Raw genomic sequence first — 57671 nt, forward strand, 5'->3', positions numbered from 1 at the left:
GATACCTATGAGCTCAACCTATAGCGTATTAATAGAAAAATGTCATCACACTATCAAGCGGATGACATTAACTATAAGCCAATAGACACTAGAATTAACGAGGCTTTTTATCTTTGGTAGTAAATTTCTGTGATCTATTACGCTCACGCTGACGCAATTGTTGAGCTTTTGCCTTAGTCGGCGTGTCGCTCTTATTCGCATATGGGTTATCGTTTTGCTTCAAGATAACGTTAAGCGGTGTGCCTTCTAGCTTAAACACTTGACGGAATTGGTTCTCTAGATAACGCTGATAGCTCTTAGGAAGCGCACTGGTTTGGTTACCATGAATAACAATAACGGGTGGATTGTGGCCACCAATATGCGCATAACGCAACTTGATACGACGACCAGCAACGGTTGGTGGCGGATTGGCCGTTACCGCATCTTGCAAAATCTGAGTCAAACGGTTGGTCGATACTTCAAACATCGAAGATTTGTACGCACGTAAAATAGACGGATATAAATTACCGACGCCTGTACCATGCAATGCTGAAATCAAATGTATTTTTACATAAGGAATAAAGCTAAAACGGCGATCCATTTCAAGCTTAATATAGTCTCTTTGATCTTGCGTTAGGCCATCCCATTTGTTGATCGCAACGACTAACGCTCGTCCAGCGTCAAGTGCATAACCAATCATATGCAAATCTTGATCCACGATACCTTCGTGAGCATCAATAACAATCACAGTTACGTTAGAATCTTCAATCGCTTGCAAGGTCTTGATGACAGAGAATTTTTCTACTTTTTCATCGATTTTACCGCGGCGACGTACACCAGCAGTGTCGATCAAAACATAATCACGACCTTCACGCTGATAAGGAATATAAATACTATCACGCGTCGTGCCTGGCATATCGAATACCACTACTCGGTCTTCGCCAAGCAGGCGGTTGACGAGCGTCGATTTACCCACGTTTGGACGACCTATAATAGCAAGCTTCAAGCCTCTTGGCTCTACTATGTTTTCTTGCTCAGGCATATCAGCCGTTAGCACTTCAAGCAAATTGCCCACACCGCGACCATGACTGGCTGCCATCGGATATGGCTCGCCCAATCCTAGTGCATAGAACTCAGCAGGTGCTGCATCATGTACACCGTCAACTTTATTGGCGACAACATAGACAGGCTTGCCTAATGTATGCAAAAACTTGCCAATTTCAGCATCAGCGCCAATCATACCGGCACGAGCGTCAACGACGAATACGATGATGTCTGCTTCATGAATTGCTGTATGCGACTGTTCAGACATATAGTCATCGATATTACCGCTACCGTCATCAGCTTCACCGATACCACCCGTATCTACAACGATAAAGGATTTATCTTCATAAGTTGCATCACCGTACTGACGGTCACGAGTCAATCCTGAAAGGTCAGCGACCAATGCCTGCCGACTTTTTGTGAACTGATTAAATAAGGTGGATTTACCGACGTTTGGACGACCAATTAAGGCGACCACAGGCTTGATACTCATGGGTTACTCTCAGTGAAAGGCACAATGACGGGCAGTACAGTTATTCTTATAACCAGTGACATAACAATAGTAATAGATATGCTGCAATTGACCGTGAATTAAAATGAATGATAGAACAATAGCAAAAATAATAGATGGCTATTTTACGATTAAAAATAGTATATAGGATGGCTTCATAATACCTATTATACATAAATAAGTAGTATATATGGATAGCACATCGGTCGCATAGAGTACGCGAAAGCCTGTGTTTAAACAAGCAATTTACACAAGGCACTAAACGCTGACTAAGCAGCGTTTGTGTTTTATAAATGACAATCAAGAATAGGCTTAAGGGCTATAGTGAAATATTACACTTCGTTAATCACCGATAAGCACCTATCTATATAGTTATTAGCGCATTAACTGCCAGATAGCAACTTGTCCTGACGTACTTTGAGTCATTAAACGGCTACCTTGAACTTGCAAGTTGGTCAACGCACCTTTTGTCTCTACACGACTGACGATGCGACCCGTAGCAGGATCAAACAAATGCACTACGCCATCGAAATCACCAATGGCGATATAGTTGCCAATCATCACAGGATTGGTGAGATCACGATAAGCCAATTCGTCACTTTCCCAAAGTGTCTCGCCACTGTTGCGATCATAAGCAACTACTTTGCCATCTAGACTGGTAGCGATAACTTGCTGAGGATTTACCGCCAGTGATTTGAGGCTTGCAATTTCATTGACGAACATTACCTGACGCGAGGCCAAATCAATACCTAATAGCTGACCACTATAGCTGATCGCAAACAACTGATTTTTATCTACGATAGGTTTGCCATCGACATCACTCATGCGCTCAACTTCACTACTACCAGCGCCTACGCCAACACGTCTTGACCATAGCGGAAGACCGTTATCGACAGTAATCGCATGCAAACGACCATCAGCTGTCGCCAAAAGTGCCGTCTCATTGTCTAATAAAGTTGGCGCAGCGCTACCGCGAACGCTGATAGCAGGTACCTGAGTGGCGAACTGCCATACTGACTGCCCAGTTTGCAGCGACAGACCATGTAAGAAACCATCATTCGCTGATAATACGACACGATTATTGGTAATCAGTGCTGGCGTTAAAACCGAACCTGATAACTGCTGCTGCCAACGCTTTGCACCAGTCGTGCTATCAAATGCCATGACTTTGCCACCACGAGTACTAACGATAGCTGTCTGACTCAATGCATCTACTGCAACACCGCCTGTAATTTGATCATCAACATTGATTGACCATACGCGCTCGCCTGAGCTATTAAACCCTGACAGTTCGCCACCGCGTGATGCAGTAACGATTTGACCATTAGCATAGCCAACTTGCAAATCTAGCGGGTCTTTTTTACTGGCTTTTTTGTTGCCAACATCGGTACTAAAAACAGGCTGTAGTACGCTAATCGGCTGAGCGATTTGTACCAATTTTACCGGATCATTAACGACCGGCTTAATACCGCGATTACATCCAATCACTGCCGTGCTCATTACTGCCAGTACGGCCACATGCATGACTGTCTTTTTGATAGTGTTGGTGTTTAACATTTTGCTAGAGCGAATAGATTGAGTCATTGTATGTTCTCACTACAGATAAATTATTATTAATTGGTAAATTGGCCAACGGCAAATTAGTAATCATTAGGTTATATTAAAAAAGAGCTTCGGATGATTACCAACTCTCAATACTATCCTACCGACTTATTGCCCTGCTTCGGCAGCGACTTCATTCGAGGTATCCATCACTAGCGATGGCTCAGGAGCAGATGGCTCTTGAATAAGACTGGTTTGCTCAGCAATCGGCTCAGCTGTGATACCTAAGCTTTCCATTTTTAATGCCAATACTGCACGCGTTTCTTGACGGCTACGTAATAGTTCCCACGCATTGCTATAAGATTTAATCGCTGAGTCTTTATTGTCTTGCGCTAAGTAAATATCCCCTAGCAGCTCCTGCTGACTTGCTTCAAACGAGCTTGGCATATCATTGTTTGCTTCTGACAGTGCAGCATCTGTATCACCTGCGGCCAATAATGTTTTTGCATAGCGTAAACGAGTAATCGCTTCTAGACCAGCATCACCCAAATCAATGGCCAATGCTTTTTTGAATGTCTCAGTCGCTGCTGCAAAGTCATCATTGTCTACTTGTTGACGTGCTTTTATCATTAGCGCTTGCCATGCATAAACTGACTCACCGTGCGTGCTGACCAAAGTATCAATATCTTTGTCTAGTTGGCTACGACTTTGGGTAAGTGCTTCTTGAGCCTCTGCCTCTAAATCTGGGTTTTGCGAAGCCAGTTTGACCTCTTCGTTTAGCTGCTGAATATCAGCATATTGATCGGCGGCGACGGTATCTACTCGCGCATGATTGTTTTGCCAGTATGTCCAACCAAAGTAGGCGGCCAGTGCTAACAAAATCGCAGTGACGATATAACTACCATATTGCTTTAGCGCTTGCATGGAGTTATCTGCATTCGGCGAATTAGGTGTCAGAGCCATATATATTTACCTGATAAAATTTACATTAAATTGCTGATGCGTAAACAAAGCTGATTAGTCAAAAATTGACTAGCCACGAGAGAAGTTATCTTTATTTGATAACCAATCTTGTGCGACCGTCTTTTGCTCACCTGTCTGCATGTCTTTAATACTAATCGTATTATCATCCAGCTCTTGCTGAGCGATGATGACTGTCAATGCCGCGCCTGACTTGTCTGCCTTCTTCATTTGCGCTTTTAGACTCGTGGCACTGGCCATCTTTACTCGTACATCTGGACGACTGCGACGCAAGTTCTGTGCATAGCTTATACCAGCACTATATACCTCAGGATGGGCCACCACGAATACATCACAAGCAGGTACGTCAGCAATCGGCGCAACCGCTTCTATGAGTAGCAATAAACGCTCAAGCCCCATTGCAAAACCAACACCAGGCTCAGATTTGACTGGTTTACTGCCATCTGTACCGATTGATTTTAATTGCCCTACTAGCCCATCATAACGACCACCAGCACAAACGGTAGCTTGGCTTCCAAGCTTATCTGTTACCCATTCAAATACTGTTTTATTATAATAATCAAGGCCACGTACTAAGTGCGGATTGATTTCAAAATCGATATTAAGCGCAGTCAGATAGGCTTTGACCTGCTCAAAATGCGCCACACTCTCTTCACCCAAGAAGTCAGCAAGCTTTGGCGCATCTGCCAATACTGCTTGCGTGCTCGCTTCTTTACTATCCAAGATACGTAAAGGGTTAGTCGTTAGACGGCGCTTACTATCTTCGTCTAGCTGGTCTTTTTTATCAGTTAAATAGGCAACCAATGCTTCGCGATAAGCATAACGCTCATCCAACTCACCCAAACTGTTTAGTTGCAAACGCATCTCATTGTTGAGACCTAGCTCTTGCCACATCAAATGAGTCATTGCAATCAGCTCAGCATCAGCATCCGGTAGTGCACTACCGAAGCTCTCGACACCTAACTGATGAAACTGACGATAGCGGCCTTTTTGCGGGCGCTCGTAGCGGAACATTGGACCGATGTACCAAAGCTTGGGCGTGTCACCGCGTAGCAAGTTATGCTCGATAACTGCACGTACTGTTCCAGCTGTGCCTTCAGGACGTAACGCTAACGGCGTTGGCGGCTCAGATTTATCAGTAAAGCTGTACATCTCTTTTTCGACGATGTCCGTAGCGCCGCCAATAGCACGGGCAAATAAATCCGTTTGTTCAACGATAGGCAAGCGAATATGCTCGTAACCGTACCTACCAAGTACATCAGCCAATATCGCTTCTAAATGCAGCCACTTTGCTGATTGGTCAGGCAAAATATCATTAAAACCTTTGATAGCTTTGATCATGGTACGGTCGTATCCTTAAATGTTTAACAGGTATTCTATTATTGTTTTCTATATATTCAAATAAGCGCTATATCTAATTGATACTGTGACGGTATAGCCTAACGTATCAATCTATTCTATGGCTTATTTTACGCGAATGATTTCATTTTCACGTTTTTTCGCCAAATCTTCTGCATGGGCGCGAACCATACCTTCTATTTCATCAACCAGATTGCCTGTATCGATAAGGTGGCTTTTTTCACCCATACGATAGACCAGTGATCTAGGGGCAGCACCAACGATACCGATATCGGCCTCTTTTGCTTCTCCTGGACCATTCACCTTGCAGCCGATCACAGATAGGTTCATCGGTTCACGAATATCTTCTAAGCGAGATTCTAACGCTGTCATTACTTTAATCACATCAAACTCTTGACGCGAGCAGCTTGGACAGGCGATAAAGTTTACACCGTTCGAGCGAATATTAAGCGATTTTAAGATATCAAAACCAATCTTAATCTCTTCTTCAGGCTCAGCGGCTAATGAGATACGAATAGTATCGCCAATACCATCTAGTAATAATCCACCTAGCGCGATAGCAGATTTGACAGCGCCCGTACGGTAGACACCCGCTTCCGTCACGCCCAAATGTAACGGGTTATCAATTTGCGCTGATATTAAGCGATAAGCATCCAATGTCAAAAACACGTTGCTGGCTTTGACAGATACTTTGTACTGGTCAAAATTAAGACGCTCTAAAATATCAATATGGCGCATTGCCGACTCTAGCATCGCTTCGCCAGTTGGCTCAGTATACTTGCGCTGTATGTCTTTTTCTAAAGAGCCAGCGTTCACGCCAATACGAATCGGAATATTATGGTACTTGGCACAAGCGACCACTTCACGTACCTTAGCATCACTACCAATGTTACCCGGATTAATACGTAAACAATCAGCGCCCGCTTCAGCAACTGCCAAAGCAATTTTATGATCAAAATGCACGTCAGCGATCAAAGGCACGCTTACCAGTTTGCGAATTTCACCAAAGGCTTTAACGGTATCCATCGTTGGCGTAGATACACGCATTAAATCTGCACCTGCTTCGACACAACGCTCGATTTGAGCGACCGTCGCTGCTACATCACAGGTATCAGTATTGGTCATGCTCTGTACGCTAATTGGTGCATCACCACCAACCGCGACATCACCGACATAGATTTTTTTGGTCAGACGACGATTAATAGGCGATGGCATTGACATACATAAATCCTTGAATCAAAAATAGAAAAGCCCTAGGCCTTTGTACATATAATATAAACCAGCTAAATCAACATACATATATGCGCTTTATTCAAATACATGGATGCTTCATCCAAACACATGAGTGCTTTATTCAAATTTGGCGCTTATGCAATTAACTATGGTGCCAATTCAAAAGTAGCTTGCTTATCTGTTGCATACGTATCTAACGCAACTGGTTGTTGATTGAGCATCAAGCTAACATTATCGATATTATCAATTTGCACATTAAACGGTGGCATACCTGACAAGTCATAGTTACCCGCAGACTGAGAACCATTTATCAAACTGTTTCCAGAGAAGTCCGTGATACTAACCACAGCATCGCTTGTCAATACAAGGTTTAGGCTAGCAGTCGTTGCAGCATCACCTAGATTCAATGCAGAGCCAGAAGCACCAACGCCACTTGCATCACTATTGATGGCGGCACCTTGGGCTTGCTCTATCGCTGACATGTCTTCAACAGCTGATACAGGCTCTTGGGTGTTTTCTTTGCTAGCGTTACTCACCATGCGGAATAGGAACACCGCCAAGATAATCAATCCGATAACGCCTATGATCAATAGAGGGTTAAAGCGAATGCGGTTGTGAGTATCACGCTGCAAAGTCCCCATTGGGCGCAGCGGCGTATCGATATTGCTGGCTGATTTAGCCTTTAATTCATTAGGATAAGCGGCATCGAAGCTACTAGCGATTTTTGCTGAATCTAAGCCCAAATATTTGGCATAATTAATCGCAAAACCACGAGCAAACGCAGCCTGTGGTAGCTCAGCGAAGTTTTCGCTCTCTAATGCTTCTAGATGACGCTTTAGAATAAACAGCTCAGCCGCCGCTGCTTCTAAAGTTACTTGCTTATTTTTGCGGGCTTGCTGCAACACGGCACCAAATGATCCCTGAGCGTTAGATTGAGTGTTAGATGATGGGGTGATCATTTCCATGGTGCCTCTGGATTGTTAAGCCAAGTCTTAAGTTGTTTTGCTTCATCACTTAGCGGATAAGCGGATAAAAGCTGCTGTGCCAATTGTTGGCGCGTTGTTATATTATTTTGTGCTGCTGCAAGCTTGATACCTTGTAAGAGCAAGCGCGGGCTAATACCCTGCCCCTGCACCAATATCAGCGTCTCATCATACAGTCTCTGTGCCTGCGGTACACGCTGTTGGTCGAGCAATAAATCTACCAATTCGATATGAGCAATGATGCTATTACGATTGCCATCGAGTGCCCGTAAAAATGCTTTTGAAGCGGCACTATTATCACCTAACTGTAGATAAGTACGACCTAGGTTTTCAAGCGCGCCAATACGGCCTTCATAGCCTAGCGTCGCCCCTGCAATCTCAAACTGTTCTGCTGCTTCACGGTAGCGCTTTGTCTGTGACAGATACACGCCATAATTATTGTGTGCTTGTACAAAGTCTTTATCTAGCGCGATTGCTTTTTTGAAGTATTCATCAGCTTTGGCTAGATTGATACGGCTGCCTTCTTGCTGCAACAAAACGCCCATCATATCATAGGCTGGCGCATAACGGCTATCGGCAGCAAAGGCTTTTTCGAGCTGCTGCTGCGCGGTATCTAGCTCATTTTTTCGGATGTATTGCGCGGCAAGTGAGGTACGCACACGGGCGATTTCCTGCTGATCTAAATTTCGATCGTTGCTAGCACGCGTAGATGTTTGATAAGGAGAGTTACCTAGCAAATCATTAGTCGGTGTGGTCTGACAGCCACTTAATACAAGGATGCCCAATACTGCCGACAGCACTGCACGCTTTGGCAAAGTGGTTTGGGCAGCACTGATACTCGACTGCTGATAAAACTTAGAAAATGATTTTTGATATTTGAACTGACAAGAATTTTTAGAAGTCATCATAGCCGCCATCATAAAACTGGGATTCAATGCGTTCGATCTTCGAGGCCTCAGTTTAATAGATTTAACCCCTATAAGTACAATTTAGTTGTTATTAATTGCCACGTTCTGCAATCTTGACAGTCATTGCTACATTTTCTTACCATTGCGACAGACAAAAGACAGCTAAAACGCTATACCAGTCAGATATAACGCTTATCTTCTCAAAGACTACTAAACGCTTTCACGATCTTTAATGCTCTGCTGCCACGCGGCTGAACGTCTGGTACGATCGGCAACTTGTCCAACCAACTGACCACAAGCAGCATCGATATCATCACCACGTGTTTGACGAATCGTACAAACAAAACCCGCTTCGCTCAATATATTACTAAACGCATGAATACGGTTGTTGCTTGATTTATCATACGGTGCATGTGGGAATGGGTTGAACGGAATAAGGTTAATCTTACTTGGTAACCCTTCTAATAGCGCAACCAACTGATGGGCATGCTCATTGCTATCATTGACCCCATCAAGCATCACATATTCAATCGTAACGTGCTTCTTATGACGTGGATTGACATCATAGACATAGTTTTTTGCCGCTGCAATCAGCTCTTCTAACGGATATTTTTTGTTGATTGGCACCAATTCGTTACGCAGCTCATCATTTGGCGCATGCAGTGAAATGGCCAATGCCACATCGATATCTTGTGCTAGCTGATACATTTTCGGGACGACACCAGAAGTCGATAACGTGACGCGACGCTTTGACAGTCCATAAGCATGATCGCTTAGCATCAGCTCCATTGAACCTACTACAGGCTTATAGTTCAATAGCGGCTCACCCATGCCCATCATCACCACGTTGGTGACGTTATTTTCCCATAGGCTATGATCAACGTTTTCTAAACTTTCATTTTCATCTGTCATATATGACGCATTAGCGACCCATAACTGACCGATAATTTCAGCCGCACTCAAGTCACGCTCAAACCCTTGCTTGCCTGTACTACAGAAACTACAGTCTAGTGCACAGCCTACTTGAGAAGACACACATAATGTCTTACGGCCATTCAACTTGCTATCATCTGCAGGGATAAGCACCGTCTCAACCAACGAGCCGCCGGTGACTTCAAATACCCACTTACGCGTACCATCATCGCTGTATTGACGATGAATCACTTTGGGCGGTATCACACAGGCATTAAGCGATAACTTGTCTCGTAACGACTTACTCAGATTAGTCATTTGCTCAAAATCTGTCACGCCATGCTGATAAATCCACTTAATCACCTGAGTTGAGCGGAACGGCTTTTCGCCAATACTCTTGAAGTAATCAGCCAGTTGCGCTTGCGTCATACCCAATAGATTGGTTTTGGCATGGGCCTCATCTACTAGCTTAATGCTATCAGTAATCTTAGCAGGTACGTGCTGAGTAGGTGCTTGAACAGTTGACATAATAGGTAACCTTTTTGCAGAAGCTTAGATAAGCGGTGCAATTATTTATATGGGCTTTGCCATACATACATGGGTGCATGAGCAATCCGCTATGAGCGCAGTTTTTCGAATTAATGAAAACATACTGATAAGGGATTGATAACGCTAAGTAAAATTAATAATGAGGCAAGTCAATAAGAATTTCAATGAATAATATAATCACAGAACTCTAAAGCGGATACAAGGCAGCCGACTGCAGACTGTACAAGTAGTACATCTGATGAGGGTAACGCCCTAGCAGTTTAGTAATTATTGGACTATAGGATTATTATAATAGCTAAAACGGCCTATACCCATAAGATATAAGCCGTCTCGCAAACCAATTATAAACAATCAATGTTGTAAATAATTCGTCTATAGTCAATCAAGTATAAAACTCATACAGGTAAGATCAGTTTAAATCGTAGCTGTCTTATTATAGCAGTTACCTCAAACAAATCGAACGCCGTAAAAGCCTATAGCTTATTTACTATATTAGCGTGTACGTGCACAAACTTCATCATCGCTGAAGAAGTAGCTGATTTCACGTGCTGCTGATTCAGCTGAATCTGAACCATGTACTGCGTTTTCGTCGATGCTGCTAGCAAAATCAGCACGGATAGTGCCTTCAGCAGCTTCTTTTGGGTTAGTTGCACCCATGATTTCACGATGCTTAGCGATAGCGTTTTCGCCTTCTAATACTGATACCAATACTGGACCTGACATCATGAAAGATTTTAGGTCGTTGTAAAATGGACGCTCAGCGTGCTCAGCATAAAAACCGCCTGCTTTTTCATCATCAAGTTGTAGCATTTTAGCTGCAACGATTTTTAGACCAGCTTGTTCGAAACGGCTATAGATAGCGCCGATGTGGTTGCCAGCAACTGCGTCAGGTTTGATGATAGATAAAGTACGTTCGTTAGCCATGAGAAGCTCCTAATAAATGATAAATTCAATAAAATATGAAAAATTAATGCGTTGTTTTAGCTTTAGCCACAATGTTGACTTGGACTGTTTTACACAACTCATGGTATATCAGTGTATAACCATAAGCGCCAACATCGGATTGCTGCCTATTATAATGATTAAGGCCATAAATGATAGGGTTAATTTATGACCATACCTTGCATAAAAGTAAATTTATTGTGCATTAGTCGTTGATAATGCTATAAGTTCTAACAAAAGCAAAAACCCCGACGCTCAGCATCGGGGTTTTTTTATTGATACTAAAAACTATTTAATCAAGTTTGTAGTAGAAACTAAGCGTCGTACGGATCACGCAATACGATAGTCTCTTCGCGATCAGGACCAGTTGAGATAATATCAACTGGGCAACCAATCAGTGCTTCGATACGTTTGATGTATTTTTTAGCGTTTTCTGGAAGCTCATCATAGTTAGTGATACCAACGGTAGACTCACTCCAGCCTTGCATGGTTTCGTACTTAGGCGTGACTGACTCATAGAATTCAGCATCATGCGCGCCTGCACACTCAGTCTCAGGTAGGTTATAACCCACACCGATTAGCAACTCTTCAAGACCATCTAGTACGTCAAGCTTGGTCAAGCAGATACCTGACATAGAGTTAAGTACTACTGCACGGCGTAATGCTTCAGCATCGAACCAACCACAGCGACGTGCACGACCAGTCGTCGCACCAAATTCATGACCGACTTTGGCTAAGTGAGCACCAACATCATCGAACAATTCAGTTGGGAACGGACCACTACCAACGCGCGTAGTGTAGGCTTTGGTAATACCAAGCACATAGTCTAAGTACAATGGACCGATACCTGTACCCGTTGATACACCGCCAGCGGTTACGCTTGAGCTGGTTACAAACGGATAAGTACCATGATCGATATCAAGTAGCGTACCTTGAGCACCTTCAAACATTAGGTTTTTGCCAGCTAGACGTAATTGATTTAGGTCTTCAGTTACATCAGTAACCATACCTTTAATCTCTTCTTTCCACTCTTTACAAAGCTTAAGCGTCTCATCAAAATCAATCGCTTCAACTTTATAATACTCAGTCAGTTGGAAGTTGTGATATTCGATTAGGTTACGTAGTTTTTCCTCTAGATCTTCACGGAACAAATCAGCAAGTTTAATCGCACGACGTGCTACTTTGTCTTCGTATGCAGGACCGATACCGCGACCTGTTGTACCGATTTTACCAGAACCACGCTTGGCTTCACGAGCTTGGTCAAGTGCCACGTGATAAGGCATGATAAGTGGGCAATTAGGAGAGATACGTAGACGCTCACGTACTGGTACGTTGTTGTCTTCTAGCTCTTTCATTTCCTTTAGTAGTGCGTCAGGTGCTAACACCACACCATTACCGATAAAGCAAGTGACGCCTTCACGCAAGATACCTGATGGAATCAAATGCAAGACAGTGGTTTTGCCATCGACAACCAACGTGTGACCAGCATTATGACCGCCTTGGAAGCGGGCTACTGCTGAGGCTTTTTCGGTAAGTAAATCAACGATTTTACCCTTACCTTCGTCGCCCCATTGGCTACCCAAAACTACAACATTCTTACCCATGATCAATCCTTACCTTTATGTATTGAGGTGTGTGCAATAAAAGCTGAAAATTAAAATGATTTTCTTAGCTATATCTTTTTATCTCAGTGCTTCACGGAACAGAAACACTGAGATATCTAACAAATAATTTTACGTTCTCATAATGTGTACTGAATACTTTTGGCTGAGTGCGCCATTCAATCGCCTACTATCAGACAATTAAACTGTCTGTAGCTGCCATTGACTGTCATCAGCCATGCTCAAACGATGCGTCACATCATCTGGACTGTCCTGTGCATCTAACGGCATAGTGACGCGATAGCCTTGCTGACGTAGACTCTCTACTTGTTGCAGTAGCGTCTGCATTTCATCTGTATTTGCATTAGACAAAGCAGCAAAATCAACCAAGACAACGGTTGGCGCATCTAATTGTATATGAGCAAGTAGTCGGCTGACATCCATACTAAAGCCTGTGGCCGCACGTAACGCTTGTGTCTGGCTTTGCATACCATCAAAACGACCACCACGTACGAGTGGCTGAGTTTCGCTATTGATATAACCATTGAAGACGATGCCAGTATGATAGTGATAACCTGATAGCTCAGTCACATCGATACTGACTGGGCACTGCCACTGGTCTTGTAGATAGTTTTTCAAACGCTGTAGCTCATCGATCGCCGTCGAGATTTGGCTGTCTTGCTGCGCCGCACCTGATAATTTGGCTAATAGGTTTGCGATATCGTGACCAAAGCGTGCCAGCACATAAAAATCATCACCCATTGGCAAAGCACGGCAAACACGCTTGAGCTCTGGTAGGTTTTTATTGGCATATAAGTACATCAATTGCTCAGTATCACTGTCTGACAATTCAGCCAACTCAGCCAAACGTTTGAATATCGCTACATGACCCAAATCGATATGGAGCGCTGCACTCATATTGAGTTTATTTACCATCGTAAATAGCACATCTATCAGCTCAATATCTGCCGCTAGTGACGCACAGCCAAATATCTCAGCACCCAACTGTAGCGGCGTACGAGAGCCAAACAGACCTGATGGCAAGGTATGAATCACATCGCCCACATAGCAATAACGCGCAATACCTGTACCGCCATGATGCGCATCTATACGCAAAATCTGCGGGGTGATGTCAGCGCGCACGCCCATTAGGCGACCAGTCAACTGATCGATAATCTTAAAGGTTTGGCGTTTCAGATCTTCTGACGCATCACTTAGCAAGGACTCAGTAAACTCGATCATCGGCGGACAAACCAGCTGATAACCATGAGTAATAAGCTGCTCGATTAACTGATGTCTAAGCACTTCTTGCTTATGCGCATCTTCAAACAGGACATCAACCACCCCATCAGGCAATAGCCAACTATTGGCAACATCACTGCCAAAGTTACTCAAATATGGCATGCGATTGGGTGCAGCACTGTTTTCGACAGGCTGAGACACTGTTTCATTGGTAGAATTTGGCTGGGCAGGTTTTGCAGAATCAGAACTAACAGACACAATAAATCCTTGTTTGGCGTATCGCTTACCAAAAACGCGGTACTGATGCGGTACTTAAAGGGTGATTTGCCGGGTATTGACGCTGTGTGTGTTTATTTTTAACGCGCAACATCATTGACCCAATTATTTATAAACAAACCAGGTAACCGCAAAAGGGTGAATAATAAGTATAATTTAGAATGATAAGACGAGTATCTTTATGCGCTAAAAAATTGCGACAAATAATCAAGGCACTTTATGCTTTAGTTTAGCATAGCACTCAAGGTTCGCCTAGTGACAATTAGCTACAATCACTATCTAATTACAGTTCAATTGCCGCTTATTAGCTTAGCAGGTGTGACAGTCATCATTGATATATTTGGCTCAATATTGGGCGAATAGCCGAGAGGTTTATTTTTTGTTAACCATAAGATAATGAGCGTGATTACGGCAGCGTCATCAACACAGACTCATGATACACTAACACATATTTTTATCTCGGAAGCCTTATGTCATCTGATTACCACCCAAACCCTGCCATCAACCAAACCAATGTCTTAGGCACCGCACTTGCCAGCTGTTGTTTCGATCCAATTACTGGCTATTATCGCAATGGTTTTTGTCATACTGGCAACCATGATGTCGGTCAACATACCGTCTGCGCCAAGATGACCAGCGAGTTTTTAAACTTCTCTGCCAGTCGCGGTAACGACCTGATTACCCCACTAACTGAATACAACTTTCCTGGTCTCAAACCTGGCGACTACTGGTGCATCTGCGCGCTACGTTGGGTTGAAGCATTGGACTTTGATATCGCACCGCAAATCAAACTAGAAGCATGTCACGAGAGCCTGCTGACATTGGTAGATATCGATACGCTAAAAAGCTATGCCCTATAGATAGTATTGGCACACGATAAAACCGTAGCAGCGTTCACAGCATATTTGGATTATTGAAGTTTTTTATTATATGACAGGAAAGTATATGGAAAATGATAATAATCAATTGATTAAAAAAACGGCTCATATTGCCCCTGATTCCAATATGAATCATATCTATGCCAATATGAATGACAAGCATCTCTATTTGGACGATGATGATAGTTATATCTATGGTGATGTGGACGCCACTACTGAAGACACTATCGAGACCATGACAGTCTACGATCCTGACTCTGAACGCTATGAAGATATTGACTCATCAAGTGCGGGCGAAGTGGTCAATTGCTACGCTTATTCACGTAAAACAGGTGAGAATCTTAATAGAGTGGCGCTCAATGATGTGAGTCGTACGCTAGGGAACAACGGTCAATTTATTTGGCTTGGGCTATATGATCCAAGTTTAGAAACCATGGTCAAAGTAAAAGAAGCCTTTGACCTGCACGAGCTAGCGATTGAAGATGCCTTTGCTGATCATCAACGTGCTAAGGTCGAAAACTACGATAATGACATGGTCTTTGTGGTGCTACGTACGGCCAAGCTTGAAGACAATGTCATCCGTTATGGTACTACTGCGATATTTATGGGTAAAAACTACCTCATTACAATTCGCAATGGTCCGTCAAACTCCTATGCGCCAGTACGTGAGCACTGTCATCGTCGCCCCGAGAAACTGCGTATGGGCCCTATCTTTGTATTGCACGCTATCCTCGATTTTATCGTTGATAACTATATGCCAATTACCGATCGATTGGGCCGTTACTTGCGTGAGCAGGAACGCTATGTATTTACCTCTGAGTTTGATAAGGGCACCCTAAAAAACCTCTATGAGCTAAAGTCGCAACTGGTACATATGCGCGCCATTATCTTACCTGTGCAAGACATCTGTAGCTTTTTTATCAATCATAAAAAAAGTGAGATTGTCTCTGGGTTTTCTCAAGCCGCTAAGCCTTACTTTCGCGATGTTAACGATCACCTGTTGCACTCACTAGATGCTATTAATGGTCTTAATGAAATGCTGAGTGTGGTGATGAACACCTATATGGCGATGGTCAATATGGGTCAGAATGAAGTGGTGCGTAAGCTCGCGGCATGGGCAGGTATTTTGGCAGTGCCGACAGCCATCGCTGGCATCTATGGCATGAACTTTGACTTTATGCCTGAGCTACATTGGAAATACTCTTACCTTGTCATCATGGCCATTATTATTGCCTTATGTAGCTATCTGTACTACAACTTTAAAAGATTGAAATGGTTGTAATGCCAAATGCTAGGCACAAAAAAAGAGCAACCACTGGTCGCTCTTTTTTTATGTTGCTATCTTTTTATATTGCTATCTAATTATTCACGGCGATGCTTAGTATGGCTATCGGGGGCTTGAGCATTATCAGGCAATAGCGCCTTAACTGTTAAATTTGCATGCTGCTTATCAAGATTATCCTCTGGACGACCAAATGTTTTTGCTGTCCAAGTCAGGATTACAATAGAGCCGCTCAATAGCATGATGGCCACGGAAATTGTCGCTAGTAGCCATAAATGGAAATAGTCTGAAACTGCCTGTACATCAACCACCAAATGTCGTGATAAGGCCGTTATGGCAATAAATATCAAAAACTGTACTGGCAGTCGGTGGGTTTTAAAGTAGATACCTATCATAGCCAGTAGCTCAAGGTAAATAAATAACATCAATATGTCTTTTAGATCCGCTGAACCCTTTTGGACAATATAAATAAACTCTTTACCTGCGGTCCAGACTACCACCACACTGATTAGAAATAAAATAACGTAATGACAGACATCGACAAACTCTCTACCAATACTTTGTAGTCGCTCATGAACACCTACGTTTTTTTTAGCCATGTTTAGGTCCTATCAACTGAAATGTGGTTGATTTAGCCTGAGTCTATGTTACCTCAGGCCCCTTATATATCGGCAATCAGTATTCGTATGACTATTTTTTTAGCATTTATTCAAACCCGCTGATTTTTCAGCAGCATCGACCGTTTGGCGAATAAGCGTGTTGATAGTCATCGGTCCAACGCCGCCTGGTACTGGCGTATAAGCGCTGGCAATGTTTTCCATGCCTTGCATTTCGATATCACCAACACCGCCATCGTCTGTCGGATGGAACCCTGCATCAACGACAACCGCTCCTGCTTTGATCCACTCCGCTTTAATCAGCTCAGGTACACCTACGGCACCAACCACGATATCTGCACGCTTAATATGTGCTGCCAAATCTTGAGTTCTTGAATGGCAGGTAGTCACTGTACAGTTAGCATTCAATAGCATCATTGCCATTGGCTTACCTAAGATAGCACTACGTCCTACGACCACTGCTTCTTTACCTGATAGCTCGATATTGTGATGCTCTAACAAATGCATAATGCCCTGCGGTGTGCATGAGCCATAAGCTGACTGCTGCATCGCCATACGACCAAAACCAAGACAAGTCACACCATCGACGTCTTTTGCTAAGTCAATCTGCTCAAAACAAGCACGCTCATCAATATGCTCAGGAACCGGATGCTGTAGCAAAATGCCGTGTACATCTGGATTGCTATTTAACTCATCTATTTTTGCCATGAGCTGCTCAGTGGTCGTGGCACTCGGCATCTCAACGCGTATAGAGTCCATGCCAACACGCTTACAGGCGTTGCCTTTCATACGAACATAAGTAGCAGAGGCTGGATCATCACCAACCAATATCGTCGCTAAGCTTGGGATGCGGCCAGTCTTTTCCTTAATCGTATCTACGCGCGTGCGCAGATCCTGTTCTATTTGTTTGGCAAGTGCTTTGCCGTCCAAAACGGTGGCGGATTCTTGGGCAGTAGACATAGTAACTCCAATAGAGGGTACGATATAAAAAAATAAAGACAGCGCGCGCAAATACTTTGCATGCCTGTCCTTTGCTTCGTCAATCTTTGACTAAGAGTAATATTGTACCTGTGTACGCTACAAAATCCTAGCGTAAGATAAAGCCTGCACACTGATAAATTTTTATAATAAGTCAATTAAACAGTATTGCTTATATATAGGCAAATGTACCTTATGCTTTTAGTAAGAGTAGCATCGACCACAAAGTAAATTTCTAAAAATAATCATTCATTGCCATTTTATTCGACCATCGAACCAAACACACTATCGATCGCCTGTATCGTCAGTTCAATTTCAGCCGCCGCAAGCGTAGGATGCACTAGAAACATGAGACTACTCTCTCCTAGCTGCTTTGCCATTGGCAATCTAATGCTTGGACGCAACCCAGTATTATCAAAGGCCTTCTCCAAATAGACTTCTGACGCCGATCCGGAAAAGCAAGGCACACCTTGATGGTTAATTGCTTCAATAATGCGGTCGCGTGTCCAGTCTTCAGGTAGATTATCAGACTGCACATAGACATATAATTTATAGTAAGCATGGTTCGTATTGGAGAACTGCGCTAAATGCTCTAGTCTCGGCACATAAAGGTAGCCTTTGTATTCCCACTTGCTACAGGCCTTGAGTATGGCTTGTGCATTAGCAGTCCGTTTGGCTGTCCACTCATTCATTTTATTCAGTTGAATACGTCCCAAAACGCCTTGCATCTCAGTCATACGCCAATTGGTGCCAAAGCTTTCATGCAGCCAATTGTAGCCAGGTGATTGCTCCGTTTCATAGACTGCCGCATAGCTCTTACCATGATCCTTATACGCCCACATTTTTCGCCATAGTAGCTCGCTATCGGTGGTGACCATACCGCCCTCACCTCCTGTGGTCATAATTTTATCTTGGCAAAAACTCCATGCCCCAACATGACCAATACTGCCCACGCTTCGCCCTTTATATCGTGCGCCATGAGCTTGTGCGCAATCTTCAATAACATATAAGTCAAGCTCATCTGCCAGTGCCATAATACTGTCCATATCACATGGCCATCCAGCTAGATGGACGCACACGATACCTTTGGTTTTATCACTCAGTACAGCTGTGATGGTCTCAGCGGTGATATTGCCAGTTGCTTCATCAACATCTGCAAATACGGGCGTCGCACCTGCATTAACGATTGATGAAATACTAGCGATAAAGGTACGCGGTGTGACAATGACCTCATCACCTGCACCTATATCGAGTGCTTGTAATGCGACATCCAATGCCAAGGTGCCATTACCCAACGCTATTGCGTATTTACTACCTGTCCAGTCAGCAAACTCTCGCTCAAACTGACGACATTCTTCGCCTGTCCAATAATTGACTTTGTTAGATAGTAGCACTCGACTGACAGCGTCGGCTTCATGCTGCGTGAATTTTGGCCAAGGTGAAAAAGGGGTATTTAGCATATGTTCCTCTATGGTACTTATGTCTAATGTTGTATCACACTCTACGATAAACTGCTCACTCTGTTATTAACCTTTTTATCTCTCACGAATTCTTTAAAACCTAATATCTTTTGATTAACTGTATTGCTATCAGCAAAGAGTACTTTTTAAAGCATTTCTTCATTAATAATATTGCCCATGAATTTGCTCATAGTTGCTTCTCCCTCAGCACTGATGCCATCTTTAACAATAACTTTTTTCACTGTTTTAAGTAAAATCTTGATATCCAACCACAGCGACTGATTGTCCACATACCATGTATCAAGTGCAAACCTCTCATCCCATCCAATAGCGTTGCGACCATTGACTTGAGCATACCCTGTAATACCTGGACGGACGTCGTGTCGGCGCGCTTGTTCTTCATTATATAAGGGCAGATACTCCATCAATAACGGTCGCGGGCCCACTAGACTCATATCACCTTTTATGACATTCCAAAGCTCAGGCAACTCATCAAGGCTAGTGTTACGCAGCGCTTTACCAAACGATGTCAATCGCGCGCCATCTTCTAGAGGATTGCCATCTGCGTCTATACCATCCTTCATGGAACGAAATTTTATCATCTCAAATGGCTTACCATACAGACCTGGACGAATTTGACGAAATAGAACAGGCGCACCAAGATTTTTACTCACCTTGTAGGCAGTTACAGCATAGACAGGAGACAGCACTACTAACGCTGTCGTTGCACCTACAATGTCAAATAGTCGTTTTATCATTTACAAACCCAACATATTTATTAGTCGTTTATTGACTTTATCTGCATCAAATTTCTCTTGTGCTAGCTCGTAGCTTTCATCACCCATCTCTTTGATCTGTTCAGGATGTTCTATAAAGTAAATCATTTTCTCTGCCAAAGCTTTTGGGTTCCATTTTTCTACTAAAAACCCATTTACTCCATCAATAACCGTCTCACGGCAACCAGGTACATCAGTAGTGATAATAGGTCTTCCAATTGCCATCGCTTCCTGAGTACTGCGCGGCACCCCTTCACGATAAGACGGCAGTACAAACACATGATGATTTGCAATCCAGTCTTTTACATTATCAACATGACCAGGATAGTTTACGATGTTCGATGCAATCAACTCATCTAACTCTGATTTCTGCAATGCACCCATATTAGAAGCATCTATCTCTCCTAAAATAGTGAAATATGCTTCAGGATATATTTTCTTTACTATTTTTATAGCGGAAATAAGATCATGAACGCCCTTTTCTTTCAATAAGCGACCAATAAATAAAAATTTGATAGGTTCTTCGATATTTACTATGGACTGATATTTGTACTGGCTTAGATTTAAGCCGATACCACCTAGCACATTTACCTGTTTCACTTGTATTTTATACCGCTTCAATAAATCATTAGGATCATCAGTATTTAAAAATATAAGACGATTTAACCGTGGCAAAGCAATTTTATACAATAAGACCTGGATACCTTTAATCACTTTTACCTTCTTGCTGAGGCCTTCAGGTTGATCTGTAAAACAATAACCCAATCCTTCGAGCATACCTACAACCTGTGGAACCTTTGCTATTTTTGCTGCTAACGTGCCAAAGATAACGGGTTTAGAAAAATAAGAGAACACAACATCTGGCGCTATTTTCTTAATAACTTTGGACAGATGATAAGCTGCTGTGATATCCGCTAAAGGATTCAGGCCACCTCGATTTAGACTATAGGTTACAGGTATGGCACCCAACATTTCTATTTTCTTTAGCTCATCTTGAGTATATTCAGAAGTAAACGCATAGATAGTATGCTGCTGTTTGACCAGCTCCTGAATAAGGTCAGCGCGAAAGCCATAAAAACTATAAGCAATGGTGCCTAAAATAATTATTTTCATCCATTCACCACCTATACTCTATTTGAGGAGGACTTTCTAAAAGACGATCTTTTAAGCCTTAAGATATAAAAAAAACTGATATATATAGCCAAATAGTTGTATATCCTTAAACGTACTGCGGTGCCTAAATTATCGTTTCCGATCAACCAAACACTGCCGTAGAACACGAAAAATATAATGAGAAAACGTACAAAGCTGTCTGCTAACTTAATGTTCTTTAATACATATATGAGCATGAAAAAGAAAGGAACGGTTTCGAGTACGAATAGTACAAGCGCTAGCGGGTTAGTAATGTACAAGCCCAGCATCTGCCCCAAAAAGCTAATTATAAAATTAGGTATAAATAGTATAGGATTAGAGAAGCTGAGACCTAGAGTCGAGCCACCTTCCGACTCTTCAAATCCAGACCGATACTCAGTTAGCAAGTCCAAAACGCCTAAATAGTTTGCTGCAAACAGAAGTCCAAGATAGAGAAGACCTAAATAAAAAGCTCTACTTTTAGTAAATTTTATTTTTAAGAAAAGTAGACTAAGCAAGTAGGCATACCCTAAATAAGGTCTTATCTCTATTAAAAAAAATCCAATCGCCACAGATAATAAAAAATAAAAGACAGCACCAAAGACACTATGACTATTTAAGAACCACTTTACTGTCAGGCATCCTAATAGAAAACTAAAGGCCATAAATATATCGCGAAATATATCTGTTGAAAAAAAGAATATCGTTGGATGAATCAAGCAAACTAAAAGAGCGTATAAATAGTATTTTTGATTTCTTTTGAACGTTATGCCTGAAAGTCTAACTACCATAATGGGAATGGCTATTAAACTTAGAAAAAATAAGAAGTAAGTAGTCAAATCACGCGAATACAAGCCAAAATCGTTTAACCACCTTAGTAATACTGGCCAAATATTTACTGCGGTATCTGTAAAGCCTTCAGCATAAGAGTTATAGTAATTAGCATCGCTGCCACCGCCCAAGTTTATTATTAAAATATCGTATTCCATCAGTACAAATGCAATTATTTTTGAGAAAAAGATAGCGGTAACTAATAAAAATATATTAGAGTTAGAAAATCTCTCGAATAATTGCTGTTTATTTCTCATGGTATATTTCCACCCATTCATCAGAAATAATCTTTATATCAAATTTGTCTTTGGCATATTGTCGACCTAGAATGTTCTTCTGTTCAATTAATAAATTAGCTTCGATGGCCTTTGCTAAAGCTTCAGGCTTACGAATAGGTACGATACTTCCATAGCCGTCTAATATCTCACGGGCGCCGCTAACATCAGTAGAAACGACGTTTGCTTGACAAGCTAAAGCTTCAATCAACACTGTCGGCAGCCCCTCATAATCAGATGATAAAACGAACGTATCACAAGCACTCATCAACGTTGATATATCACTCCTTCTACCTAACAAAATAACTTCTTTATCTAATTCTAACTCTATAATATGCCTTTCGATTTCTGACCTTAATTCACCATCACCTGCAATAATCAGTACAAAAGCAATAGAATTAGCGTTTTTTAAAAATCTTATAGACCTCAAGAGATTAAGGTAGTTCTTTGCTTTATTAAACCTACCAACTGCTAAGATTACCTTGCAGTTCTGATCTAGCCCGAGCTCATCCTTTATTGCGATTTTTGCTTGCGTACTATAACTAAAGTCATCAAAATTCACTCCGTTATATATAGCTTTCATTCCTTTTTTTGGTACTGCATATCTTGATTCAAAAGAGGCAACTGCCGTGTTGCTGACATTGGTGCTTACATCGGCCAAGCGGTTGGTCAGTCGATAAGCTAGCATACGTAGTGCACCGCCCTCATTGCTACTGTGGGCGGTGGATATCAATCTATTTATTGGAGTTACTATTTTGACTAAGCGCGTCAAAATATTTGCATGGACCATATGCGAATGCACAACGTCAGGTTGATAACTTTTAATTGTTTTTGATAGCAAAATATATGCAGCAGGTAGAGAGATTATATTGGTCAAGCTAACTTTCATTAACTCAATACCTTCACATGTTGGTCCAGTAAGTACCTCACCTACAAAATACACAATTCTAACTTGATGCCCTTTTTGGACCATGGCATCCGCCAAGTCACAAACAACTCGTTCAGCGCCTCCTTGTCCTAAGCCTGTAATAACATATAGTATTTTCATTGTTATCCTATAGCTATAAAATTGTTATATGAGTAGGCATACATCCATTATTTTAATTCTATTTATTCTATAATTAGTCACTCTTTTCTAATAGCTCAATCCACTGCCCTATTATTTCTTTAGGTTGATATTTTTTAGATTTCTCTTTTCCTCGTAAGCCAATTATTTTTCGATCTTCTTTACTATTCATCAATTCTATCAAGGCTGAAGCAAGCTCATCGATATTGTTTTTCGGTACTAAAATTGAACCTGTACCTTCTAATATTTCTGCAGGGCCTGTATCACAATCAAAACTAACAATAGGTAGTCCAAAAGCTAACGCCTCAAGCAGCACCATTGGAAAACCTTCAAAACGAGAGCTTAAACAAAATATTTCTGCTTCTTTATAGTATTTACTTACATCCGAAGTCTTACCCACCAAGCTCACTTTTTCAGTTAACTCATTCTCTTCAATAAATTTTGTGAGTTTGTTTCTTTCTTTGCCTTCGCCAACTATGACTAATTTCCAGTCTGGCATAAAGTCCCTTACCTGAACCCAAGCCTCAAGCAACATGTCGAAACCTTTCACCTGAATCAACCTACCTACTGCCAATACGGTTTTTGTATTTTCTCGCTTTATATAGTCTTGTGGTGGGAATGGACAAGCATTTTCTATTGCTAAGATTTGCGATTTATGATGCGTGCCGTCTAACCAATACTGTCTATCTCTTTCCGTTAAAGTCACTACTGAATCACAATATCGTGCTGCTAGTTGACGAGCGACTCTTCTACTTTTAACTCCTAAATCGTGATTAAAATTCAAGTGCTCCCAACATATATGCTTGACTGGTAAGCCAATGGTGGCAGGTATAGTAAATTGAGAGCATAACGTCTCTACTACTATCAATGCATCAATCTCCTCTTCTTTTAGTAGCTTCCTTAATTTATAAATAGTATTAGGAATACGGAGTAACCTATGGTCTGAAAAACTCATTAGAGAAACTAGTTTTATTTCTTTATTTATAGGAAAAAAAGGTTTATCTCCATAGGATATGCTAGCTAGTATTACTTCATACCCTACTTCAGATAAGCTATTCGCAAGCATACATCCTACTCGCTCAGTACCGCCCGAGCTATTGACACTACTAATTACTATTAGAACTTTCATGTCGCTCTCCTTATTATTTATTTCTAAAGGCTATAACATAAATGGATTTCATATAAGTAGCTTTTATGAATATGCGCAAACTAAATATTGATCATATCTCATACTATTACTGTTTATACTAAAACTATATTTGATAATTATTAACCGCCCAAAAATACTTGATTTCTTATCTTAATTAATATAACCATATAAAAAATAATTTTGTTTTTTTAAACCTTCCAATAAAAAAACCCACTGGTTTATTATTTCTTTAGGTTGATATTTTTCAGATTTACCCCTACTTTTTATGCCAATCATTTTTCGATCTTCTTTATGATTCATGAGCTTTATCAATGCTGAAGCCAGTTGCTTAGTATTATTTTTTGGCACTAAGAGAGAACCCGTACCTTTTAATATTTCTGCAGGGCCTGTATCACAATCAAAGCTAACAACAGGTAGTCCAAAAGCCAGCGTCTCAAGCAATACCATTGGAAAACCTTCAAAACGAGAGCTTAAGCAAAATATTTCCGCTTGTTCATAATATCTACTTATATGAGAGGTATTACCTACTAGGCACACGCTTTCTGTCAACTTGGCTCTTTCGATAAACCCTGTTATTTTATTTCTATCCTCTCCCTCCCCAACTATGACTAGCTTCCAATCAGGCATAGAGCTATTTACCTGCACCCAAGCCTCAAGTAACATGTCAAAGCCTTTTATTTGAGTCAACCCACCAACTGCCAATACGATTTTGGTGTTTTCTTTTTTGATATATGTCTGCGGTGGAAATGGGCAGGGGTTAGGTATTGCTACTATTTGAGACCTATGATGTGTGCCATCTAACCAGTACTGCTTATCTCTTTCTGTCAAAGTCACTACTGCATCACAATATCGAGCGGCTAATTGACGAGCTAACCTTCTAACAGGTTTTCCTAAGTCATTTTTAAAATTAAAATGCTCCCAGCAAACATGATTGACATTCAAACCCACTAGCGCAGGTACTGTAAATATGCATGAAATACTATCAACCACAACGAGCGTATCGATTTTTTGTTTTTTTACAAATTGCCGTAATTTATAAATTACTTGCAAAATCCTTTTTTTAAAAGACACACTCTTAGAGTATAAAAAGTGATTTTCTATATTATCATTTAGATTAAAAAAAGGATTGTCGCCTCCCACAAGGCTTAAAATTGAGATGTTATAACTTCTTTCGGCAAACCCATTCGCAATTAAACTGGTTACTCTTTCAGTACCGCCAGCGTGATTAAGATTACCTATAAGAAAGCATATATTTTTCATATTTTATCTCTCGAATAAATCCATATACTCTATTGCGTTTATTGTTAAAACTTCATAATCGTTATTTACCATAGAAAATAGTGATTTATGAAAATAATTTTTTATTATTGTAACTATGAATACATAGCCATTTTTTCGAACGTTGGGTTGCTATTTATCAACTGTTGATAAGTGCCTTGTTCAATCACTTTACCTTTTTCCATAAAATAAATAATATCGCAATTTTTTACTGTTTTTAGACGATGGGCTATCATTACGATGGTCTTCTGCCCACTTAGCTCTTGAATAGCGTCCATTATGACTTTTTCAGTAATACCGTCTAAGGCACTTGTTGCTTCATCAAACACCAATACATCAGCTTGATTGTATAAAGCTCTAGCTATGCCAATACGCTGTCGCTGTCCTCCAGATAGTTGTACGCCTCGTTCACCGACTTTAGTATTTAAACCTTCAGATAAGCTGTCTACTAAGAACTCTAAATGGGCAAGCTTAATTGCCTGTTTTACTCTTACTAAATCAATATCTTTACGACATATGCCAAAAGCGACGTTTTCAGCGATACTACCTTCACTCAAAAATATACTCTGCGGTACGAAACCTATGTATTGCTGCCAAGCCTGCTTATTTTTTTCATCAATAATTAAGTCATCAAGCATTAACTGTCCGGTAGTTGGTGCAATAAGACCTAGTAATAGATCGATAGCTGTAGATTTACCAGACCCCGACTCACCGACAAAACCAACTGTAGAATTGATAGGTATATTTAGATTTATATTATCCAATGCTGGCATTACTTTGTTAGGATAGGTGAAGCTAACCCTATTCAGTCGTATAGTCTCGATTTTTGCTAAATCAATTGTTTGACCGCTCGCAATATCTGAAGCAGCACCCTGCTCACTATCTACGGTCAATGATGCAAGCAAGTCTTCTTTTATAGAATCAAAAGCAGCCGTATTGCCTCTAATCGTAGCAACGCTATGGTATATTTGCTGCAAAGCAGGTAATAACTTAAAACCAGCAAGAGCATAAACGGTCAATATAGGTAATACTTGGCTCAAATTCCCTTCGCGTGTTGTCAACAAAACTAAAACTAGCCCAATCATTGCACCAAAAGCTAACAACTCCATTAAATATCTAGGTGCTTGGCTTAATGCTGTATTTACTCCTTGAGCATGCGCAAATAACTTTCCACTTGTCTCAAACTGATGTACAAAATCATGTCTACGATTGTAGAGTAGTACATCTTTGATCCCCCCAAAACCTTCATTCATTAAGCGAAACCGATCAGTTGAGGTAGTAGAAACGTACTCTCCATACAAGGCGATACGCTTACGAATCATTCTGTATATAATTACGTAACCGCTAGCAAACAATACAACCCCTACGGTTGCTATCAATGGGTTATAAATAAAGATACTAACTGAGATAAATACTGCTAATACTAGACGAGCATTCATCTGTATAAACGGTAAAATGATAAAGTTTGTTACTCTTAATGCCTCAGTTGCAATTTGCTTCGTCAATTGAGCACTGCTTCCACTAGCGTGGAACAACCAGTCTTTTTGCAAATAATAATGATACAAACGATCACTAATCTCTGTACCGACCGAATAAGCAAATAAAGACAAACGCCATGTCGTAATCATCGACAAAACAGACGCTAAACTAAGCATCAACAGTACAAATAGACCCGTTATAAACAAAAAATCTGTATGTGTACTCACACCGCTGGCTACATATATACGATTAAGAATTGCATTGGTTTCAAGCAGCTGCATATCAGCCACTAAGGCCATGAAAGGTCCTATAGAAGCAATTCCCAACAGCTCCATAAATGCCATGAACACCATCATGATCTGCAAAGACAAATAACGTCGTCGCTGGTCTACAGTTAACAGGGCAAACAATTCTTTGGCTAATCGCAGCATACTTTTAACCACTCTATTAGTTTACTTACCTCAATTTTTTATTCTATTAACTCACTACGTCCATCAGTTCTATATCTATCTTTTCGACATCAGCTTCATCGCCTTCTCGGTAGCCTTCAACGAAGGTCCTAAATTGTGCTTTCAACCATTCAGTATCGTGCCGCTTTGATCTTTCAATAAACTCAAACAAGATAGCTTCGATATCTTCCAATGGAAAACTATGTTCCATTGCTTGCATAATGAGTGGATGAAACGTGGTCTCTATGTTGTCGGCACCAATGATTAACTCTTCATAGAGCTTTTCACCTGGCCTCAATCCCGTAAATACAATTTCGATATCACCATTAGGATTGCTCGCATCTTTTAGCTCACACCCTGTCAGACGAATCATACGTTTTGCAAGATCCACAATTTTGACGGGTGCACCCATATCAAGTACAAATACTTCACCACCGAACGCCATGGCCCCTGCTTGAATAACCAAACTGGCCGCTTCTGGTATGGTCATAAAGTAGCGTGTGATGTCTGGATGGGTGATGGTAATCGGACCACCCTGCTCAATTTGTTTGGTGAAAAGTGGTACCACAGACCCTGATGAACCCAAGACATTACCGAAACGCACCATACTAAAACATGTATGACTATTGCTTTGGCTCAATCCTTGGCAGACAAGTTCAGCCAAGCGTTTAGATGCACCCATGACATTGGTCGGTCGCACTGCTTTGTCAGTAGAGATCAATACAAACGTATCAACGTGAGCCTTTATCGCAGCACAGGCACAATGGTAGGTGCCTTTAGTATTGTTGATTGTGCCTTCAAATGGATTGGACTCGACAATCGGTACATGTTTGTATGCTGCAGCGTGATAAATCGTTTTTATATGGTATTTTTCGAATATATTTATTAATTTTTTTTCGTTAGCCACGCTTCCAATGATGCTGACAATCTCAGTATCTTGATATTCAATACTACTAATGACATTACTAGCGACAAGGCTTCTAAGTTCCTGATCGATTGTATACAAAGCATATTCAGACTGCTCGTATAACACCAAACATGCAGGTTTATTTTTCATAATTTGTCTACACAGCTCACTACCAATAGAACCACCTGCCCCTGTTACGAGTACGTTTTTACCCGCAATGTTTTTTTGGAGGAGCTCAGCAACTGGCTCTACAGTCTCTCTTTCAAGCACATCTAATATATCAACCGGACGTATATGGCTGACTGTTACGATCTCATCAGCAAGCTCTCGTAAGCTCGGTAAATCTTTTAATTTGACAGAAACACCTGACAGGCTATCCATAATCTGTTTTTTACGACCACGGCTCATAGAAGGCATTGCCAAAATCACTTGCGCGACATTTAATTTTTCTATTAACCAAGGTAGCGCATGAGCGGCATATATTTTTTTACCATGTAGATAAGCCCCTATCAGCTGCGGATCATCATCGATATATGCCACTACATTGTATTTATGAGAATGTCTCAAGCTCTCTAATAGTTCTCTACCAGCCGATCCTGCGCCATAAATAATCACGTTATCGCAGCAATTATCTAGGCTACTTTGGATGTCTGGTTTCTGTAATCGATTCAGCAACCCGCGAATCATTAGCCGACTGTTCCATAACCAAATAAAGAATAAGAACAAAAATATAATTGGCGCTGAGCGCGGCATCGTTGACACTGGGTTCACATAAATGATGAACTGATAAACGATAATAAGTAATAAAAATAACTGTAATACTCGACCCATCGCCGCATCGAAAAACCCTCTAGAGGCGCCTCTATAAAAGCCAATCAGATATAAGCTAACAACAGGTATCAATGCATAAAAAGCCAACACCATAGGACCAATTTGATCATCGACATAATCCTGACGCAATGCCAATGCCGCTACCAAGCAAAGGACAGCAACCGAAAAATCGATACCAAATAAGATAGAGCATTTAGCAAAGCGTGGTAAGGCTAATAAAAACAGCGTCATACGCTTCGACCATCGATTGAGGTCACTTGGCGTTTGATAAGCATTGTTAGACTCTGTTTTTATAAACATAAGATCCACCTACTTAAGTTATGACGCTCGTTTGCCATGGACAATGAACATTAGCTAACTACGAATTGTGTCCATAAGCATAATGGTAGTGATAGCTGTACCTGTTCAAAATACTTTGCTGTATGTCATTTAAGATGATGCCATCGACTTGTACGTTTGCTTTACTCATCTGTTTGATGGCATAGACCAACTGACCTTCTACTGAATGATCAAATTTGGTGACGATCAGTACTTTGTCTGCGTGCTGTGCCAGCACCATAGCATCTGATGCAGCCAAAATAGGTGGCGCATCGATAACGATATAGTCGTACTTCGTTTTGAGCGCTGCCATCAAATGATTGAACCTCTCTCCTATCAATAACGAAGTCGGATTATGCGATGGTCGTCCCCGCGATATAAGGTTAATATTTTCCATACCAGTCGGTTGAATAAAGCTTTCAAGGTTTAACTTAGCCATATCAATATCTAATCGAGGCTCATCGGCTGATAAAGAGCTATCTTTATCTTGCAGTAAATAATCTGTGAGGCCACTGTCTGGATTCATACCAAACATTTTATGCAGCTCACCTAAACGCATATCTCCATCGATAATCAGCACTTTTTTGTCAAGCTGTGCAAATACCTCAGATAAATTGGCCGTAATAAAAGATTTACCGACACCTGGGCTTTCTCCAGTGATTAATATCGTCTGAGCAGACTTTTCATCTGCCGCCTTCGTCGTCTTACCAAATAAAAGGTTTGTCCGTAAATTTTTAATTGCTTCATAGCTCAAGCCGTTGTGATCAACATGAGCAAGCATCCGACCAGTATTTTTCTTGTTCCTACCTAGCTTAGATATCGAGGTCGAACGTGGAATCGTTGCAATGACAGGAATTCCCGTTTTAGATTCTAGATGCTCTGGGTCCTTTACGACATTTCTAATTAAGTTTCTGATTAAAACCAGCATCACCCCAAGTACAGTACCTACGAGTAGCGCCAGCAGCATAATTTGGAATTTGTTTGGTGCAATGGCATCGAAGGTACTGGTCGGTCTATCTAGAATACGGGCATAACCAACCTGACCAGCTCTAACGATTTTCAGTTGTTCATAATTTTTGAGCAGCGTGAGGTAAATCTCTCTATTAATGGCTGTATCTTCTGATAGCTTTAAGAACTCTCGCTGTATTTCAGGCAGTCCTGCAACGGTGCTACCTATCGCTCCTATTCGACTGTTGAGGACTTTTAGTTGCTCATTGATCTGGATAACGAGTGGGTGTTCATTGGTATAGTAAGTCGTTAAATCTGCTCTCTTTAATTTGAGATCATTGAGCTGCTCATCGATTCGAGACTTTTCATTTAGTAATAGCTCAGCCTCTTTACCTACATCGATGGTGCCGTGCTTTTTACGAAACTCATTGAACTGAGCTTCAGAGGTGTCTAATTTTTCTTTTAATGCTGGAATCTGCGTTTCCATGAAAGCCAATGTTTTGGTGGTTTCTTCTGTACCCCGGGATTGGTTTTGATCGATATAAGACTGGACTATCTGATCAAGTATGGTCGTGATTTGCTGTTGGTTTGTGCCTGTCATCGACAGCTGAATAATATTGGTTTTATCGCCTTTTTCTTCCACAGACAATGCGCTGTTAATCGCATCTGTCGTGGTCTTTAAGGTCTGCTTAGTGATGCCAATAGGATAACCGTCTGTAGGTAGCTCAGTCACTGTAATATTAATCTCACCGTTTACCCCATTAAACTGATGCGGCTGACCCAATTGTCCTTTGAAATCATCTAGTCCATTGCTCAAGACAAATCCTGTTTCAGACTGTGATAGCGTAAAATATTGGTTTAAATACGCTGGTGACACATCGAACTGATTGATTTGTACGATCCCGTTTTTTGTGCTCAAAGACACACCATCATTTGTGTTCAACTGAGTATTAATGCGGTCGTTTGTTATTTTATCGAGATAGCCAATATTAGGATCGGTCAGTTTGATGTCTAGATGTAGCATATCGACGACTGGCTCTAGTATCATTCGAGACCGTATGAGCTCAGCTTCTGCCTCAGCCTTGCTTGCTTCTTCTCCGACCAACTCTGAGATGTTTGCCCCAAGCGCATCGACTCCTTGGGAGTTTTCTTCAATTTGGATCAGCGCATCAGACTTGAAAGTTGGATTAATATAGCGTGTATAGAAAAATCCTATTAAGAGTCCGACTGCTGCCATGAGCGCTATTACTTTCCAGCCACGCAACAAAACCAAAACCAGCGCCGTTAAGTCGATGTTGTCATTGTCGTTGTCACCCTTAGGTGTCGATAGGTTTTTTGAATCTATATTATTCATAACCATATACCCATTATTCAATGTTAATCACTTAATAGCTTCCGCTTAGCTTCAAGTCCCTAACTGCCCTTGACTGCAGTTAGATTGCTCTCTGCCTTATCGCACCTTATAAAATCTATCACTCTACTTCCTATTCTTATCTCTCAATTTCAGCATTAAAACTCAAAGCACATCCAGTATTTCCACTAGCTATCATTTATAACCCTGATATCACGTTGATGGCAGAGGTTGATGGTAGTATCGCGCTAATCACACGATTCCAGCGAGCCAAGCCTGTTGGATCTACATAAAGAATGTCATTGGCTTGCATGTCAAAGCGACTGGCTAATGCCAAGCTTGTGATGCTCTGCATGTCGACGTAATAGATATTGGTGTACTGGTACTGAGGGTTGTCGCGCACGATATATACTTTGGCTGCATTAGCCGTATTGGAATTTAGTCCATTTGACTCGCCCAATACATGCGCTAAGCTTAGCCCCTGTTCTGGAATTGCCACTGGCTCAATTTTGCCAAATTCACCCAATACGTAGACCTTATTGCGGCTTTGGCTATTGACGTGAATAGAGTCACCATCCCGCAGATAGATTTGATTGGCAGATAGCCCCATTTTATGTAGTGACTGCACTCCTAAGCGATAGCTGTTGCCCTGACGATTTAGCACAATGTTGTTTGAATCCCCAGTCTCGGTAGTACCACCTGCCATAGAGATAGCGCCATATACCGACACCGGCACATCAGCAATAGCAAACTCACCAGACTGCTTCACCGCCCCATCTACGAAAAACTTGCTGCCACGGTAATTGATGATTTTGACTTGAGGATCTGAGTACTTGAGATAGCGCTGCAGTTTGCTTTGCAACGTAGCGGTGAACTGCGGCACGCTCAGCCCACTGGCTTGAACTCTACCTATCAACGGAAACTGTATATACCCTTGTTGATCTACCGTTAAGCTAGCAGTTGACGCATTAATATCCGGATAATTGGTAAGGGTTATATTCAGCATGTCCCCTTTTGCAATGCCGTAATTGACGCGTCCAGAGGTTTTGATCAAATGAGAGAGATCTTGAGTAACAGTAGATGGCGCTGTACGCGGTAAAGTTGCCAGACTTAAAGACTGAATATGAAATTGAAGACCGTTTTCTGCAGTAAAAGTGCCAGATTCAGGAAGATTTCCTGACTGAAGTCCTGAGTTGATCGTACAGCCACTAAACAACCCAATTAGAAATAAGCAAAATATGCTCATTACCAAGAAGCGTCTGTGTACAAAAATGAAATATTTATTAACCATAACAGTTACTCATATTTATATTTGTGAATCAAACCAAAGAACCTCACCACAGCATTTATATTCGTAAAAAAGAATATATTTAACAAATATACACCTAAACTATATTCAGTGCAATACATATAGTCTGTCATAAAATAATTAAGTGACTATTTTGCAACTTCTCATCCAGCCCTTTGTTTACGGATAATTACGAAAATTGATATCAACTTTCAAATTGCTGAGCGATAAAAAAACGGAAGGGAAAACAGCTTTGTAATCAATAAATTTTTTATTTTTAATTTGAAAAATTTCAATTTAATGAAGGATTGTTTCGATTGCATTTATGATTGGAAATATGCTTTTAATGCCGAAGTAGTGTAATTGTTTGTATCTATGTATTAACTTATATAGTTAGTCATTGAGAGTCTTCGAGTCTATATTTCGTATGCGACTAATAAACTTTTATTGATTAGCACCTTGTTTGTTTATGCATTAATAACCAGTAAGGTATTGGTTTACGTGCTAAATTTGTTAAAATAGCGTAGAATAGTCAATCCAATTTTTTACATTGAGAAATGTAAACCCACCGACTCAAGGATATTATGATGAAAGACGAAAAATTACAGAAAGCACTCGCCCGTATGGGACTTGGTTCACGCCGTCAAATGGAAGAAGTCATCAAATCTGGCCGCGTAACGGTTAACAATGGTCCTGCGACCATCGGTGATCGCGTCTCGCAAGGTGATGAGATTCGCGTTGATGGCCGTCAAATTAAATACACTTCTGAAAACGAGAAGCGTCGCCGTGTTATCGCTTACTACAAACCTGAAGGCGAAGTTTGCTCGGCTAAAGATCCAGAAGGTCGCCCAACTGTCTTTGAACGTTTGCCAAAGCTGACTCATGACCGCTGGGTAATGGTTGGACGTTTGGACATTAACTCAACTGGCCTATTGTTATTTACTAATGATGGCGAAATGGCGCATCGCTTGATGCATCCATCTGGTGAAGTCACTCGTGAATATGCGGTACGTGTATTGGGTGAAGTAACGCCTGATATCGCTCGTGCATTGACCGCTGGCGTCATGCTAGAAGATGGTCTCGCAAAATTTGAAGACATCAAAGAAGGCGGCGGCGAAGGCGTCAACAAGTGGTATCACGTCCAGCTAAAAGAAGGCCGTAACCGCGAAGTACGTCGTCTGTTTGAGTCACAAGGTCTAAAAGTTAGTCGTCTACTACGTACGCGTTATGGCACGATTGTTCTACCAAAAGAGCTACGTACTGGTCGTTTCTTAGAGCTTGATAAAAAAGAAATCAACACGTTGACGGATTTGGTCAGCTTACGCCCACGTTATGGCACGGGTCTACATGGCGCAGCCAAAGAAAAACAAGAACGTATCAGAAACAAGCCGCTTAAAGCGCGTCGCACTGACACTCGTAGCGATAACCGCAACAGCAGCGCGAAACCTAAAAGTAGTGCTAGCCCTGCCAGTCGCGGTACACGTAATACCCGTGATCGCAATGATAAGCGCTAGTTAAATTGGTTTAACATTATTCTAAGTCTTAAATAGATTTGGGATAAACATAAAAAAGCGGTCAATGATGAATAGTCATTGACCGCTTTTTTTGTGTCTTTTTGCAGGCCTCAAAGTTTGCAGGCGTCACAGTTTCTCAGTATAGATATAACGACTCAGCTATCGTGGCTATTGATATAATGCTTCATGATACGCAGCTCTTGTAGCTGCGCCTCGTCTATTTGCGCCAGTAGTTTATCTAAACGCTGTTCGATGTTATCTAAAACACTCTGCAATAACTTACTAGCCTCTAACCTCTTTTCGCTATTCTCATTAGTGACGTTTATATTTGTTAATTGGTAATGAGTAGCTAGCATTTCGGGTAACCGTGTTTGCAACATTTTATTTAATACAAACTGTGCTTCTGTTATCGCTGGTGTCTTATGTTGAGCATGTAGGGCTGCTTGATAAGCGTGATAGCTGCTTACTTTCTCATCGATACGTTTTAACTGGCGTAGTTGCTGCTCAGGCAAGTTTTTTAAGTGCTGTTTATTTAACGTTAGCTGCTGCAAGCGTAATGTGGCTAATGACAAGGGCGCATCGTAATCCTGATAAGTGAGTACGCCAGGTGAGATACCGACGGCTTTATGAAAAGCCTGCCAGCCTTTTCTACCTAGATAAAAGGTAGTGACGGTCGTTACAATGCCGATGCCTATTAAGATACTCATATACGCTTGCTCTTTACCCTTTCAACTTTGTATTTATAGCTTAATATCTTTAGCGCTCACATTTTCACCAGTTGGGCTTTCAATCGCTTGGATATTTACATCACTACTAACATTACCAATGGTATTGCTATCGGGCTTTTGAAGCTCTGTGTTGCTAGTAGGATTGTCAAAACGTTTTTGGAGATAGCGATTGGTTGCAAGTAGTTTTTGACCGTCTTGATGATATGACGCGTTGAGCAGGTCATCGAACTGTGTGTTAATTGTCTTAAGCACATCTAATAAGGCTTCTTTACCAGTGACATTAGAATGTTTAATCTTGGTAGTGTCAGCAAGCGCACTATCCGTCACATCTAAATCGTGCAAGCGGCGATAATCAGCGACGGCTTGTGGCACGTGCCTATCCATTAAGTTTTGAATCATAATATAAGTTTCATTGACGGTATCCTTATCATCAATCTTGCCATCATTATTGGTATCGCCATACATGACACGCAACTTTTCACCCTTTGTATTAATTTGATCAAGAGCAGTCTTAACGTCGACGGGTAGGCTTTTTTCAGGTATATAACCCAGTTGCGGCATTGCCTTATATTCGAGCATTTTGGGTGCTGTGACTTTTTTAATGCCACGATAACCTAGATATAACCCAGCCGCTGGCAACAGCCCATACAAAACAAACATTACGAACATTGCAGTCATTTGGGTCATTATATTGTCCTTATTACTTATCAGAATGTCGTGGCTGATTTTTTATGGTTGTTATTATTAAACAAAAAAATAAGGCTCTATTAAAGCCCTATATTGTTATGCATTGGGTCGATTGTGTTTTTTGATAATACTTAACCTTTGCAAGTGTACGAGAGAAAGTGTCATCAAAGAAAATTTAACTTTGCGTACGGCTCTTAACATAACGGTGGGTTGAGGCAAGGCGGTTCAAAACTGTCTGATGCAATTCATCCAATAATTCATCAAGCTCATAGTCAATCTCTAAAAACAAATCTGTCAGCATATCACCAGCAGTCATCTTGCCCTGCACCATATTATTTTTGGTGCGATGCGGACTAAAGCGTTGTAGCTGCTCATAATGATGCAATGCCTCAGGGATACTTTCGGACACCAATTTATCGATGACGAACTGACGCTCGTTATGCTGTTGCTGTTCGTTCAGCTCACTACTCCACTCACGGTAACGCTTTAGCTTACCGTTGATACGGTCTAGTATCGCAACGGCTTCAATAGGCATGGCATTTAGGGTGGCCTCATCAACCACATCAACAAGCTCAGTCATAATCGGACAACGTCCATGTTTGAGATACCACAAGGTATCTGGGTCAAAAGGCGGTCTATTGGTTGGGCGCATTTGAGCACGATTACTCAGATAGCGATCGGTCAAAGGCGTGGATGATTGGCTATCACTCACTTGTGCCAACGCATCACATATGCGGTTTACACGTTCAGGCGGAGTCAGTGTAGAACGCTCATGTACTGCGTGATTGCTATCACTCTTGGCAGCAGCATCCTGTTCATGATTGACGCTCATCTCCTGAGCATTCTTTGCTGCCAATGTCGGTAGGTCATCTTGAGCTTGCCCAAATGACTGTAGCATTCTTGTCAAACTGACTACCATGACTTGCTCTGCCCCTCGTCTATTACACTCACATTGTGCGCATATTGCATACATTCATTCAATAGCGTATCTTAGCAGGTTTTTGCTGGCCTGCCAGTAAGCAAAATGTCACCATTCCTACACGCCAACCGTTAAGCACCGTATTATGAATGCTCCCGATTATATTTCTGGTTTCCTACTTGGGTTATCTCTCATCATTGCTATTGGCTCTCAAAACGCCTTTGTACTCAAACAAGGTCTCAAACGCGAGCACATATTTTTTGTTTGCTTGTTTTGTGCGGTGAGCGATGCGTTTTTAATTTCAGCAGGCGTTGGTGGTTTTGGTGCAGTTACGGCCCGCTATCCTCACGTTATAGATATCGCAAAAATAGCAGGCGTTATATTTTTATTAGGATATGGCTTACAGAGTTTGTATGCCAGCGTACGTGTGTCACATGCTTTGACTGTCGAAGGACAAGTCGTCACGAGTTTGAAAAAAGCCTTGTTACTATGTTTTGGCTTTACTTGGTTAAACCCGCACGTCTATCTAGACACATTGGTACTCGTCGGCATGGTCTCTACGGGTGCAAGTAGTAAATTGACGTTTGCCGCAGGTGCAATTAGCGCTTCGTTCTTTTTCTTCTTTGCACTTGGGTATGGTGCGCGATTACTCAGGCCTCTATTTGAGAAGCCTAAGGCATGGAACATACTGGATGCTTTGGTGGGGTTGTTAATGCTGTATCTGGCTTGGCATTTGTATCAAAGCTGATAGAAATATAACTAGGAAATGATAGATAAGCTGAGTGTTGAATAAACTGAATATTAAGTAAATGACGTATTGGATAATACTGAATCAGGTCGATATCCGCTAACCACTGTATAAATATATATGGTTAGCGGTAATATTGTATTGATCATTTACACCAAGCTAGGAAAGAGCGTACGCAGACCATTAACGATAATCTCGATAGAAACGGCGGCCAATAGCATACCCATGATTCGGCTCATGATGTTCAAGCCAGTATCGCCTAGTAAGCGACTGATACGACCTGCCGCCATCAATGCCAAATAGCAAAACAGACTGATAAATAAGCCAGCAATCAGAATGGCAGATACCTGCAAAATACCTGATACTTGTGAAGAGTAAATAATAACCGTTGAGATACCACCAGGCCCAATCATCATCGGAATCGCGAGGGGAACCACGGCAGCTGCCATTGAGACTGGTGCATCTTTCACATGATCAACATCGAAGTTCTCTTGATCAGGTTTAACAGGGTTACCCTCTCCATTCATCATATTTAGGGCAATTAAAAACACCAATATACCGCCTGCCAACTGGAACGAGCCGATAGAAATACCAAGGGTTTTTAGTAGCGTTTCACCTGCAATCGTAAAAAAGCTGATAGTGATAAAAATGGTCAGACAAGCAACGCGCGCGACCTTACGTCGATTGTTCATCGAATAGCCGCGAGTCAAATCTAAAAATAACGTCAATGCGCTAAATGGATTGATCAATACCATAAAGGCTAGGATTATCTTGATAATTTCAGTATTCACTGAGCGCTCGCTTGTCTATTGATACCGCTTGTGCAAAAAGATAAGGTCATCGTGCGAGTGCAACGATGACCCAATAGGCAACTAAAAATAGCATTGTAGCATAGGCAGATAAGCTAATAAAATCATTAACTTTGCGCCGTTACGCCTATATGTCACCTTAGTAAAGCTTCAGTGTAAAAACAAACATTTAACAGATGATCAGTACAAGCTATCAGTATAAATTACCATTTTACTAACTCTGTGATAACACTAGTCATAAAATATAGCATATGTAGTGCTACTAGCCTTTGTTACGTCTTTACTTATGCACTAAAATCTAACCCAATATCTAAGGCTGTCGTACTGTGCGTCAAATAACCCATCGCGATAAAATCAACCCTTGTACTTGCAGCCGCTTGTACCGTTTCGGGCGTAATACCACCTGAGGCTTCAGTCTTTGCGCGCCCCTTACACATAGCAACCGCTTGCGACAATGTTTCAGGCGACATGTTATCTAATAGCACTAAACTCACACCTGCATCGAGCGCTTGCTCTAATTGCTCTATCGTATCGACTTCGACCTCAATAGGAATCAGATGCCCAGCAAATTTCTGTGCTTGCTGAATGGCCGTTTTGATGTCACCCGCAATGGCGATATGGTTGTCTTTAATTAAAATCGCATCATCCAGTCCTAAGCGATGATTGCGTCCGCCGCCGCAGCGTACGGCGTATTTTTGTACGATACGTAAGCCTGGTATGGTCTTCCGCGTACAAGTAATTTGCGCCGGATATTGGGCCACACTATCGACAATTTGACGGGTCGCTGTCGCAATACCGCTGAGATGGGTCATAAAGTTCAGAGCCGTGCGTTCTGCTGTCAACAAGTGACGCGCGTTACCTTTTACGGTCGCTAACACTGCGCCAGCCTCTACTGTTTCGCCATCCTGCACTTGTGCAATAAACTCAATTTGTGCATCGACTAGCGCAAAAGACAAACGTGCCAAGTCTATACCGCATATCACACCTGCTTGCCGTGCCTTGATCTGTAGCTGCGCTTGCATATCGGCTGGGATAGTAGCTTGTGAGGTTACATCACCACGCCTACCCAAATCTTCAGTTAGTGCATTCTCAACCAATGGTTTAAGCAATACAACATCCAATGCTGGCTCTTTTCCAATTGTCATCTTTGACCCTTATCTAGGCATGATATTGATAGAAACTACTCGTTATTTAAACTCAAAATGAGCATAAATATAGCGTAAAGTTAGCGGCCCTGCAAGGAAAGGTGACAAATTTTTTGTTTTACAAACCGATTTAGAGATACAACGGACTGGCTTGAAATGACTATTTACGCTTAGGAAGTTTACTGTCCATCAATAAACTCTGTAATTCAATATCATGACGGAAGCGATATAACTTGGCAGGACGACCGCGCTGAGCAGTGCTACTCTCTCCTGTCTCCATTACTAGATTTTGCGAGTCAAGCAATCGACGGAAGTTTTGCTTGTGCAAACGCACGCCTGATAGTGCTTCAACACTCTGCTGCAACTGCGATAAGGTAAAGACGTCTGGCATCAGACCAAAAATAAGCGGTCTATATTCAATCTTCGCGCGCAGTCTTGAGATAGCAGTAGCGATTACGCGACGGTGATCGTAATACATGGGTACACCTATGCGTTGTGACCAGTCTTCTGGCAAAGCAACAGCCTGATAATTGGGCGGATAATTAGGGGCTTCGGGTATCAGACCTGCTTCATAAAGCATCTCATAGCGTAGTAATACATGCTCTGCAATCCATTCTCTACTTTCATGATCGTGTTCGTTGACGGATTGACTGTCAGTGAGTTTGCCACTTGCTAAAAACGCTTCGTCCAGCCCCCAACATAATCCAATGCGCTGACGCCTGCGCTGTTGGACAATCGAGTCGTTGACAGTATTGGCCCATTCAAGTAGCGCAGGCACGATAAAGTCCATAATAATACTAGGCATACCGTCCAGATGATTTTCCCACGGGAAATAGTCGTACCAATCTCGCCAGAGTGCTTTGCTTTGGAGTGCCTGCGTTTGCGTCTCTTGCACCAAACCCAAATAACTCACATACACCAACGCATGACCGTCGATGTTACGTCTATTGGTATCGACAAAGGTATATAACTGCTCCAAATATCCAAGCGGTTGCTGCGTTTGCTCCTCTACCCACTGACGTACTCCCGCTTGTAGAGAGCGATGTAGCGGCATAAGTGGCCCATTTGGCAATAGCTTGCCTTGGTCAACGGTTAGAACGCGCGCGATATGATCTGTGATAGCGACCAATACGGCGACCACTTCTGTCGTGCCGCTACCTTGCTGGTGCGCATGTGAATAAGACAACGTCATGGCTTTGGGAATGATCCTTTTTCTCTGAAATGTGAAAGGCTATTGGGGTTAATAGCTATGGTATGGCTTAGTATAGCTTGAATCTAAAACTATCATAGTCTGTGGTTGTAAGTATGAAGAATCAATATCGATAAATAGTTATAAAGGGCATGAATTAGCACTATTTTTAAGCTTAGTACGGCTTAATTGCACATCACTTTTAGCAATAAGACCTAATATTTTGACTTATTAAATATAAAAAACCACTTGTAATTATGCTCAAAATGAGCATAATTAAAACAACTTATAAATTTGTTATACCTAATTACCTATTTTTTAGCTCATACATTTATCGTTATCGCACCAACAAAGGCTGCCATTATGAAAAAATATCCTTACGACGCACCTATCATGAGTACGGACAATCGCATCGCCACTCAGATGAACATTGAATACGCCAAGGCTAAAATGCCAGCAGACTTGCCTCGCGCTGAACGCATCGTAGTCGAAGAAAATATCAAGAAGCTACTAAAAGAGAATAATGCCGTACTGGTAGCACACTACTATGTCGACCCTTTTATCCAAGACTTGGCATTGGCAACCGGTGGCTGCGTCGGTGACTCACTTGAAATGGCTCGGTTTGGACAAGCTCATAGCGCTCAGACTTTGGTTGTCGCTGGTGTGCGCTTCATGGGTGAATCGGCAAAAATATTGAGCATGGAAAAGACCGTCCTCATGCCAGATTTAGAAGCCGAATGCTCGCTCGATTTAGGCTGTCCTGCTGACGAGTTTTCAGCATTTTGTGATGCCCATCCTGAGCGTACTGTTGTCGTCTACGCCAATACCAGCGCCGCAGTAAAAGCGAGAGCTGATTGGGTAGTGACCTCATCTGTCGGTATCGACATCGTTCGTCATTTACATGCCCAAGGTGAGCCGATTATTTGGGGACCTGACCGTCATTTGGGTAAATATATCGCTCGTGAGACTGGCGCAGACATGTTGCTCTGGCAAGGGTCTTGTTTGGTACATAACGAATTTAAAGCCACTGAACTCCTGCAACTGAAAGAGGAACACCCAGAGGCCAAAGTCTTGGTACATCCTGAGTCACCTGATAGCGTGGTGGCACTCGCTGATGTGGTCGGCTCGACTAGCAAGCTTTTGCAATCAACGTATGAGATGGATGCTGATACCTTTATCGTCGCTACTGATTTGGGTATATTGCACGAGATGCAAAAACGCTCACCAAACAAGCGATTCTTGGCCGCACCAACTGCTGGTGAAAGCGCGAGTTGTAAGAGCTGTGCGTTTTGTCCTTGGATGGCGATGAACGGCCTAAAAGGTATCGAGCAATGCTTGACCAATAACAGCGGTGAGGTACTAATGACGCCTGAGCTTGCCACCGCCGCTAGAAAACCCTTACAACGTATGCTTGATTTTGCTGAAACACAAAAGCAACGTGTGGCCGCCAGTGGCGATATCGTCCAAGACCGTGCATTGTTTGCCAATGTTGGGGCAGCCTAGCATGAGTCAGCCGCACTCAGCCAATCAAACCCGCACCATCATTCCTGATAACCGTATTCCTGATAACTATAGGAGTAGTCGCATGAGCCATATTGTCAAAACTGACGTCCTTATTATTGGTGCTGGACTGGCAGGCTTGAGTACAGCGTTATCGCTACCGAAGTCACTGAATATCACGGTTTTGAGCAAAGCGGCGCTTGAGGTTTGCTCAAGTCATTATGCCCAAGGCGGTATTGCTGCCAGCTTAGACAAAGATGACTCTGTGTCTGATCATGTTGCTGATACCTTGGTGGCTGGTGCAGGGCTTTGCACACCTGACAATACTGCCAGTATTTTGGGTGCAGGACAACAAGCGGTTCAATGGCTATGTACGCAAGGTGTCCCTTTTACGCAGAACTCACCTATCGCCTTGAATAATGCAAACGCACAGGACTTCTCTCAGTTACAGACCAGCGATTTGCATTTAACAAAAGAAGGTGGTCACGGCTGTAGACGCGTGGCACATGCAGACGATGCGACGGGTCGACACGTGATGGACGCTTTGACCATCAAAGCGCAAGCTGCTACCAATATCACTATCTTGCCTTATCATGAAGCGCTTAAGTTACTGACAATTCCTGCGATTGGTTTTCAATATCTTGGCGATACAGATGCTAAGCATTGCCGAGGGGCGCTTGTTTTTGATCATATCAATGAACGTCAGCTTACCTTTTATAGTCGTGCAGTGGTACTGGCTAGTGGTGGATTGGGTCAATTATTCAAGCGTGCCAGCGCGCCGAACGTCTGCGTCGGTGATGGCGTGATGATGGCATGGCAAGCAGGCTGTCGCTTGGCAAACTTAGAGTTCATTCAGTTTCATCCAACAGGCTTAGCGCTAGATGACAGCAGCTTTTTGATATCTGAAGCATTGCGCGGTGAAGGGGGACGGTTGTATTGTCCGCAAACTGGTGTCCGCTTTATGTTGGACGTGGACGCCCGTGCTGAATTGGCACCGCGCGATATCGTCGCCCGGGCGATAGCCGCGCAGATTGATAACAATGGGCTTGGCTACGTGCATCTTGATGTCAGTCACTTGCCTGCTGACTTTGTAAAAGCGCATTTCCCGCAGATTTACCAAACACTCTTAACGCTTGGGATTGATATCACGACAGATCCTATTCCAGTCGCCCCGACTGCGCATTATAGTTGTGGCGGTGTGGTGACTGATGCCAATGGATTGACGGACGTCCCAAGACTTTATGCGGCTGGTGAAGTCGCTTATACAGGGCTACATGGGGCGAACCGCTTAGCAAGTAATTCGCTGTTAGAGTGTGTGGTGGTTGGTCGCAATATTGCAGCCCACCTGCCTCAGTATTTAGAACGTTTAGAAGAGATCGATAATGACGTTTATAGTGGCGTAACTCAATCAGCGATTGAGTTTTGGTCAGCGCCAATTCTTACAAATACGCAGCCTATAATCTTACCTGCCTTTATACTTGCAGAACCCAAGCGTGATAATACCAACAAACGATTCAGCACTGATATTAATCTGGCAAAAACTGATGTCGTAAAAATAATATCAGAACTAAAAACACTCATGACGGCCAATATGGGTATTACCCGTAGCGCCAGTCAATTAGAGCAAGCACTAACTCAAATACAAAAGTGGCAAGACTGGCTCACAGATGCTGATTTTGATCAATCCGATGTAAGTAATAAGCGCAGCCCTACTACTGTCAGCGGACTTGCATACTTTCAATTAGCTAGGCAGCTTGAATTAGCGACTTTAATTATTCAGTCTGCTTATCAGCGTTTTGAAAGTCGTGGTGGGCATTATCGCCTTGATTATCCAAATCTAGCGGCTACTCCGCGGACGAGTGTGGTTGAGCCGCTAAAAAAATTCACACTTGAGTCATTCATTAATATTACAGAAGAAGAGAGAATGCGCGTGCCTATTATAGAAAGCACTTAAGTCTACTAAAATCAGTATCTAACTCTATAGTTAAAGAGGTATTTAAGCTATCATTACAGATAGGCTCTAAATATCCTCTACTATTTGAGTGTTAAAGGTATGGCTGCTGACATTTTGTTTGTGATTGCCCTGATGATGGTTGTCAGTTTGGTTTGGGGCGCACTTGCCATCCCTTATCTACGCAAACGTTTACCGAAGATATACTTAATTGCGCGCTCTTGGTGGCTAATGTTAGCAACGCTATGCACGTGTTATGTGATTGCAAAGATAGCGAACAACAATCAAAACTCAAATTATCAAGCGCATCCCTATCAATGGCTGATTGTTTTATTCTTTATCTTAATCGGTTTACGCGGTGGCTATGAGATCAAACGCCTGTGGTGTCTGCGTAGTAGAGAAACCCTTATTCAAAAACTCCGAGCACGCGGTTTGCAGCCAGACTCTCTACGCTGTCCTAATTCCTCCTTGGACGCTACGCAAAACTATACGCGGCTTAACTTTTTAGATCTGCTATTCAGCGTTGTCTTTACCTCCCTAATAATTAGCCTGATCGCTTTACAGCAATTGACCTGGCAACGCGAACAACATGGCATTTTACTCTTCGTATTATTTGCCAGTCAGTTTAATGATATTGCCCAATATCTATGCGGGCGACTGCTTGGACGTAAGCTGTTTAAACGAGGTCTAGCGCCGACTATTAGTCCGAATAAAAGCATTGAAGGTGCTATCTTTGGTAGTTTAGTTGCGGCAATGTTGGCAGCAGTATTAGGTTTTTGGCTCACTCCTTTTGATTGGTGGGTCTGTCTATTAGCTGCCTATGGCTTGGCTGTGAGCGGTATCTTGGGAGATTTATTAGAATCAGCGTTTAAACGCCAACACAGGGTGAAAGACACCGGAACGATGCTTGCTGGTCATGGTGGGGTCTTAGATCGGATAGACAGTTTGCTGATTGGAGTGCCAGTATTTACCCTACTGTACTGGTTACTTGGTTAAACCTAGTCAAAGTATTGGTAGACATACTATCTGGCTTTATCTAGTTTACTGCGCAATAGCCAATTGAGCACAGGCTTTGGTAAATGATTTAAGGCACTCGTGATATAGCGCATCGAACGTGGAAATATGGCTAGTTCTACATCATCGTCAATCGCTTGCATAATATGATCAACCGCTGCTTGCGTGCTCATGATAAATGGCTTATGGCTAGCATCGCCATCATTTAAATCACGTAACGCTTGAGTATCAATATAGCCTGAAGCAATACAGTTTACTTGGATGTTATAAGGCGTAAGTGCTGCTCGATAAGCGCTAGCCGTAGCAATCATCGCGCGTTTGCTTTTGGCATAAAGGCTGGCATAAGGATAATCCATCGTGCCAGCGATAGAGGCAATACAAATGAGGCTAGGTCTCTCACTTCCAGTCACATCTAACGCCTGATGTGATTGTTTTAATTGCTGCTTTAACTGACTGCTTGCCCATCTAAAAACCTGCTCAAATGCCTGTAAATTAATCGCTAGCATTTGGTCGCTATCTGCTTGATTTAGGTGATGGATACGCTCATTGGTATAGCTACCAGCACTATAGATCAGTCTTTGAAATGGAATACCTGACAAATTGTCTAATAACGTTCGCGTTTGACTTGGGTCAGTTAAATCACACACATAAGTCACAATAGCAGGATGCTGGCTGTTGATATCGGCTATCTTTGCTGCGCTACTTCCGACAACGCTTACTTGCCAGCCAAGCATCTGATGATGCAACGCCAAAGCTAAGCCAATGCCACTTGTCCCACCAACGATAATAATATGCGGCGTATAGGTTTCGGCGATATCTTCTAGGAGAGTCTTCATAATTTATGTTGCTGTATATAGTCGACCGTACGCTGATAGCCATATTGCCATTGCGCCTGCATTTGCTGCACAAAACCGTCATAGTCGCTATGTATTAGCTCAACGGTCATTTGCTTTAGGTTAAAACGCTTTTGCACATTTTGCCCTCTCAGTTGCTGCTCGTTATCTGCAAAGGGTAACCAATGTAGCTGACGGTTTTTATTAGTGGTGTCAGTGCGAGGCGACACGCTGATTGGTTGATAACCGTGTACTGCGGCCAAACGCTCGTTGGGATCAAAACCAAAGACGCGCTGAATCGCGGGAGCAGCCAGCCATGGGTCATAACCTGCCTTGGTTTCTGCAAATACGCTGTCACCCAACTGACAGGCTAGCTCAATCGGTGTCAAATTGATCACACCTCCCAAGCACCAGCCAAGCTCTGTGATATGTGTTGGCGGTAGATAGTACATGTCAGCCATAGACGCACGAATCACTGGGGCAAAATCCCATTGCGTCTGCACCTTTACAGAAGGGTGTATGCGTCGGTTTGCAAATGCGTGCGCAGGTGATGTCATTTGCCCGTCGTCCAGACCTGATGCGAAATTTGGCAAATTTGCTAAGCACGGGGGCGTAAATAACAACTCTTGCAGTACAAGTTTTTCATTATATAAGCCATCAGCAGGTGCTTGATACAATCGACTGGCAATGATGGCTATTTCTGGTGTTGCTTTATCAGTATTGCTAATATCATTATTACTAGTAGCAAACTGCGACAGTTCATCTAGCCAGTACTGCTCGTTATCGATACGAAACATCGCCAACTGCTGTAGCTCATTTAACAGTCGCTCGTAGCTGTCTGCTTGACGTTGTCCTTGTCCATTATCCCTTTGCTTTGATAACCGCCAACGTTTGAGTGCATGTGTCATATAGCACAGCTTTAGACGTTTATTGGCTTCATCTGGCGCGACATGTCTGATGGCAGTGATGACACGATATAACTCACGGCTGCACATCAATGCTTGCAAATCTTTAGGGTCAGGCGCAAGGTGTACTAAGTAGGCAGACAAACTACCACCGCAAGTACCAACGATAATGTCTGGCGTCAAATCATGCGCTGCTAGGGCTGCATAGCTACCCAAATAATAACCAAAACGTGAGCCTCCGCCTGAGAAAAGCTGAACACGCTCATAAGGTTTAACCAGCTGATTATTCATCTATCACTCATCATCAGCTGGTACAGTTTTAATCGCTAATGACACGGTAAATATCCCAAAGCGATCGATACGCATCGTGACTTTCTTAAAGCCTGCCCGCTCAACCAATTGATCCATTTCCGCTTGCGAACGGCAACGCATCACCCAACTACTGCCACGGTGATTGTTTAGTGTTTTACTGATAAATTCCTGTTCAGGGTGCCACGGTTGATTGGTATAAATCAGATAACCGCCCGATTTTAAACTGTCATAAATACCTGCCAAAGCCGTCGCTGGTAGCGCATTATCAGAGAATAATTCAAATAACCCAGAAGCAATAGCAAGATCTGCTTTTTTAGTATCGGTGCTAGTGTCATTCGTATGTGCATTGATATAACTGGCAGGATCAAAGGCGTCCTTTTGACTGGTCATTACTCGATTGCTCATGGCTAAACGCTCCGCCTTTGCGTGCAATGCTTGAATATTATGCATTTCATAATCACGCAACTCAGCCTGCAAATCTACAAATTCTGTTAATAGATCAAACGCATAAAAACCATGTCCACTAGCGATATCTAACAGTTTTGGTTGGTATGATTTATTGCTGCTTTGGTTTTTATCTTCGATATCTGCAAGTGCTAAACGTGCCAACTCCAATATATGCTCACGGCGAATACGAATACCTTGCCAGCCGATATTGTTTAAATAAAACTTATCGACTGCCTGTCCAAACTTATTCTGACCGCTGGGCTTGTTGTAATAGACATGATCCAGCGAGTGACCTGAATCAAATCCATGTTCAAGTCCTGTAGCAATCGCATCGCTGACATGACCAAACTTCTGCATCGCAAAACGGGTAATCGCAAAGTTTGGATTGAATGGTTTAATCGCCAAACGATCCACCTTATCTTTACTGGCACTGTTTAAGTGAGCGGTACTTAGATCAGGGGCTTGGACTGGTGCGCTAAATACTTGCTCAGCAAACTCAATACAGTCGGCAAATACATCGGCTTTATTGGTCTCATGAAAGATTGCATGATAGCTGTCTGGATACAACTGCCAGCGTTTGATCGGTGTGTTAATCGCTTCATAAAATGCGCGCTCAGCCTGTTTATCGACCACATAATCCTTGCCCGCACACAAGACAAACGTCGGTACGGTGATAGCACCAGCATCATCGAGTAGACGCTGACCCGTTGCATGAGTGTCAATGAGCAAGTCGGTCGAGATACTATTCGATATCAATGGATCGGCATTATAGGCTTGTTGCGCGTCTTTATCATGAGTCAGTACTTGTGCTTTGACATAGCTGCTGACACGGGACATCAGACCTAGCGTACGCGCCACCTTCAACGACGGTATGGCAAAGGGCAAATACAAGCGAATACTGAGCGCAGGCGTGCCAAGTATCATCCCGCGAATATTTGGCGCATAATCATGTACCCATGCTGCTGCCAATACCGCGCCGATACTGCTAGCGACAATCAATGTATCTTCAATAGCAATGCCTGTTTGCCCAATCACCAGTTGTACAAAACCTTCTAAATCTCGCTCAAGCTCGGTGACGCTCTCTGCATGATCTTTTATACCACCTGAGCGCCCATTGCCGCGCGCATCCCAAGCAAATACTTGATAGCCAGCTGTTGCAAACTGCTCTCCCAGTTCTGCCAATCGTCCCGAATGCTCGTGCCCTCGATGCAATAAGATAACTTGGCGCAACGGTTGGTTGGCTTGCTTAATATCTTCTAAAGCCCTCGTTAGCCAATAGCGATAATAAATAGCCGTGCCATCATAAGCGTTATAACAGCTTTCACCATTGATGATTTTAGATGCGGGCAATTCAAAACCAACACTGGCCTGTTCTTCGAATTTTTGACTATCAACGGTTGTGGTTGGCATTTCTTTGAACTCCAATGGGCGAGCGTTATCAGTAGAAGTATTTGGCAAAACAACAGTAAGAGATAGTGAGTTGTTTGTTGACTCACCCAGTACGGATCGCAGCTCAGGTGGGTTACGCCTCAAGTATAACTCTGTCATATAACGTAGTCGATTGAGACAAGTCTTTAATAACATCATCTCTGTTAATATAAAGAATTGACCCATTCTGATAGCAGGCGAAGAAGACTTCGTCTTAATACCTGCTGGCGCTTTATCTCTAATACCCATAAACGCACCAAGCACACCTAATAAGAAGGCACGATCGCTTTTGCCCAAAGGCCCTTGGTTAGCACGAACACCTAACATGGTATTACTAGTAACGCCTAACAGCTCGGTGCCAATACTAAGGGCGATCAGAGCAGTGATATGATGCTGAGAAGTTGATATATTCGTTGGTAAGTTGGCTGTTAAATTTTGCCATTCTTTATTATTGATATGAGGGGTCAGGCTCGCTAATAGCGCCGTATCGGCAACCATATCACCTACCTCGTTTAACACAGCTCCTAGCGTTGATGCCTGTCCATGCTCACGCGCCATCATGCCATCGATGGCATTGAGTGCCATACGTACAAACAATGATGAAGGCAATAAAAGCCACAGCCGCTGCTGTTCAGCCGCTGGTTTGGCAATGATATAGGCAGTACCAATACTTAATAAAACAGCGGATACCGTCACTTGGTTAGCGGTAATATTTTGCTCAACCAGCGTATTGCTTATCGGGCGTAGTTGATTTTGAAACTGAGTTTTGAGCTGATATAGCGACATGAGTCTAGCCAAATGTTTTCAGTACTTTAATGTAGCAACAAAAGTTTGTAAGGTAAAGAATTACAAAGCGCTCAAAAACGTTCAAACATTTTGAAAAAGATATTTATTAACATCATTATAATCGTCCAGTTTTTTCCATTTTATTCGGCCACGACCGATGATTTGCAATGAATCTTAGTGGCTCATATCAATACTGTTAACCTTATATGGTACAATCTTCAGCTTCTTAAAAACGCCTTATTAAAAATGCTGCGAGCCCGTCATCATGGAAAGCCTAGTCACCCTTGTTCTAGTATTAATGCCAATGTTTATTGGCTTTGCCATTCCTTCTAACCCTACCATGACAAAAGTGGCCGACAAAGGTCTATCATACTTGGTATTCATCATCCTAGCGCTGATCGGTATTGAGCTGTCTCAGGTAGAAGGTCTAGGCAATCAGCTGGGTGAAATTGCGCTGTATGTCACTGTTTTATCAATACTGACGATTGGTTCAGGTTTATTTGGTCTGATGTTGTTCGATCACCTGCGTCCATGGCATGCCAAAAAACCAAGCATAAAATCCAAAGAGCATCGGGTGAGTATTCGAGGTAGCTTGGCGCAAGTGGTTTGCGTGGTAATTGGGATGGTGATTGGCTATTTCTTGCCTGCTGATTATATGCCGCCTGAAAACTCTATGACCATCATGCTGATGGTTTTGATATTACTGGTCGGTATAGGCTTAAAAGGATCGGGCATCACCTTAAAAGAAGTACTACTGAATAAACGCGGCGTAGAAATGAGTGTCATCTTTACGCTAGCAGTATTGGCAGGCGGGCTTATTTTCGCGCTACTATTTACGGATGTGTCATGGACGAAAGGCTTAGCACTATCGTCAGGGTTTGGTTGGTACTCGCTATCAGCGATTGTCATGACCGATGCTTATGGTGCTGTCTGGGGCAGTGTCGCATTATTCAACGACTTGGTACGTGAGTTCTTTGCATTAATCTTTATTCCAGTATTTATGCGTAAATACCCTTCCGCCGCGGTTGGGCTTGGCGGCGCGACTAGCCTAGACTTTACCTTGCCTATCATTCAGCAGTCAGGTGGTCTAAAAGTCGTGCCACTAGCGATTAGTTTTGGCTTTTTGATTAACATTGTCTCGCCAGTGCTGATGGTGTTCTTTTCGGCGCTTGGGTAGACGACTACACACCACTCGCCTGCTTCGCAAACAAGCGCATCAATGGCTTGATTTTGCTGACTCGGTACATACCCTCATTACGTATCTGCTGCACAGGACGCATTTGGGCAAGCGACCCTGCAAATAGCCAATTAAGCACAGAAAAGCTGTGCATCATTAGGCTATTATGCGGACGGCGCGAACGCTCATAATGACGTAGCGTTTGATTGCTGCCCCAAAGCGTACCGCCACTACGGGTAAAGTCGTGCGCTAATTGCTCACATAATACTTTCACATCGAGCATACCGAGGTTCAGTCCTTGACCTGCCAGCGGATGTACGCCATGAGCAGCGTCACCGATCAGCACCAAGTTATCAGCCACGTAGCTTTTCGCTTGCTGTGCCGCTAATGGAAAACTAGCAATAGACTCAATCTGATTAATCGCACCCAACTCGTAATTGCTGGCAGCCGCTAACTTATCAGCGATAAAACGATCTTCTTCCTCTATCAATGCCAATGCCTGATTGCGCGGCAATGTCCATACTATCGACTGCCAATGCTGCGGATTTGTCTTATCAGCATCGGTTATATCTGCTAATGGCAATAGTGCCAGTGTACCCGTCGGCAGCATAGCTTGGCGTGCAGTTGCCTGATGCGGTTTCTCAGTCTGAATCGCACAGCAAATCGCGGTTTGATTATAATCAAGTGTATCTACGCCAATCCCTGCTTGCTGACGGACAAATGAACCGCGCCCATCAGCGCCAACTAATAGACGCGCATCAATCGCTTCGCCATTGTCCAGAATTACACGGTAGCCTTGCTGCGCCCCTAACCAATCCACATTAACAACTTTTTGATCAGCGATAAGGGTCAGATAGTCGCTGACATCAGCTTCATACAAGCGTTGCCATAGTGCGTGCTCGATAACAGCAGGCTCAACCATACTACCTAATAATGTAGGTTCATGATTTTTACTACTACTATCCTCGGCGCCAATACCTTCACTTTCGCCAAATAATAATTCACCCATCCCATTTAGCTGCCATACCTGCATTTGCGAGTAATCTGCTTTGCGTTTAGAGGCGGCAATATGTTGCCAAGCGCCAATATCTTTAAGTAAATTAATACTAGCCATACTAAGTGCATAGACACGTGCATCACGTTTGCTAAGTACATGTTGCCAAGCTGATTCATCACGCTCAGGACGGGCATCAATTAACGTCACCGGCATTTTTGCTTGTGCCAGCTTTAGAGCAAGCGTTGCCCCAACGATACCGCTACCGATAATCAGCGTATGGTTGTTTTTCATAAGGTGTCTCTCAATATTGCTCAATATTAGAATGCTTATTATCAATCTTAATTACAGTTAGTTGATTCAGTTTAAAAGAGAGACAATGCAACCGGGTGAAGATGTATAGGCAATACTTCAAGCGAGGTTAACGCTGTTACTCTTTTAAAGAGGATTTAACTATAGCGCTATGATTTTAGACCCATCGCATAAGTGGCGACTAGTGGTTTAATATTTGGCAATTTATCAAAGGCCAATAGCGCCATATTTCGCGCTAGCTTAATCGCGGGGTTAGGATGCGTGAAGCCATGTACTACCGCATCACAAAAACGAATAACTCGCTTCTGGTCGGTTTGACGTGCTTTTTCATAACGTTTTAATAACTGTGCATCACCGATATCTGCGCCTTTGAGCACTTGTGCACTTAGCATTTGCGCCAGCACATGTGCATCTCGCATACAGAGATTAAAGCCTTGGCCAGCGACAGGATGTAAGGTGTGAGCAGCATTGCCCATAATGACGCAGCGTCCTTCTACTTGCTTATTCGCTAGTACGCGGGTCAATGGATAGGCGCCGCGGCGACCAGCAGCGATAAACTTGCCAGCGCGTTGGCCAAAGGCTTGCTGTAGGGTCTGCAAGAAATGGGCGTCGTCTTCTAAGTATCTGGTTTCTTCACCTGTTGGGCATACCCACACCACAGAGCGCCTGTAGCCGTGTTGATACTCATCATTGGCATCACCCTCTGGATCGGTCAGTGGGAGCACGGCAAGTGGGCCAGCTGGACTGAAACGCTCAATCGCTGCATGCTCGTGTGGCGTATCTGTCTCTACTACGCCGACGATGGCTGTTTGCTGATAATTATACGTAGTTGTACCGATATCTAGCAATTGGCGTACTGTAGAGTCGCGTCCATCACAAGCGACTAATACGCTAGCTTGCAGCTGCTGCTCGTTTTCGGCTTCGTCATTGTAATTAAAGCTAATCGTCACACTATCGGCCTGCTGCTGGACAGTCGTCACATTGGCATTATCTATCAAGGTAATTAATGGCGCTTGCTGCGCGGCTAATAAAAGCTTACGACCCAGCCAAGCGTTTTCGATGACTTGCCCAAATGACTCAACGCGCTCTTCTGCTTTATTCAGCTGCGCGCGCCCAAAGCTGCCTTGCTCACTAATCTGTACGGTATCGATACGGCAGGCATGGCTTTGTAATTCATCCCACAGTCCAATCTCTTGATATATCTGTACCGTGCGCCGTGATAACGCTGTATTGCGACTATCTAAATAATGGCTGCGAGTACTGTCATCCGTTGGACTGATGGTTGGATAGCTGTTTTTTTCTAATAAGGTGCTCGCAATACCGTGATGGGCCAATAGCAATGCAAAGGACAAACCAACATGACCACCACCTGCGATAAGCACTTGCTGGTCAGTTATCGCTTCTTTGTTTTTAGAGATGCTGTCGAACTTTTTAGGTATGCTGTCAGCATTGGATAAATGTGAATCAGTATCTTGCATCGTTATTTTCCTATTATAATTTTTTGGACAAGCAATTTATTAGTGATAGATAGCTGCTCGTCACTGACTTTATTTTATAATTTTTATCATGTCACTACTGTTGTTAGATAGGTTGCAGCAATCTATGGTATCGCCCATAGATTACCACAAATTGTCTATTATGCCGTGGTCTTAACCGTAGACAAATCGTCTCTTCACTCTCATCATAAACGAGATTTATATTCATAAAACTCAAAAACCTTAGTCTTATTAAAGCGCTATCATACGATGGGCAGCGATGAATCATATAGAACTGATAGCAATATCAAATCGATCTATAGAAAATCGCTGTAGCAGTTGCAATCCGCATACAAAAACAGCGTTATCTATCTGATGTATGGCTTGAAATTTGAAAATTCTCTACCATAATGAAGGCAAGACTTTTCATTATTTTCATTTATTACCTTCCACAAAAACAACAATAATATCGCCGTCATTTTTATCATCTACAATCTTTGTATCACCTAAAAAACTGTAACGCCACTAACTATTTTATCTCTGCAACCCGTCACGCAATTAAAACCAAATCATAGCGTCGGGTACACAATAAAAGGATAATCGCTTGACTGATTCCATGAGCCGCCGTATAAAGTTTGAATCATTGACCCCAGCACAGCTAAAAACCGTGCTTGGTGAATACAACAATCACATGAAATATATCCAAGAACGCCTCGATATTAAAATCATGCAGCGCCAAGGCGATTTTTGCCTGAGTGGCGATGTGACCAATGTCGAACGCGGTGAACGTATTATCTACAAAATGGTAGATGAAGCACAGAACACCAAAGACATCAGTGCAGAAGAGCTGCACCTTATCATCCAATCTAGCCTCTCTCGTGATGAAGACATGGAAGAAGACGAGCAAGACCATGATGACATGGAATATGATGAAGACTTGGATGAGGCTAGCGAGTTTACGCCTATTAGTTTACGTACACGTAAGGGTCGCATCGTTCCGCGTGGGGGCAATCAACAGCGTTACGTAAAAAACGTCCTGAGTTCCGATGTGTCGTTTGGTATTGGGCCAGCTGGTACGGGTAAAACGTATCTAGCAGTGGCATGTGCCGTCGATATGCTTGAGCGTAATGAGATTGAACGTATTTTGCTAGTGCGTCCAGCGGTAGAAGCTGGCGAAAAGCTGGGCTTCTTGCCAGGTGATTTGACCCAAAAAATCGATCCATACTTGCGCCCATTATATGACGCGCTCTATGAGATGATAGGCTTTGAAAAAGTCGGTAAAATGATTGAGCGTCAGATTATTGAAGTGGCGCCGCTGGCCTATATGCGTGGTCGTACTTTGAATAACTCGTTTGTCATTCTCGATGAAGCGCAAAATACCACGCCTGAACAGATGAAAATGTTTTTAACCCGTTTGGGCTTTGGCTCACGTGCCGTCATTACTGGGGATATTACTCAGGTCGATTTGCCACGTGGTCATAAGTCAGGCTTGGCACAAGCGATGGATATTCTAAAAGATATTGAAGAGATTCATATCACAAAGTTTGATTCAAAAGACGTCGTACGACATCAATTGGTACAGCAAATTGTTGAAGCCTATGATGTGTTTGATGAAGAGCAAATGGCTTTAGAAGAAAAACGTAAGTTTGAACGTATTAAAGAACAAGAGCGTAGACAAGCTGTCGCTAATGCAGCAGCCAATCTGTAATAATCAAGCTAATCACTGAATTACAGTCATTTGCTATAAGCATTTATCTTGCATAAGAAAACCGGATTACTAAAAGTAGTCCGGTTTTTTCTTACCGACAGTTTATTGAATTTAGCTCTTTCGCTACTAGTCGCCCACCAGTAACTTAGCTATAGTAGCCTTTATACATTTTATACATTGGCCTCTATTTATTAGCCAACAATTTAGCGATGAGATAAACAGTGATTGAGCTGCTTTTATGGTAAAAAACTGGCAAATAAATCACCTAGACGATGCAGCATTAGAAACGCATTTATTTATAATAAAAAGGACAGCAATATGAGCCAACCTGACAATACTAATGTCGATGACAAGATCGCTAGCAACCATGCCAGCTTAGCAGCACTTGATATCAGTGCGACCGACAGTATTGATGATGAAATATTAGATACTTTTTATAATCGCGAGCATTTACTATCAGTCATGATGGCGACTTTAGATTATATAGATGGTCGTATTAATACTGGTCTGACCCTACCCTATTTTGCAGATATTGATCCTGAGCTTTGGCAGGAAAAGTCTAAAACATTAGATATATATATCACTGATGACGTCGAAGGCCGTGCTTTAAATCTAGAAGCACGTGGTAAGGACTATGCGACCAACATTTTGTCTTATCCAAGCGAATTACCTGCTGCCGTCATTGAGCTGATGCCAACATTGCCTCTTGGAGAGCTGATTATCTGTCATGAAGTGATGGTACGTGAAGCGGCTGAACAGGACAAAACCGTGGCGCAGCACATTGGCCATTTGTTAGTGCATGGCGTGCTACACCTACTGGGTTTTGATCATGAGCTCGGACAAGCTGAACAAGATGAGATGGAGTACTTTGAAATTAATATTTTGGCAGGCCTAAACCTACCAAATCCTTATGTCTAAACTAGGACTGCTTTATTAAACGGTCTTCTAACTCTTAGACAGCTACTCATTAATCTTTAGTTAATGGTAGCTTTTGTGCTTGACCCATTTGGTTGATCATATGGTCTAAGCCTTTAACATGGACACTGCGCTGCGGGAATGGAATCTCGATTTTCTCATCATCTAAAGCTTGCTTGAACTGCTCTAGTAGCTCGCATTGCATCGACCACCAGTCGGCATTGGTTGTCCAAACGTTTAGGGTAAGATCTACTGAGTTATCGCCTAGATTGGTCACTCGTACGATAGGCTCAGGATCAGTGAAAGCCAATGGGTTATTTTTTGCCAGACTTAGCATCACGTCTTTAGCCGTTTTGATATCAGCATCGTAACCAATACCGACCGTGATATCGACGCGGCGATTGGGTAGCGCTGTATAATTAACCACAGGTGAAGTCGTGATATCGCTATTAGGAATGATGATATCATGATTGTTAATGGTCGTCAGATGCGTATTAACCAAGGTAATCTCAGTCACCGTACCTGTGTAGCTACTAATCTGTACATAATCACCGCGCACAAACGGGCGAAACGTCACAATCATAATACCAGCGGCAAAATTTGATAGTTGGTCTTTTAGTGACAAACCAACGGCAACAGCGGCACCACCTAAGATCGCGACGACAGACGTAGTCTGTACACCGACTTTGCTAAGCGCAGCTAAAATCACTACGACCAGTAGCACGCCATACAATAGACGACTTAAGAAGCTAGCAACTGTCTCGTCCAGATGGCTACGCGTCATCAAGCGATCGGAAAAAGCGACTGCCTTTTTGGCAAG

General features: G+C 42.5%; 46 protein-coding genes (1 of these 46 running past the window's edge). 10 read left to right on the forward strand and 36 right to left on the reverse strand.

All coding sequences use genetic code 11. The features are described from left to right. Positions 1-94: 94 nt before the first annotated feature. From der to JMX96_RS02565, 11 genes are all read right to left on the reverse strand, one after another. Positions 95-1516 (reverse strand): ribosome biogenesis GTPase Der, encoded by a 1422-nt coding sequence (gene der, locus JMX96_RS02515; RefSeq protein ID WP_057759046.1) that lies wholly within the window; start codon positions 1514-1516, stop codon positions 95-97. A gap of 393 nt (positions 1517-1909) precedes the next feature. Beyond that, positions 1910-3118 (reverse strand): outer membrane protein assembly factor BamB, encoded by a 1209-nt coding sequence (bamB, locus tag JMX96_RS02520; RefSeq protein ID WP_201567102.1) that lies wholly within the window; start codon positions 3116-3118, stop codon positions 1910-1912. A gap of 126 nt (positions 3119-3244) precedes the next feature. Next, a complete protein-coding gene (locus JMX96_RS02525) occupies positions 3245-4039 on the reverse strand; it encodes a YfgM family protein (RefSeq protein ID WP_101206211.1) in 795 nt (264 codons plus the stop codon). A gap of 69 nt (positions 4040-4108) precedes the next feature. Continuing rightward, on the reverse strand, positions 4109-5398 hold the full coding sequence (gene hisS, locus JMX96_RS02530; protein ID WP_201567105.1) for a histidine--tRNA ligase: 1290 nt from the start codon (positions 5396-5398) through the stop codon (positions 4109-4111). A 123-nt stretch (positions 5399-5521) separates the two neighbouring features. Further along, positions 5522-6637, reverse strand: coding sequence for a flavodoxin-dependent (E)-4-hydroxy-3-methylbut-2-enyl-diphosphate synthase (gene ispG, locus JMX96_RS02535; RefSeq protein ID WP_057759039.1), 1116 nt, complete (start codon positions 6635-6637; stop codon positions 5522-5524). 158 nt (positions 6638-6795) lie between these two features. Further along, complete coding sequence (locus JMX96_RS02540; protein WP_201567249.1) at positions 6796-7608, reverse strand: helix-turn-helix domain-containing protein; 813 nt, start codon at positions 7606-7608, stop codon at positions 6796-6798. Then, the gene (gene pilW, locus JMX96_RS02545; RefSeq protein WP_227676861.1) at positions 7605-8540 is read right to left on the reverse strand and encodes a type IV pilus biogenesis/stability protein PilW; all 936 of its coding nucleotides are present in this window, start codon (positions 8538-8540) and stop codon (positions 7605-7607) included. Before pilW ends, JMX96_RS02540 begins: the two co-directional genes overlap by 4 nt. 210 nt (positions 8541-8750) lie before the next feature. Beyond that, positions 8751-9980, reverse strand: a complete 1230-nt coding sequence (gene rlmN / locus JMX96_RS02550; RefSeq protein ID WP_201567107.1) for a 23S rRNA (adenine(2503)-C(2))-methyltransferase RlmN — start codon at positions 9978-9980, stop codon at positions 8751-8753. Between the two features lie 513 nt (positions 9981-10493). Beyond that, positions 10494-10925, reverse strand: coding sequence for a nucleoside-diphosphate kinase (gene ndk, locus JMX96_RS02555; RefSeq protein ID WP_201567108.1), 432 nt, complete (start codon positions 10923-10925; stop codon positions 10494-10496). A 332-nt stretch (positions 10926-11257) separates the two neighbouring features. Further along, positions 11258-12547 (reverse strand): adenylosuccinate synthase, encoded by a 1290-nt coding sequence (locus JMX96_RS02560; protein WP_057759029.1) that lies wholly within the window; start codon positions 12545-12547, stop codon positions 11258-11260. Between the two features lie 198 nt (positions 12548-12745). After that, on the reverse strand, positions 12746-14044 hold the full coding sequence (locus JMX96_RS02565) for an ATP phosphoribosyltransferase regulatory subunit (RefSeq protein WP_201567109.1): 1299 nt from the start codon (positions 14042-14044) through the stop codon (positions 12746-12748). Between the two features lie 488 nt (positions 14045-14532). On the opposite strand from JMX96_RS02565, the gene JMX96_RS02570 reads away from it, so the two are divergent. Both JMX96_RS02570 and corA read left to right on the forward strand, forming a co-directional pair. Then, positions 14533-14922, forward strand: coding sequence for a DUF2237 family protein (locus JMX96_RS02570; protein WP_201567110.1), 390 nt, complete (start codon positions 14533-14535; stop codon positions 14920-14922). A gap of 145 nt (positions 14923-15067) precedes the next feature. Then, positions 15068-16222 (forward strand): magnesium/cobalt transporter CorA, encoded by a 1155-nt coding sequence (gene corA, locus JMX96_RS02575; protein ID WP_371546973.1) that lies wholly within the window; start codon positions 15068-15070, stop codon positions 16220-16222. 80 nt (positions 16223-16302) lie between these two features. Here the strand turns inward: corA and JMX96_RS02580 are convergent, their stop codons facing one another. The 13 genes from JMX96_RS02580 to JMX96_RS02640 all read right to left on the reverse strand — a co-directional run bounded on the left by JMX96_RS02580 (position 16303) and on the right by JMX96_RS02640 (position 33313). Beyond that, positions 16303-16821, reverse strand: a complete 519-nt coding sequence (locus tag JMX96_RS02580; RefSeq protein WP_057759021.1) for a phosphate-starvation-inducible protein PsiE — start codon at positions 16819-16821, stop codon at positions 16303-16305. A gap of 99 nt (positions 16822-16920) precedes the next feature. Further along, positions 16921-17799: a bifunctional methylenetetrahydrofolate dehydrogenase/methenyltetrahydrofolate cyclohydrolase FolD gene (gene folD, locus JMX96_RS02585; RefSeq protein WP_201567111.1), complete on the reverse strand. Its 879-nt coding sequence runs from the start codon at positions 17797-17799 to the stop codon at positions 16921-16923. A 278-nt stretch (positions 17800-18077) separates the two neighbouring features. Next, on the reverse strand, positions 18078-19277 hold the full coding sequence (locus JMX96_RS02590; protein ID WP_201567112.1) for a DegT/DnrJ/EryC1/StrS family aminotransferase: 1200 nt from the start codon (positions 19275-19277) through the stop codon (positions 18078-18080). A gap of 146 nt (positions 19278-19423) precedes the next feature. Then, positions 19424-20035 (reverse strand): sugar transferase, encoded by a 612-nt coding sequence (locus JMX96_RS02595; protein WP_201567114.1) that lies wholly within the window; start codon positions 20033-20035, stop codon positions 19424-19426. Further along, a complete protein-coding gene (locus tag JMX96_RS02600; RefSeq protein ID WP_201567115.1) occupies positions 20036-21166 on the reverse strand; it encodes a glycosyltransferase family 4 protein in 1131 nt (376 codons plus the stop codon). It abuts the gene before it with no gap. Between the two features lie 11 nt (positions 21167-21177). Continuing rightward, the gene (locus JMX96_RS02605) at positions 21178-22272 is read right to left on the reverse strand and encodes a hypothetical protein (protein WP_201567116.1); all 1095 of its coding nucleotides are present in this window, start codon (positions 22270-22272) and stop codon (positions 21178-21180) included. Further along, positions 22262-23338, reverse strand: coding sequence for a glycosyltransferase (locus JMX96_RS02610; RefSeq protein WP_201567117.1), 1077 nt, complete (start codon positions 23336-23338; stop codon positions 22262-22264). Before JMX96_RS02610 ends, JMX96_RS02605 begins: the two co-directional genes overlap by 11 nt. Before the next feature lie 73 nt (positions 23339-23411). Next, on the reverse strand, positions 23412-24485 hold the full coding sequence (locus JMX96_RS02615; RefSeq protein ID WP_201567118.1) for a glycosyltransferase family 4 protein: 1074 nt from the start codon (positions 24483-24485) through the stop codon (positions 23412-23414). Positions 24486-24656: 171 nt separating this feature from the next. Beyond that, the gene (locus JMX96_RS02620; RefSeq protein ID WP_201567119.1) at positions 24657-25766 is read right to left on the reverse strand and encodes a glycosyltransferase family 4 protein; all 1110 of its coding nucleotides are present in this window, start codon (positions 25764-25766) and stop codon (positions 24657-24659) included. Positions 25767-25879: 113 nt separating this feature from the next. Next, positions 25880-27694, reverse strand: coding sequence for an ABC transporter ATP-binding protein (locus JMX96_RS02625; protein WP_201567120.1), 1815 nt, complete (start codon positions 27692-27694; stop codon positions 25880-25882). A gap of 46 nt (positions 27695-27740) precedes the next feature. After that, a complete protein-coding gene (locus tag JMX96_RS02630) occupies positions 27741-29750 on the reverse strand; it encodes a polysaccharide biosynthesis protein (protein ID WP_201567122.1) in 2010 nt (669 codons plus the stop codon). A gap of 58 nt (positions 29751-29808) precedes the next feature. Beyond that, positions 29809-32070 carry a polysaccharide biosynthesis tyrosine autokinase gene (locus JMX96_RS02635; RefSeq protein WP_227676863.1) on the reverse strand — a complete coding sequence of 754 codons (2262 nt, stop codon included), beginning with the start codon at positions 32068-32070 and terminating at the stop codon, positions 29809-29811. Positions 32071-32266: 196 nt separating this feature from the next. After that, on the reverse strand, positions 32267-33313 hold the full coding sequence (locus JMX96_RS02640; RefSeq protein WP_227676864.1) for a polysaccharide biosynthesis/export family protein: 1047 nt from the start codon (positions 33311-33313) through the stop codon (positions 32267-32269). 629 nt (positions 33314-33942) lie between these two features. On the opposite strand from JMX96_RS02640, the gene rluB reads away from it, so the two are divergent. Beyond that, on the forward strand, positions 33943-34869 hold the full coding sequence (gene rluB / locus JMX96_RS02645; protein ID WP_101206234.1) for a 23S rRNA pseudouridine(2605) synthase RluB: 927 nt from the start codon (positions 33943-33945) through the stop codon (positions 34867-34869). A 155-nt stretch (positions 34870-35024) separates the two neighbouring features. On the opposite strand, the gene JMX96_RS02650 is transcribed toward rluB, so the two are convergent. The 3 genes from JMX96_RS02650 to JMX96_RS02660 form a co-directional block, all read right to left on the reverse strand. Then, positions 35025-35576: a hypothetical protein gene (locus JMX96_RS02650; protein ID WP_201567128.1), complete on the reverse strand. Its 552-nt coding sequence runs from the start codon at positions 35574-35576 to the stop codon at positions 35025-35027. Positions 35577-35609: 33 nt separating this feature from the next. Next, positions 35610-36284 (reverse strand): hypothetical protein, encoded by a 675-nt coding sequence (locus JMX96_RS02655; RefSeq protein ID WP_201567130.1) that lies wholly within the window; start codon positions 36282-36284, stop codon positions 35610-35612. A 175-nt stretch (positions 36285-36459) separates the two neighbouring features. Beyond that, positions 36460-37182 (reverse strand): hypothetical protein, encoded by a 723-nt coding sequence (locus JMX96_RS02660; RefSeq protein ID WP_201567251.1) that lies wholly within the window; start codon positions 37180-37182, stop codon positions 36460-36462. A gap of 166 nt (positions 37183-37348) precedes the next feature. Between JMX96_RS02660 and JMX96_RS02665 the strand changes: the two genes are divergently transcribed. Next, complete coding sequence (locus JMX96_RS02665; protein WP_101206238.1) at positions 37349-37951, forward strand: LysE/ArgO family amino acid transporter; 603 nt, start codon at positions 37349-37351, stop codon at positions 37949-37951. Between the two features lie 149 nt (positions 37952-38100). Here JMX96_RS02665 and JMX96_RS02670 read toward each other — a convergent pair whose 3' ends face one another. From JMX96_RS02670 to JMX96_RS02680, 3 genes are all read right to left on the reverse strand, one after another. After that, positions 38101-38742 (reverse strand): MarC family protein, encoded by a 642-nt coding sequence (locus JMX96_RS02670; protein ID WP_201567132.1) that lies wholly within the window; start codon positions 38740-38742, stop codon positions 38101-38103. Between the two features lie 302 nt (positions 38743-39044). Further along, positions 39045-39905 carry a carboxylating nicotinate-nucleotide diphosphorylase gene (nadC, locus tag JMX96_RS02675; RefSeq protein ID WP_201567134.1) on the reverse strand — a complete coding sequence of 287 codons (861 nt, stop codon included), beginning with the start codon at positions 39903-39905 and terminating at the stop codon, positions 39045-39047. Positions 39906-40065: 160 nt separating this feature from the next. Beyond that, positions 40066-41097: an NUDIX hydrolase gene (locus JMX96_RS02680; protein WP_201567136.1), complete on the reverse strand. Its 1032-nt coding sequence runs from the start codon at positions 41095-41097 to the stop codon at positions 40066-40068. A gap of 360 nt (positions 41098-41457) precedes the next feature. Here JMX96_RS02680 and nadA point away from each other — a divergent pair, with 360 nt between their 5' ends. From nadA to JMX96_RS02695, 3 genes are all read left to right on the forward strand, one after another. Then, a complete protein-coding gene (gene nadA / locus JMX96_RS02685) occupies positions 41458-42597 on the forward strand; it encodes a quinolinate synthase NadA (RefSeq protein WP_201567138.1) in 1140 nt (379 codons plus the stop codon). Positions 42598-42679: 82 nt separating this feature from the next. Next, complete coding sequence (gene nadB / locus JMX96_RS02690; protein ID WP_201567252.1) at positions 42680-44548, forward strand: L-aspartate oxidase; 1869 nt, start codon at positions 42680-42682, stop codon at positions 44546-44548. A gap of 99 nt (positions 44549-44647) precedes the next feature. Further along, positions 44648-45541, forward strand: a complete 894-nt coding sequence (locus tag JMX96_RS02695) for a phosphatidate cytidylyltransferase (protein WP_201567140.1) — start codon at positions 44648-44650, stop codon at positions 45539-45541. A 26-nt stretch (positions 45542-45567) separates the two neighbouring features. Here the strand turns inward: JMX96_RS02695 and JMX96_RS02700 are convergent, their stop codons facing one another. Genes JMX96_RS02700 through JMX96_RS02710 form a run of 3 tightly spaced genes read right to left on the reverse strand, consistent with a single transcriptional unit; the run spans position 45568 to position 50270 of the window. After that, entirely contained in the window at positions 45568-46395 is an 828-nt protein-coding gene (locus tag JMX96_RS02700; RefSeq protein WP_201567142.1) for an SDR family NAD(P)-dependent oxidoreductase, read from the reverse strand. Beyond that, positions 46392-47588: a patatin-like phospholipase family protein gene (locus JMX96_RS02705; RefSeq protein ID WP_201567144.1), complete on the reverse strand. Its 1197-nt coding sequence runs from the start codon at positions 47586-47588 to the stop codon at positions 46392-46394. Before JMX96_RS02705 ends, JMX96_RS02700 begins: the two co-directional genes overlap by 4 nt. 3 nt (positions 47589-47591) lie before the next feature. After that, positions 47592-50270: an alpha/beta fold hydrolase gene (locus JMX96_RS02710; protein WP_201567146.1), complete on the reverse strand. Its 2679-nt coding sequence runs from the start codon at positions 50268-50270 to the stop codon at positions 47592-47594. Positions 50271-50535: 265 nt separating this feature from the next. Here JMX96_RS02710 and JMX96_RS02715 point away from each other — a divergent pair, with 265 nt between their 5' ends. Then, positions 50536-51447, forward strand: coding sequence for a lysine exporter LysO family protein (locus JMX96_RS02715; protein ID WP_201567148.1), 912 nt, complete (start codon positions 50536-50538; stop codon positions 51445-51447). Between the two features lie 4 nt (positions 51448-51451). Here JMX96_RS02715 and JMX96_RS02720 read toward each other — a convergent pair whose 3' ends face one another. After that, the gene (locus JMX96_RS02720) at positions 51452-52735 is read right to left on the reverse strand and encodes an FAD-dependent monooxygenase (protein ID WP_201567150.1); all 1284 of its coding nucleotides are present in this window, start codon (positions 52733-52735) and stop codon (positions 51452-51454) included. A 167-nt stretch (positions 52736-52902) separates the two neighbouring features. Then, entirely contained in the window at positions 52903-54231 is a 1329-nt protein-coding gene (locus tag JMX96_RS02725; protein ID WP_201567152.1) for a UbiH/UbiF/VisC/COQ6 family ubiquinone biosynthesis hydroxylase, read from the reverse strand. A 601-nt stretch (positions 54232-54832) separates the two neighbouring features. Here JMX96_RS02725 and JMX96_RS02730 point away from each other — a divergent pair. Together JMX96_RS02730 and ybeY are read left to right on the forward strand one after the other, a co-directional pair. Further along, positions 54833-55936, forward strand: coding sequence for a PhoH family protein (locus JMX96_RS02730; RefSeq protein ID WP_201547628.1), 1104 nt, complete (start codon positions 54833-54835; stop codon positions 55934-55936). A 318-nt stretch (positions 55937-56254) separates the two neighbouring features. Continuing rightward, positions 56255-56854: an rRNA maturation RNase YbeY gene (gene ybeY, locus JMX96_RS02735; protein ID WP_201567156.1), complete on the forward strand. Its 600-nt coding sequence runs from the start codon at positions 56255-56257 to the stop codon at positions 56852-56854. 49 nt (positions 56855-56903) lie between these two features. On the opposite strand, the gene JMX96_RS02740 is transcribed toward ybeY, so the two are convergent. Next, on the reverse strand, positions 56904-57671 hold the 3' portion of the coding sequence (locus JMX96_RS02740; RefSeq protein WP_201567157.1) for a mechanosensitive ion channel family protein. It continues 108 nt past the right edge of the window; 768 of the gene's 876 nt are visible here — the last part of the coding sequence; its start codon lies beyond the right edge, outside the window — the gene reads right to left on this strand; its stop codon occupies positions 56904-56906.

The sequence above is a fragment of the Psychrobacter sp. JCM 18900 genome (assembly GCF_904846625.1).
Taxonomy (GTDB): domain Bacteria; phylum Pseudomonadota; class Gammaproteobacteria; order Pseudomonadales; family Moraxellaceae; genus Psychrobacter.

What these genes read in the sequence shown, in the direction of transcription:
- der (WP_057759046.1), bottom strand. Translation starts at nt 1,516, where the DNA reads ATGAGTATCAAGCCTGTGGTCGCCTTAATTGGTCGTCCAAACGTCGGT.
- bamB (WP_201567102.1), bottom strand. Translation starts at nt 3,118, where the DNA reads ATGACTCAATCTATTCGCTCTAGCAAAATGTTAAACACCAACACTATC.
- JMX96_RS02525 (WP_101206211.1), bottom strand. Translation starts at nt 4,039, where the DNA reads ATGGCTCTGACACCTAATTCGCCGAATGCAGATAACTCCATGCAAGCG.
- hisS (WP_201567105.1), bottom strand. Translation starts at nt 5,398, where the DNA reads ATGATCAAAGCTATCAAAGGTTTTAATGATATTTTGCCTGACCAATCA.
- ispG (WP_057759039.1), bottom strand. Translation starts at nt 6,637, where the DNA reads ATGTCAATGCCATCGCCTATTAATCGTCGTCTGACCAAAAAAATCTAT.
- JMX96_RS02540 (WP_201567249.1), bottom strand. Translation starts at nt 7,608, where the DNA reads ATGATCACCCCATCATCTAACACTCAATCTAACGCTCAGGGATCATTT.
- pilW (WP_227676861.1), bottom strand. Translation starts at nt 8,540, where the DNA reads ATGATGACTTCTAAAAATTCTTGTCAGTTCAAATATCAAAAATCATTT.
- rlmN (WP_201567107.1), bottom strand. Translation starts at nt 9,980, where the DNA reads ATGTCAACTGTTCAAGCACCTACTCAGCACGTACCTGCTAAGATTACT.
- ndk (WP_201567108.1), bottom strand. Translation starts at nt 10,925, where the DNA reads ATGGCTAACGAACGTACTTTATCTATCATCAAACCTGACGCAGTTGCT.
- JMX96_RS02560 (WP_057759029.1), bottom strand. Translation starts at nt 12,547, where the DNA reads ATGGGTAAGAATGTTGTAGTTTTGGGTAGCCAATGGGGCGACGAAGGT.
- JMX96_RS02570 (WP_201567110.1), top strand. Translation starts at nt 14,533, where the DNA reads ATGTCATCTGATTACCACCCAAACCCTGCCATCAACCAAACCAATGTC.
- corA (WP_371546973.1), top strand. Translation starts at nt 15,068, where the DNA reads ATGAATCATATCTATGCCAATATGAATGACAAGCATCTCTATTTGGAC.
- JMX96_RS02580 (WP_057759021.1), bottom strand. Translation starts at nt 16,821, where the DNA reads ATGGCTAAAAAAAACGTAGGTGTTCATGAGCGACTACAAAGTATTGGT.
- folD (WP_201567111.1), bottom strand. Translation starts at nt 17,799, where the DNA reads ATGTCTACTGCCCAAGAATCCGCCACCGTTTTGGACGGCAAAGCACTT.
- JMX96_RS02590 (WP_201567112.1), bottom strand. Translation starts at nt 19,277, where the DNA reads ATGCTAAATACCCCTTTTTCACCTTGGCCAAAATTCACGCAGCATGAA.
- JMX96_RS02595 (WP_201567114.1), bottom strand. Translation starts at nt 20,035, where the DNA reads ATGATAAAACGACTATTTGACATTGTAGGTGCAACGACAGCGTTAGTA.
- JMX96_RS02600 (WP_201567115.1), bottom strand. Translation starts at nt 21,166, where the DNA reads ATGAAAATAATTATTTTAGGCACCATTGCTTATAGTTTTTATGGCTTT.
- JMX96_RS02605 (WP_201567116.1), bottom strand. Translation starts at nt 22,272, where the DNA reads ATGAGAAATAAACAGCAATTATTCGAGAGATTTTCTAACTCTAATATA.
- JMX96_RS02610 (WP_201567117.1), bottom strand. Translation starts at nt 23,338, where the DNA reads ATGAAAATACTATATGTTATTACAGGCTTAGGACAAGGAGGCGCTGAA.
- JMX96_RS02615 (WP_201567118.1), bottom strand. Translation starts at nt 24,485, where the DNA reads ATGAAAGTTCTAATAGTAATTAGTAGTGTCAATAGCTCGGGCGGTACT.
- JMX96_RS02620 (WP_201567119.1), bottom strand. Translation starts at nt 25,766, where the DNA reads ATGAAAAATATATGCTTTCTTATAGGTAATCTTAATCACGCTGGCGGT.
- JMX96_RS02625 (WP_201567120.1), bottom strand. Translation starts at nt 27,694, where the DNA reads ATGCTGCGATTAGCCAAAGAATTGTTTGCCCTGTTAACTGTAGACCAG.
- JMX96_RS02630 (WP_201567122.1), bottom strand. Translation starts at nt 29,750, where the DNA reads ATGTTTATAAAAACAGAGTCTAACAATGCTTATCAAACGCCAAGTGAC.
- JMX96_RS02635 (WP_227676863.1), bottom strand. Translation starts at nt 32,070, where the DNA reads ATGAATAATATAGATTCAAAAAACCTATCGACACCTAAGGGTGACAAC.
- JMX96_RS02640 (WP_227676864.1), bottom strand. Translation starts at nt 33,313, where the DNA reads ATGAGCATATTTTGCTTATTTCTAATTGGGTTGTTTAGTGGCTGTACG.
- rluB (WP_101206234.1), top strand. Translation starts at nt 33,943, where the DNA reads ATGAAAGACGAAAAATTACAGAAAGCACTCGCCCGTATGGGACTTGGT.
- JMX96_RS02650 (WP_201567128.1), bottom strand. Translation starts at nt 35,576, where the DNA reads ATGAGTATCTTAATAGGCATCGGCATTGTAACGACCGTCACTACCTTT.
- JMX96_RS02655 (WP_201567130.1), bottom strand. Translation starts at nt 36,284, where the DNA reads ATGACCCAAATGACTGCAATGTTCGTAATGTTTGTTTTGTATGGGCTG.
- JMX96_RS02660 (WP_201567251.1), bottom strand. Translation starts at nt 37,182, where the DNA reads ATGCTACAGTCATTTGGGCAAGCTCAAGATGACCTACCGACATTGGCA.
- JMX96_RS02665 (WP_101206238.1), top strand. Translation starts at nt 37,349, where the DNA reads ATGAATGCTCCCGATTATATTTCTGGTTTCCTACTTGGGTTATCTCTC.
- nadC (WP_201567134.1), bottom strand. Translation starts at nt 39,905, where the DNA reads ATGACAATTGGAAAAGAGCCAGCATTGGATGTTGTATTGCTTAAACCA.
- JMX96_RS02680 (WP_201567136.1), bottom strand. Translation starts at nt 41,097, where the DNA reads ATGACGTTGTCTTATTCACATGCGCACCAGCAAGGTAGCGGCACGACA.
- nadA (WP_201567138.1), top strand. Translation starts at nt 41,458, where the DNA reads ATGAAAAAATATCCTTACGACGCACCTATCATGAGTACGGACAATCGC.
- nadB (WP_201567252.1), top strand. Translation starts at nt 42,680, where the DNA reads ATGAGCCATATTGTCAAAACTGACGTCCTTATTATTGGTGCTGGACTG.
- JMX96_RS02695 (WP_201567140.1), top strand. Translation starts at nt 44,648, where the DNA reads ATGGCTGCTGACATTTTGTTTGTGATTGCCCTGATGATGGTTGTCAGT.
- JMX96_RS02700 (WP_201567142.1), bottom strand. Translation starts at nt 46,395, where the DNA reads ATGAAGACTCTCCTAGAAGATATCGCCGAAACCTATACGCCGCATATT.
- JMX96_RS02705 (WP_201567144.1), bottom strand. Translation starts at nt 47,588, where the DNA reads ATGAATAATCAGCTGGTTAAACCTTATGAGCGTGTTCAGCTTTTCTCA.
- JMX96_RS02710 (WP_201567146.1), bottom strand. Translation starts at nt 50,270, where the DNA reads ATGTCGCTATATCAGCTCAAAACTCAGTTTCAAAATCAACTACGCCCG.
- JMX96_RS02715 (WP_201567148.1), top strand. Translation starts at nt 50,536, where the DNA reads ATGGAAAGCCTAGTCACCCTTGTTCTAGTATTAATGCCAATGTTTATT.
- JMX96_RS02720 (WP_201567150.1), bottom strand. Translation starts at nt 52,735, where the DNA reads ATGAAAAACAACCATACGCTGATTATCGGTAGCGGTATCGTTGGGGCA.
- JMX96_RS02725 (WP_201567152.1), bottom strand. Translation starts at nt 54,231, where the DNA reads ATGCAAGATACTGATTCACATTTATCCAATGCTGACAGCATACCTAAA.
- ybeY (WP_201567156.1), top strand. Translation starts at nt 56,255, where the DNA reads ATGAGCCAACCTGACAATACTAATGTCGATGACAAGATCGCTAGCAAC.